The sequence below is a fragment of the Bradyrhizobium sp. 33ap4 genome, assembly GCF_032654765.1.
GTDB classification, from domain to species: Bacteria; Pseudomonadota; Alphaproteobacteria; order Rhizobiales; family Xanthobacteraceae; genus Bradyrhizobium; species Bradyrhizobium australafricanum.
Map to the genome: position 1 here is coordinate 1 of NZ_JAUMTJ010000073.1, position 41036 is coordinate 41036.

At 59.8% G+C, this 41036-nt stretch carries 43 protein-coding genes and 3 pseudogenes; 27 read left to right on the top strand and 19 right to left on the bottom strand.

Annotation, left to right across the window (positions count from 1 at the left end):
• Positions 1–561: 561 nt before the first annotated feature.
• From Q2M23_RS37420 to ligD, 4 genes are all read right to left on the bottom strand, one after another.
• The gene (locus Q2M23_RS37420; RefSeq protein WP_316398713.1) at positions 562–906 is read right to left on the bottom strand and encodes a hypothetical protein; all 345 of its coding nucleotides are present in this window, start codon (positions 904–906) and stop codon (positions 562–564) included.
• 165 nt (positions 907–1071) lie between these two features.
• On the bottom strand, positions 1072–1335 hold the full coding sequence (locus Q2M23_RS37425; RefSeq protein WP_316398714.1) for a hypothetical protein: 264 nt from the start codon (positions 1333–1335) through the stop codon (positions 1072–1074).
• Positions 1336–1370: 35 nt separating this feature from the next.
• Positions 1371–1538, bottom strand: a complete 168-nt coding sequence (locus Q2M23_RS37430) for a hypothetical protein (protein WP_316398715.1) — start codon at positions 1536–1538, stop codon at positions 1371–1373.
• A gap of 279 nt (positions 1539–1817) precedes the next feature.
• A complete protein-coding gene (gene ligD / locus Q2M23_RS37435) occupies positions 1818–2741 on the bottom strand; it encodes a non-homologous end-joining DNA ligase (protein ID WP_316398716.1) in 924 nt (307 codons plus the stop codon).
• A 125-nt stretch (positions 2742–2866) separates the two neighbouring features.
• Between ligD and Q2M23_RS37440 the strand changes: the two genes are divergently transcribed.
• Positions 2867–3088, top strand: a complete 222-nt coding sequence (locus Q2M23_RS37440; RefSeq protein WP_316398717.1) for a DUF3606 domain-containing protein — start codon at positions 2867–2869, stop codon at positions 3086–3088.
• Between the two features lie 1403 nt (positions 3089–4491).
• Here the strand turns inward: Q2M23_RS37440 and Q2M23_RS37445 are convergent.
• Positions 4492–4689, bottom strand: a complete 198-nt coding sequence (locus Q2M23_RS37445) for a hypothetical protein (protein ID WP_229184635.1) — start codon at positions 4687–4689, stop codon at positions 4492–4494.
• A 285-nt stretch (positions 4690–4974) separates the two neighbouring features.
• Between Q2M23_RS37445 and Q2M23_RS37450 the strand changes: the two genes are divergently transcribed.
• Positions 4975–5160, top strand: a complete 186-nt coding sequence (locus Q2M23_RS37450; RefSeq protein ID WP_316398749.1) for a hypothetical protein — start codon at positions 4975–4977, stop codon at positions 5158–5160.
• Between the two features lie 73 nt (positions 5161–5233).
• Here Q2M23_RS37450 and Q2M23_RS37455 read toward each other — a convergent pair.
• Positions 5234–5350 (bottom strand): annotated as a pseudogene (locus Q2M23_RS37455) (SANT/Myb-like DNA-binding domain-containing protein); the annotation flags it as partial.
• A gap of 144 nt (positions 5351–5494) precedes the next feature.
• Here Q2M23_RS37455 and Q2M23_RS37460 point away from each other — a divergent pair.
• Positions 5495–6064 carry a peptidase S14 gene (locus tag Q2M23_RS37460; RefSeq protein ID WP_316398718.1) on the top strand — a complete coding sequence of 190 codons (570 nt, stop codon included), beginning with the start codon at positions 5495–5497 and terminating at the stop codon, positions 6062–6064.
• Between the two features lie 97 nt (positions 6065–6161).
• Here the strand turns inward: Q2M23_RS37460 and Q2M23_RS37465 are convergent, their stop codons facing one another.
• From Q2M23_RS37465 to Q2M23_RS44210, 3 genes are all read right to left on the bottom strand, one after another.
• Entirely contained in the window at positions 6162–6392 is a 231-nt protein-coding gene (locus Q2M23_RS37465) for a hypothetical protein (RefSeq protein WP_316398719.1), read from the bottom strand.
• Between the two features lie 28 nt (positions 6393–6420).
• Complete coding sequence (locus tag Q2M23_RS37470) at positions 6421–7266, bottom strand: ATP-binding protein (RefSeq protein WP_316398745.1); 846 nt, start codon at positions 7264–7266, stop codon at positions 6421–6423.
• A gap of 656 nt (positions 7267–7922) precedes the next feature.
• The gene (locus tag Q2M23_RS44210; protein ID WP_410469815.1) at positions 7923–8621 is read right to left on the bottom strand and encodes an NAD(P)-dependent oxidoreductase; all 699 of its coding nucleotides are present in this window, start codon (positions 8619–8621) and stop codon (positions 7923–7925) included.
• A 52-nt stretch (positions 8622–8673) separates the two neighbouring features.
• On the opposite strand from Q2M23_RS44210, the gene Q2M23_RS37480 reads away from it, so the two are divergent.
• Entirely contained in the window at positions 8674–9021 is a 348-nt protein-coding gene (locus Q2M23_RS37480; protein ID WP_316398720.1) for a helix-turn-helix domain-containing protein, read from the top strand.
• Between the two features lie 407 nt (positions 9022–9428).
• On the opposite strand, the gene Q2M23_RS37485 is transcribed toward Q2M23_RS37480, so the two are convergent.
• Both Q2M23_RS37485 and Q2M23_RS37490 read right to left on the bottom strand, forming a co-directional pair.
• The gene (locus Q2M23_RS37485; protein WP_316398721.1) at positions 9429–11030 is read right to left on the bottom strand and encodes a DHA2 family efflux MFS transporter permease subunit; all 1602 of its coding nucleotides are present in this window, start codon (positions 11028–11030) and stop codon (positions 9429–9431) included.
• Entirely contained in the window at positions 11020–12171 is a 1152-nt protein-coding gene (locus tag Q2M23_RS37490) for an HlyD family secretion protein (protein ID WP_316398722.1), read from the bottom strand. The genes Q2M23_RS37485 and Q2M23_RS37490 overlap by 11 nt, the downstream gene beginning before the upstream one ends.
• Before the next feature lie 172 nt (positions 12172–12343).
• On the opposite strand from Q2M23_RS37490, the gene Q2M23_RS37495 reads away from it, so the two are divergent.
• The 3 genes and pseudogenes from Q2M23_RS37495 to Q2M23_RS37505 all read left to right on the top strand — a co-directional run bounded on the left by Q2M23_RS37495 (position 12344) and on the right by Q2M23_RS37505 (position 14911).
• Entirely contained in the window at positions 12344–13120 is a 777-nt protein-coding gene (locus Q2M23_RS37495) for a helix-turn-helix transcriptional regulator (protein WP_316398723.1), read from the top strand.
• A gap of 459 nt (positions 13121–13579) precedes the next feature.
• Positions 13580–14083, top strand: a complete 504-nt coding sequence (locus Q2M23_RS37500; RefSeq protein ID WP_316398724.1) for an aldehyde dehydrogenase family protein — start codon at positions 13580–13582, stop codon at positions 14081–14083.
• Positions 14065–14911: pseudogene (locus Q2M23_RS37505) on the top strand (aldehyde dehydrogenase family protein). The gene Q2M23_RS37500 and the pseudogene Q2M23_RS37505 overlap by 19 nt, the downstream one beginning before the upstream one ends.
• A 310-nt stretch (positions 14912–15221) precedes the next feature.
• Here the strand turns inward: Q2M23_RS37505 and Q2M23_RS37510 are convergent.
• A complete protein-coding gene (locus tag Q2M23_RS37510) occupies positions 15222–16790 on the bottom strand; it encodes an AMP-binding protein (RefSeq protein ID WP_316398725.1) in 1569 nt (522 codons plus the stop codon).
• 230 nt (positions 16791–17020) lie between these two features.
• Between Q2M23_RS37510 and Q2M23_RS37515 the strand changes: the two genes are divergently transcribed.
• The 8 genes from Q2M23_RS37515 to Q2M23_RS37550 all read left to right on the top strand — a co-directional run bounded on the left by Q2M23_RS37515 (position 17021) and on the right by Q2M23_RS37550 (position 24392).
• Entirely contained in the window at positions 17021–18211 is a 1191-nt protein-coding gene (locus Q2M23_RS37515; RefSeq protein ID WP_316398726.1) for an ABC transporter substrate-binding protein, read from the top strand.
• Positions 18212–18247: 36 nt separating this feature from the next.
• Complete coding sequence (locus Q2M23_RS37520; protein WP_316398727.1) at positions 18248–19039, top strand: ABC transporter ATP-binding protein; 792 nt, start codon at positions 18248–18250, stop codon at positions 19037–19039.
• Positions 19036–19755 (top strand): ABC transporter ATP-binding protein, encoded by a 720-nt coding sequence (locus tag Q2M23_RS37525; RefSeq protein ID WP_316398728.1) that lies wholly within the window; start codon positions 19036–19038, stop codon positions 19753–19755. Before Q2M23_RS37520 ends, Q2M23_RS37525 begins: the two co-directional genes overlap by 4 nt.
• Entirely contained in the window at positions 19755–20624 is an 870-nt protein-coding gene (locus Q2M23_RS37530) for a branched-chain amino acid ABC transporter permease (protein WP_316398729.1), read from the top strand. The genes Q2M23_RS37525 and Q2M23_RS37530 overlap by 1 nt, the downstream gene beginning before the upstream one ends.
• 23 nt (positions 20625–20647) lie before the next feature.
• Positions 20648–21688 carry a branched-chain amino acid ABC transporter permease gene (locus tag Q2M23_RS37535; protein ID WP_316398730.1) on the top strand — a complete coding sequence of 347 codons (1041 nt, stop codon included), beginning with the start codon at positions 20648–20650 and terminating at the stop codon, positions 21686–21688.
• Between the two features lies 1 nt (position 21689).
• Positions 21690–22526, top strand: a complete 837-nt coding sequence (locus Q2M23_RS37540) for a helix-turn-helix transcriptional regulator (RefSeq protein ID WP_316398731.1) — start codon at positions 21690–21692, stop codon at positions 22524–22526.
• Positions 22527–22647: 121 nt separating this feature from the next.
• Positions 22648–23673, top strand: a complete 1026-nt coding sequence (locus tag Q2M23_RS37545) for a glutathione S-transferase N-terminal domain-containing protein (RefSeq protein WP_316398732.1) — start codon at positions 22648–22650, stop codon at positions 23671–23673.
• Between the two features lie 17 nt (positions 23674–23690).
• Positions 23691–24392, top strand: coding sequence for a glutathione S-transferase N-terminal domain-containing protein (locus Q2M23_RS37550; RefSeq protein ID WP_410469816.1), 702 nt, complete (start codon positions 23691–23693; stop codon positions 24390–24392).
• On the opposite strand, the gene Q2M23_RS37555 is transcribed toward Q2M23_RS37550, so the two are convergent.
• Positions 24370–25506, bottom strand: a complete 1137-nt coding sequence (locus Q2M23_RS37555; protein ID WP_316398733.1) for a CaiB/BaiF CoA-transferase family protein — start codon at positions 25504–25506, stop codon at positions 24370–24372. The genes Q2M23_RS37550 and Q2M23_RS37555 overlap by 23 nt on opposite strands.
• 279 nt (positions 25507–25785) lie before the next feature.
• Here Q2M23_RS37555 and Q2M23_RS37560 point away from each other — a divergent pair, with 279 nt between their 5' ends.
• Positions 25786–27867: a PQQ-dependent dehydrogenase, methanol/ethanol family gene (locus tag Q2M23_RS37560; RefSeq protein ID WP_316398734.1), complete on the top strand. Its 2082-nt coding sequence runs from the start codon at positions 25786–25788 to the stop codon at positions 27865–27867.
• A 434-nt stretch (positions 27868–28301) separates the two neighbouring features.
• Here the strand turns inward: Q2M23_RS37560 and Q2M23_RS37565 are convergent, their stop codons facing one another.
• Together Q2M23_RS37565 and Q2M23_RS37570 are read right to left on the bottom strand one after the other, a co-directional pair.
• On the bottom strand, positions 28302–28847 hold the full coding sequence (locus tag Q2M23_RS37565; protein ID WP_316398747.1) for an MFS transporter: 546 nt from the start codon (positions 28845–28847) through the stop codon (positions 28302–28304).
• A gap of 25 nt (positions 28848–28872) precedes the next feature.
• Positions 28873–29769 carry a branched-chain amino acid ABC transporter permease gene (locus tag Q2M23_RS37570; RefSeq protein ID WP_316398735.1) on the bottom strand — a complete coding sequence of 299 codons (897 nt, stop codon included), beginning with the start codon at positions 29767–29769 and terminating at the stop codon, positions 28873–28875.
• Between Q2M23_RS37570 and Q2M23_RS37575 the strand changes: the two genes are divergently transcribed.
• The 4 genes from Q2M23_RS37575 to Q2M23_RS37590 all read left to right on the top strand — a co-directional run bounded on the left by Q2M23_RS37575 (position 29756) and on the right by Q2M23_RS37590 (position 32461).
• Positions 29756–30706, top strand: coding sequence for an Ldh family oxidoreductase (locus Q2M23_RS37575; RefSeq protein ID WP_316398736.1), 951 nt, complete (start codon positions 29756–29758; stop codon positions 30704–30706). The two genes, Q2M23_RS37570 and Q2M23_RS37575, sit on opposite strands and share 14 nt — an antisense overlap.
• Positions 30707–30764: 58 nt before the next feature.
• A complete protein-coding gene (locus tag Q2M23_RS37580) occupies positions 30765–31424 on the top strand; it encodes an MFS transporter (RefSeq protein ID WP_316398737.1) in 660 nt (219 codons plus the stop codon).
• 13 nt (positions 31425–31437) lie between these two features.
• Positions 31438–32088, top strand: a complete 651-nt coding sequence (locus Q2M23_RS37585; protein ID WP_316398738.1) for an MFS transporter — start codon at positions 31438–31440, stop codon at positions 32086–32088.
• A 193-nt stretch (positions 32089–32281) separates the two neighbouring features.
• Complete coding sequence (locus Q2M23_RS37590) at positions 32282–32461, top strand: SAF domain-containing protein (protein WP_316398748.1); 180 nt, start codon at positions 32282–32284, stop codon at positions 32459–32461.
• Here the strand turns inward: Q2M23_RS37590 and Q2M23_RS37595 are convergent.
• Positions 32419–32691 carry a histidine kinase dimerization/phosphoacceptor domain -containing protein gene (locus Q2M23_RS37595; RefSeq protein WP_316398739.1) on the bottom strand — a complete coding sequence of 91 codons (273 nt, stop codon included), beginning with the start codon at positions 32689–32691 and terminating at the stop codon, positions 32419–32421. The two genes, Q2M23_RS37590 and Q2M23_RS37595, sit on opposite strands and share 43 nt — an antisense overlap.
• Before the next feature lie 527 nt (positions 32692–33218).
• Between Q2M23_RS37595 and Q2M23_RS37600 the strand changes: the two genes are divergently transcribed.
• The 4 genes from Q2M23_RS37600 (at position 33219) to Q2M23_RS37615 (ending at position 35911) form a co-directional block, all read left to right on the top strand.
• The gene (locus Q2M23_RS37600; protein WP_316398740.1) at positions 33219–34202 is read left to right on the top strand and encodes a DUF3618 domain-containing protein; all 984 of its coding nucleotides are present in this window, start codon (positions 33219–33221) and stop codon (positions 34200–34202) included.
• A 112-nt stretch (positions 34203–34314) separates the two neighbouring features.
• On the top strand, positions 34315–34782 hold the full coding sequence (locus tag Q2M23_RS37605) for a hypothetical protein (protein ID WP_316398741.1): 468 nt from the start codon (positions 34315–34317) through the stop codon (positions 34780–34782).
• The gene (locus Q2M23_RS37610) at positions 34779–35195 is read left to right on the top strand and encodes a phage holin family protein (RefSeq protein ID WP_141340626.1); all 417 of its coding nucleotides are present in this window, start codon (positions 34779–34781) and stop codon (positions 35193–35195) included. Before Q2M23_RS37605 ends, Q2M23_RS37610 begins: the two co-directional genes overlap by 4 nt.
• Positions 35192–35911: a hypothetical protein gene (locus tag Q2M23_RS37615; RefSeq protein WP_316398742.1), complete on the top strand. Its 720-nt coding sequence runs from the start codon at positions 35192–35194 to the stop codon at positions 35909–35911. Before Q2M23_RS37610 ends, Q2M23_RS37615 begins: the two co-directional genes overlap by 4 nt.
• Positions 35912–35961: 50 nt before the next feature.
• Here Q2M23_RS37615 and Q2M23_RS37620 read toward each other — a convergent pair.
• Positions 35962–36186 (bottom strand): annotated as a pseudogene (locus Q2M23_RS37620) (DNA ligase); the annotation flags it as partial.
• Positions 36187–37865: 1679 nt separating this feature from the next.
• On the opposite strand from Q2M23_RS37620, the gene Q2M23_RS37625 reads away from it, so the two are divergent.
• Both Q2M23_RS37625 and Q2M23_RS37630 read left to right on the top strand, forming a co-directional pair.
• Positions 37866–38048, top strand: a complete 183-nt coding sequence (locus Q2M23_RS37625; protein ID WP_158074179.1) for a hypothetical protein — start codon at positions 37866–37868, stop codon at positions 38046–38048.
• A 901-nt stretch (positions 38049–38949) separates the two neighbouring features.
• Entirely contained in the window at positions 38950–39423 is a 474-nt protein-coding gene (locus Q2M23_RS37630) for a hypothetical protein (RefSeq protein ID WP_316398743.1), read from the top strand.
• 24 nt (positions 39424–39447) lie between these two features.
• Here Q2M23_RS37630 and Q2M23_RS37635 read toward each other — a convergent pair whose 3' ends face one another.
• Both Q2M23_RS37635 and Q2M23_RS37640 read right to left on the bottom strand, forming a co-directional pair.
• Entirely contained in the window at positions 39448–39630 is a 183-nt protein-coding gene (locus tag Q2M23_RS37635; protein WP_076826811.1) for a hypothetical protein, read from the bottom strand.
• A gap of 269 nt (positions 39631–39899) precedes the next feature.
• The gene (locus tag Q2M23_RS37640; protein ID WP_316398744.1) at positions 39900–40184 is read right to left on the bottom strand and encodes a hypothetical protein; all 285 of its coding nucleotides are present in this window, start codon (positions 40182–40184) and stop codon (positions 39900–39902) included.
• 273 nt (positions 40185–40457) lie between these two features.
• Between Q2M23_RS37640 and Q2M23_RS37645 the strand changes: the two genes are divergently transcribed.
• Positions 40458–40649 carry a hypothetical protein gene (locus Q2M23_RS37645; protein WP_253638711.1) on the top strand — a complete coding sequence of 64 codons (192 nt, stop codon included), beginning with the start codon at positions 40458–40460 and terminating at the stop codon, positions 40647–40649.
• Positions 40650–41036 lie beyond the last annotated feature (387 nt).

Consider the following 41036-nt stretch of genomic DNA (forward strand, 5'->3'; position numbering starts at 1 on the left):
GCCACGCTGTCCGCGATTTAGCGAAACTGCTGTCCGTCAGTTAGCGAAACCGCTGTCCCGTTTTTGCGAAATACGCATTCACAAACAAAAAGGGGCCGGCTGACCGTCCACACGATGTCTTGCTCGCTACGTCCACGCGTAATCTCAGTTTGAGCCGTTTACGCCGTTTGAGCCATTCCTAAGAGTTCCAGTAAGGTCGCGAAAGATACTCCTTGCGCGGCGACCGGGTCGGCCGCCCGCTCCAACCATCACAGCCCGGACCTGGCCACTATCTGTGATGAGAACGCCGGTTAGCGCTCCCGCCTTTCTCGAACAAGGGAGCAGCGCATACCGCAGTAAACCCTTCTCGCCCGTAGTGGAGACATGGGAATGCCCGTAATCCTGTTGTGGGGGATCCCCACCCTTATCGTTGTTGGCGGTGCTGGATACTGGTTAGTTCACATGCACTGATGCTATTCGATTAGAAGCGGCTCGTCCTGAATGGACGGGTCGCTTCGGCGCGCGAGAGCGTTGCCGCGGCTTGAGTGGCGGCAGCGGAAGTGCGTCAGCTAAGAGTTGGCTCTATGGCTTTGGGCTTGGTGAAGGTGTGGGCGAGGGTGGCTGAGGCGCCGGCGCTGGTTGATCCAGAGAGGTGATTGGCTGATCAGTGCCATTATGCGGAATGCAGGTTCCGGCATTCGCGAAGTTTCCGATGTCGTCCTGTCGAGCTCGGCGGCGGTGGCGGCTACGGCGCCCCTCGAATTCGTCGTTAGCCATTATCGAGCGTTGACTCAAGGCGCTGTAGGCGTTCGCATAAGTCTGTTGCAGCTGCTCCTCGGCGATCAAGCAATCGGAGAGCTTCTCGAACACAAGATCGGTCTGAACCGGCGCTACGCCACCAACCAATACGACTAAAATCCATTTCATGTCTTCGCGATCCCAACATTCGAGCCTGCCCCGCAAACGCTGGGAGCGAGCGCGTCGTTAAGCAATGTGGCTCCAGCGGAGGTCATGCATGCCAAAAAAAGAATGGGCACCAGATCGAAGATGAGAAAGGCCGCCAACGTGGCGGCCTTGGATAGTTAAAAGCGGCTAGTCGCAACGGCGGATCCTGCGTACTGATCCGTCGTCACGTTCGATCGTGACGGTGCGGCAACCGCGATAGCCGCGATCGTATCCGTAGGCACGATAAGCCGGCCGATCGTAGTCGCGGTAATACCCTCGCTGCGGGCCCACCGCCACTCCACCAAACGGGGTCTCAACTGCAACTTGAGCCGATGCAGGTGTGGCGGTGATTGGCGCGACTACAGCAAACCCGGCAACCGCCAACACGCCTGTCAGCAACAACGTTTTCATGGTGCTCCTCCTGGTCATTGAACCGCCGTGTAACATCACAGGTAGAGCAAAGTTCCTATGGTCCAATCAGCGGCGATAGTGGTGGTGATGTCCCCATCCATAATGATGCCCTCGGTGCCACCCGCGGTGGTGACCGTGGCCCCAGCCGTAGTGATGGCCTCGGCCGCCATGATGGCCCCAACCATGTCCGTGCCCGTGCCCATGTCCGCCCTTCACTTGAATGACGGCACTGTCGTCGCCGGTCAGCGAATTTGGTGTCGCAACGGGTAGCGCAGATGCTGACATGACCGGTGCCAGCACAAGAACGCAGGCGGAAAGTCCGCTAATCAAAATCTTCTTCGACATAGAGCTCCCTCCCTTGATTGCAGCCATCAATGATCTTCCGTTCAGTTACCACAACGATGGCTGAACTGTGCGTTCATGCGACGTTCAGTGAGAGGGGCGCGGGGAGATAAAGCGCGGCAGTTCAACTGGCGGCTCACTCATAGGTCCTCACGCACGCCACGGAAGAAGGGATGCCGCACTATCCCCTCGGCTGATTTCGCGCGGTGCTCGATCTCGGCGAGCAGCTTCGGCTCAACCCAAATTCCCTTGTGCCTGATGCGCTTGGAATAGGGTTGCTTCTTTCGGATTAGCGGCGTCAGGCGCTTCCGGAGATCCGCGGCCGAGGCTTTGTCAAAGCCGTGGTCGACCTTGCCGGCGTAGATCAGGGCGTCGCCTTCGCGCCGACCAACATAGATGCCGTCCCAATCATTGCCGTCGACAGCAAAGCCCGCGATGGTCAGTGTCTCGTGCTGAGCGCAGGTCTTCTTGACCCAGTCGCGGCTCCGGATGCCGGTCGGATAGACGCTATCCGCTATCTTCGACACCACGCCCTCATAGCCGAGCTTGCAGGCATGGGCGAACATCTCGGGGCCGTCGACTTCGAAGCTCTCACTGAACTGGATGGCGGTGCCGGCGACGAGCTTCTTCAGCACGGCCTTGCGTTCCTTCAGCGGCAGCTTCCGGAGATCGCGGCCGTTGAGATAGAGCAGATCGAAGGCTACCAGTACGATCCTGGTCGAGTGGCCGCGGAGCTCGTTCTGCAACACCGAGAAATCGGTGGTGCCATCTGCAGCCGGCACCACGATCTCGCCGTCGATGATCGCCGAGGCGGCAGAGATGTGCCAGGCGTCGTCAGCGACTTTCTTGAAGCGCTTGGTCCAGTCGTGGCCGCGGCGGGTGAAGATCTTCACCTCCTCGTTGGCGAGGTGCACTTGCACGCGGTAGCCGTCGAACTTGATCTCATGGACCCATCGGGTGCCGCGCGGCACCTTGTCGATAGGCGACGCCAGCGCGGGCGCGATGAAGCCGGGGAAGAGTGCCTTCGCTCCGATCGCCTCCGGCTTCCTCCGCTGAAACGCCACAACGCAACTCCACAAACAATGAGCTGATTCAAACGGGCATGATCGCAATCGTTCCGTCGATCGAGGTCCGCATTTGGAACTGGCGATCCTAACCTGCGTTGGCCTTCACTAACAGGGAGGCCAAGATGGCGAAGAAGCAGACGGTGCGGGGTCGCAAGCAGGATAGGGCTCGTGTCGCTGGTGGGCAGGACTACGAGGTGAGCTATGAGGCCAAGAAGACCGGGAAGTCTGCCGCCTCTGGGAAGAAGGCGGTCAAGAAGGTCGGCAATAGCCGGAATCGAGTTGAGAAGCGCCTCGGATTGGCAATGAAAAAGTCTCTAGGCGCGACGCGGTCGAGGTCACGCTAACCTGTGGGGGGACGAAGGAGCCGCCCATAGCGGGGCTCTGTTTTTGCCTCACTGGCATCAAAGCCGCTTTGTGAATCAAAGGCCCCAATTAGCGAAAGCAAATGCGTCATCGACGATGGACACCTGAAGAAATCGAGAGACTAAAAGCTATGATTGTCTCTCGGGCGAGTGCTAACCGCATAGCGGTTGCGCTGAAGCGACCGATTAACTCTGTTTTCGAGCGAGCGCGTGCCGTTGGTATGCCCCTCCCGACAAAGACCGAGGAGCGGAGACGCGTGAGGATCTCGCTCAATCAGAGCGGTCCTCGCAATCGCTAGGCGGCTCGGTTCAATAGTGAACACTTGGCCCGACGCCGGCATAGCTGGACCGACGTTGCGAACATCGATTTAGCCGGGCGGGCGCCCGCGACGGGGCAGTCTAGGGCCAATCCGTTTATCCGCGGCCGAGTGAAGCATGCCGGCGAATCTCATCGCTTCTATCCTGGCTGGTCAAGGCGGCAGAGATTATCGAGCGCGAGCGCCGCTTACTTAACCTGGATGAATGCGGCAGAACCACCCGAAGGATGGCTCGGCCTGTGGATGCGAGGCACGCCGGATCATCCGGTAGACGGAAGATTGTTGAAGAGCCTCGACCTGGCAAGCAACATTTCTCCAGTTATCGGCAACCTCATGGAAGCGCGTCCAGTTCGACTGGTCAGGCCGTCCGGCCATTGCCTAAGCTTCAGCAAGTTGCATCATTTCAAATGGTGACATGCGATCAGTCTGAGCCACCCGGGAAATTCGGGCGATTACACAGAGCAACAAGTAGTCTTGTTGCCATGCATAGGTAAATGCGGGAACCACCATCCCCCTGAGACTAAGCCCCATGTTCGAGTTCAATCACATGGATGGTGTGGAGTACGGCTTCGTCGGGCTGGCGGCTGGTTCGTCCGTCGCGCTTGTCGTCAGCGTGATCTGTCTCCTCATCTGGTGACGCTCGCCACCCCTCAGGCGTCACCCACGGCCCCAGCGATTGCCCGTCGCTGGGGCCGTTCTCGTTTCGGGAACAAGTGGCAATTTGCGGCGTTGCAACAGCGGTCGGGTTGAGGGGTGGGACGACCATCGGCCTCAGCGCTCTCCCCGGGGCGCTGGGGCCGATCTTTGAGCGGCGACTGTAGTAGCGTCGCCGGCAGATCTTTATGAGTTACATTCTCGGCTTGAAAACATCTGCAAGAGAACTGCGCCCGAACTATGAGCTGGTTGCCGAACGTGAGACGAACGGGGCGGTGCCTTGCAGGCACCCGATCTGGCCAATGAAAATAGGTCATTCCTCCCGCCACGGCCGCGACGACGAAAGCCAAAGCGGCGGCGGCGAAAATCCAAGGCATGTCCTTGCGCTCTTGGGGGGTCATCAAACAATGCCTTCTAGGGGTGTAGAAGTGAAAGCAGGCGTTGCCGGTTCTGCTCTCTGTCAAGCTGATTTTTGCGCATCACTTCGAGTTCGGCTTCAACCTTGGTGACGTTTTCATTCAGCCGCTTCGATTCGATCAGCCGCGCCTCAAGCTCAGCGAGCCGCCTTTCACCTTCGACCACGTCGAGTTCAATCTGCCTCAGCTCGTCCATGATCGCGTCTTTGTACATCCTAGTCCAGCGCACCTGTGCAGTTTACAGCCGTGTGAGCTCAACCTCTTCCCAGAGCTAGTCGTTCCTTAAAACCTTGCGCTGGAGGGTTTTGGGCGGAAGGTCATCGTGGGAATAAGCGGCAATCGGAGAGGCAGGACGAAGGGCTGCTCGGCTTACCTGCGAGGATGGCACACGGCGGCGAGGTGCGCTTGCACCTTCATCGGGCCGCCGGATGCCCCTGCTGGCCCTCAGGAACGCTCCGGAGGCTGATGAATTTTTCCGGTCATGAGTGTGGACGATTATCTGGAGAGGGCTGAACACTACCGGCGGGCCAAAGAGACCGCCGACGACACGTTCACTCGCCATTTTCTTGAGCGGATGGAGCACAGTTATCGCGTCCTGGCTGCGAGCGAAGCAGCCCTCGCGGCTTCGCATAACGTGGAAGAGAAGCTGAACGATCGGCGCGACTAGCTGAACCCTTCAGCTTATTTCCCGTTTTCCCGTTACTCGCAATCAGCTTGCGGATGATAGCCAGTCGGGCGCTGACGGCCGCCTCGGTACGACCCAGCTTCTGGGCGATCTCGCGCTGTGTCAGCCCGGTCTCCCGGATCAATTGCAATAGCTTTTGCTCTTCCTCAGCGGAGCACGATCCTGCCGGCATGGGAACTCTCCAAATAGTTCCGTGATGAAATGCCACTAGTAATTGCAGATTCCTGGAGCCGCGTCTGCCCGGTGCGCCGGCCGATCGGGAACCGGTACGGCATCTGCATGTAGTCAGAGACCAAAGCCGCAAAAGGATTGTTAGATGCAACTCGCAACGCTACCGGCCACTGCCTTCAAGTCTCCGGCCATAAGCCTCTCTGGCATTGTCGACTATAATATGTACACCGCCTTTCGAACGCAGTTCGACAACGCGGCCGACAAAGACCTTGTCGTGATCGAACTGTCGACCCTGGGAGGCGACCCCGAGGTCGCCCGAATGATGGGGGAGGACGTGCGGTTCGCGAGTGAGATGGAGCCGCAACGCCGCTTCGTATTCCTCGGTAAGGCTGTGATTTATTCGGCGGGCGTTACGTTCATGAGCTTCTTTGCGCGGCCAAACAGATACCTCGCGCGCGGCACGCGACTGATGATCCATGAACGCAAGCTTTCGAAAACCTTGGTGATCGATGGCCCTTTAACAACATGCATTGCTGTTGTCAGGGCGACGCTCAACGAAATCGAATGCTCGATCGCCATACAGAATGAGGGCTTTCAAAATCTAATCATGGGCTCGAACGTGACAATCGATGAGGTCATGCAGAAAGCGCCATCAAACTGGTATTTGGAGGCGCAGGAGGCGAAGACGCTGGGTCTGATCGAGACAGTTCTGTAACGCCCCGAAACGACGCGACAACGTGGTACCAGCGAGGCCTCGCGTAGGGGCTTCGCCCGTCCCTGCTCGGCGGGACGCTGTAATGAAATCGTGTCGCTTACCAATCGAATCGGACCGAGTACCGCTGCTTCAGCCTCAGTTCGGTGGTCTTTGCCGATATGAGGACCTGCGCCTGATCAGCGCCATCACGCATGACGGGCACCAAAGTCCAATCAGTACCGGAGGGGTTGATTTCGACGTGGCAGACATACTCTCCGCCTGGGAGACTGCGGATTTCGCGCAGTGCGATGAGTTCGAGATCTTTGGCGCATGCCATTGTCACGGGCACGGGAGTGCTCCTAGCCTCTCACCCGGAATCAACTCGGGTTGCTCCCAGCTGTTCCTTTCGATACCTGATGCAGGGATCCGCCGGCCGGATGGCGCTGCGCTCGATCCGGCAGACGATCTCGGCGGGTGGAGCATGAATGTCTCTCCTCAAAAGGCCGAACGGCGCAACTCACGGGCGGGACCAAAAGGAGCTGACGGCGACGTAGCGGCGCGCTTCTTGGTCCGAGCCACGACAGCGCCAGCCGCTGATCCAGCAGTTCCGCGGTGCCGTGCACACCATAAGCCTCCACCCGCCTGGCCGCGAGTTCGATCGCAAGAGCAACGCCATCCAGCCTGCGACACATATTTGCAACGACAGGCGCCTCGTCGTCACTGAAATGCAACTGTGCTCCGCTGGCGCGTGCACGTTCGACAAAGAGTTGGACTGCTGGAAACGTCCGGGCTACTTCCGCAGTAAGCCCCGTGCCCTCAGGAGGGTAGGCAAGGGCGTCGAGCCGATAGACATGCTCCCCGTTGGCCTGCAGCGCCTCTCTGCTTGTCGCCAGAAGATGGACTTTCGGCGCAGACGCAAAAATCGCAGATGCGAAAGTTGCAACCGATTCCACGAGGTGCTCACAGGTATCCAAGATGAGCAAGATTCGTTTATCTCGTAGAAAGGCAGCGATACTGGGCGCCGCATTTTCCGATTGCACCGACAAGCCCAGTAGGGAAGCAACGATGATATCTACCAGGCCGGAATCGCTCACCATGCTCAAATCTACGAAAACTACGGCTCCATCGAAGCTTTCCATCAACTGATGACCGACTGCGATCGCGAGCGTCGTCTTGCCGACACCGCCTGCGCCCACGATTGTGACGAAGCGCGACGTCCGTATCTACGTCGAGGTGAATGACCTTAATCTCTCAAAAATTGCGAGCGTCGGCAGTCTGTGGGTGTGGGTGTTGCGCGTCCAGGATTTGAACCTACTCGCGGACCATTTCTCGCCGGCGAGGGATTGCTTCGAACGGCGGCTTTTGACGAACTACCAAGGCACGTCTCGAGTTAGGCTGCGCTTCGATAGGAAAACAGGACTCCGAAATAGTGGGTCTCGCGATGTGCCGGAAATGGGCATTGGGCCATCCGTTGCATCATTCGAGTGCCGAATAAGCCCAATTCGTGCCAGCCGGCTTCCGTAGCGGGGCGGCGAGCGGCTACCCGAACTGAAACGAACGTGCCGCTAGTTCCTCATTGTGGCGAGGAGCGCGGGTCGCTGGGTATGAGAATCGCTGGAGGATGCTGTGACTGCAGATCGCGATCAGACGTACGAGAACGTGCTTGTCGAGGTCGCCGCAAGTGTTGCGTGGGTCACGTTGAACCGGCCCACGAAGCGAAATGCGATCAGCCCGGCGCTGTCCTCTGAAATGTTACTGCGAGACCAGAGGGCGATTAGCGAGGGATATGCGGCCAACGTGAGCCCAACCGTCCTAGACATCGCCGACCGCGAGCCGACGAGTTCACTAAGTTTGTGGTACAGAACACTGAGGCGTGGCTCTAGGTTGGCACGGCAAAAGGGGCTTGGTGAGCCCAATTTGATCCGAAAAGCTCGGCGACGATGGCTGTCGCCGCAGCGCCGTAACCGACCACCTCCCAAGGTGCTGCCGGGGCTGAGGCAAGTCGAGCCCGTCCCGTGTAATCCATCACCATGCGAGGGAGCCGAATGATGGTCCAAGCCAAATTGGAGCTGGCCAGCGCTCGCATCTGCGCTTCTCCGTCCAGGATTAGGTCTGACATTTGAGGCATAAGGGCAGCACGGCGAGCGAGGAGGTGGGGGTGCTCCACGCCAATCTCTCGGTCCTCACGTGTTGCTGAGCCAGTCGTGGCGACGAGCCTCGACAGCCGAAGTTGTGGCATGGTCAGAACTAGATTGACTGCCGCAGCCGTGCAGACGTCCGCCACTTCGGCTTCGGCACTGCCGAGGGTTGAGACGACCACGTCGGCGCCGGTCAACAGCTGGAGGAGAGACACGGGATCGTGAGCATCGCCGTGAATGAGCACCAAGCGCGAACAATTGGTGTTTACAGGACGTCGGTGGACAAGAGCTCTGATCCAGTGCCCTTCCACCAACAGGGATTGAACCACGAAACGACCGAGGCGTCCGCTTGCGCCAAGGACCGCTACCGTGACCGGGTTTCGTGGTGCTCGCGTCCTTTCGAGACGCTCCCTGGATGTGCTATGAACTTCGGGTTTCATCCGGAAAACCTGCCGAGCCGGCGCCAGTCAAGCAACGCACCACGAGGTAAGTTTGGATGCACTGAAGGACCATTGGGACGGCAATCCCGCTTCCTGTCCTCTGGGCTTGGCAATCAACACCATTGGTGGACGCTGGAAGCTGCACATCCTGCGCACGCTCGTGCTTGATGGGCCCCAGCGATACAACAGGCTGCTTGAGAGCATCGAGGGGATTAGCGCCAAGGAACTCACCCGGAATCTGCGACAACTGCAGAGCGCCGGTCTTGTCAAATCGATCACGATCGATTCAGGCAATGCCTATGCTCTGACCGCGCTCGGGCGTGAGATTGAAGCTCCTTTCCGCGCGCTCGGCATCTTCGGTGCGGCATTGGCGGACGAGCGGCGCGCAAGACGTTCATAAGTTCGTGCTTTTTGCGGGCCTCCGTGGGCCGGTCTCCTGGCGTCGAGGGGGACCTCGCTGACCATGCATTTTGGCTTGGGAACGAGCCCGATTGTATACCCCAACTACGCCCGCGCGGAGGCCGCTTACGTGGTTCAAGATCGCTTCAACGATATGCGGCAAGACGCTTGGGTTGGTGCCGAACACCGGGTTTCCCGGAATGTCGAGCCGGGACGAAGCGTCGACTTGGCGCAAGAGGATTGCTCCGGCTAGGTCGGCCTCGCCCGCCTTCACGAGGCGGACACACTTCATGACCTGGACCTGCGCCACACTTGATTTCGCCCTTCCTCAGCAGATCGATCGGCCTCCGACCACCTAAAGGGGGCGAACTCCCACTTCATTGTCCCCGGCCTGATGGCAATATCCGATTATGCTTTGCTGCTCGGTGGACCACCGCGCAGGGCGAGGGCGCCGGCGACGCAGAGGGCCATCGCGATCCCTGCCAGCAGGAAGGTATCGCTGTAGGCCAGCAGCCGCGCCTCGCGGTGGACGAGGCTATCCAACACTTGCAATGCTTGCTGGCGAAACGGTTCGGCCGACGCTGCGTGCATTGCATCGAAGCCATCGATCTGCGTCCCGCTGAACCGACGGACGAGAGCGATGATCCGCTCTCGTGTCTCCGGACTGAAAACGGTGACCGTCTCGCCCACTCGCATGGCGTGGAGTCTTTCTCGTTCGACCACGATCTGGCTGGCGATCGCAATCCCGATGGCGCCGCCGACGTTGCGGACGGTGGAAAACAACCCCGATGCAGAACCGAGCTGCGATTTTTCGATGCCGCGCACCGCCATCACCGATAGGGCGACCACGACGAGCGATTGGCCGATGCCGCGCACGATCAACGATGGGATGATCACGTTGCTCGCGGCGTTGGCGTCGAGGTGGATGTTCATGAAGCATCCAAGCGCGACGAGGGCAAAGCCGAGAATGATGACGGACCGCGCGCTAGTCCGCTTGATCAGCGGCGGAGCTGCGAACGACATCGCGAACTGGACCAGTCCATAGGGGATCATGGCCAGCCCGATCTCGCTGGCGTTGTAGCCGTGAAGCTCGGCAAAGTAGTTAGGCACCAGAAAGACGACGCCAAACACAACAGCGCCGAAGGCGAATTGCATGAGGCTGGCGAGGCCGAAATTATAGCGCCCCAGGAGGCGAAGATTAATGAAAGGATTGCTCCGCCACAATTCGATCGCGACGAATGTCAGCAGGCCGATGGCGGCAATCAGCATCATCGTGGTGATCTCGGACGATGCAAACCAATCCTTTCGCCCGCCTTCCTCGAGCACGATCTGCAGCGCGCTCAATCCGATCGCCATGGTGAGGATTCCGGCCCAATCGCCGTTGCGCAGCTTGTTGGTCTGCAACGGCTGTGGGTTGATCGACCACAGGATGGCGGCCAGCAAGGCAATCCCGGGTGGAATTTGCAGATAGAAGATCCAGCGCCAGGAATAGGCGTCCGTCAGCCAGCCGCCGATCGAGGGACCCGCCGCTTGGGCGACATTGTTGGCGACAGCGAACAACGCCATGCCGAGCGGATGTTTCGCAGGGGGCAGTTCGGTAACGATCAGTTGGAAGGAAAGCGGAATGAGAACACCGCCGAACGCTCCTTGCAGCGCACGCGCAACGATCATCGCTGCAATGTTCGGAGCGAGTGAGCAGGCGACCGAGAAGATTAGAAAGCCCACGGTTCCGATCACCAGCACCCGGCGGATGGTGAACACCGCCACCAGCCAACCGGTCAGTGGAATGACGATGATCTCGGCGACGAGATACGCGGTAGTGATCCACGACCCTTCCTCGAAACTAGCGCCGAGCGATCCTCTGATGTCCGGCAGCGATGCATTGGTAACGTGCACGTTCATGCCGGCCATGAAACAGCCGAACACGCCGCCGATGACGGCGACCCAGGCGCGCAACGAAACTTGCGCGTCGTCTGGCCCGCCGCCGGGCGCCGATGGCTTACCGGGCATGGTCGTGATGCTCCGTCCGGCGGGTGTCGATCCGGGTCACCGCCGACATACCGGGGCGCAGCCGTTGTCGATCCGGCTGGTCCGGATCGATCACAATACGGATCGGCATGCGCTGGACAATCTTGGTGAAGTTGCCGGTGGCGTTGTCTGGTGGCAGCAGCGCAAACTGGGCGCCGGAGGCCGGCGCGAAGCTGTCCACATGGCCGCGCAGTGCTTCGCTTGCGAAGGCATCAATCTCGATTTCGACCGGCTGGCCGATCGAGATGCGGTTCACCTGGGTTTCCTTGTAGTTGGCGACCACGTAGCTTGCGTGCGGCACCACGGCGAGCAGCGGCGATCCCGGTTCGACATATTGCCCGGGACGGGCAACGCGCTGCCCGACGACGCCGTCAGTCGGGGCCCGGATGGCTGTAGACGCCAAGTCGATTGTCGCCACCTCCAGCGTGGCCTCGGCCTGCTGCAGCGCTGCCCTCGCCTTGTCCAGGGAGGCAGCCTTGCCCTGACGTTGCACCGTCAGGACCGCCAGGTGCTCGCGCTGGCTGCCCAGGGCGGCCTGCGCACCCGCTTGGGTGGCGGCCGTCTTCCTTTCATCGGCTTCGGCGTTTTCCAGGCGCTGGACCGTGCTGATCTGCTGCTGTGCCAAGATCTGCTGGCGCTGCAACTCGAGAGTGGCACGCCGGGCATCGGCTTCCGCGGCCCGAAACCGTGCCTCAGCCTCGACAATGAGGCTCCCTTGTTCGGCAATCTGCGCATCGAGCGTTGCGATGGCAGCGGTCTCGACCTCGATGTCGGCACGGGCGGCCGCGACTGACGCTCGGGATTGGGTGAAGCGGGCCTGATAAGTTGCGTCGTCGATCTGCGCCAGCAGGTCGCCGCGATGAACGCCCTGATTGTCGCTGACCGCGACGTCGGCAATGTAGCCCGCAACACGCGGACTTATGACGACCACGTCGGCGCGGACATAGGCGTTGTCCGTCGTCTCGATGAAGCGGGCGGCGAGCCACCAATGGAGACCATAGCCGAGCGCAAGCACGCCGGCCGTTGCGCCCGCGATATGCGGCACGAAGCGGCGCGCGGTCCGCCCTCGCCTGCGTTCTGTCTGGGATTGGGGCTGCGCGGTATCGAATGTGGCTTCGGTCATTTGCTGGTGGCTCGAACTTGGGATGGAGGGCGAACGACAACGGCTCCGCGCCTCTCGTCGGCCTGCACCGCAAGGTGCCGGAACACTCAGAGCGCCCGCTGGCGTCGCGACGGATGCCTAGCACCCGGAACGCTTGTCTTGCGCACCCTCATTGGACAATAATCATCGCAAAATGGACATCGAGCGCACCCATGAAGCCTGCCAACTGACCCCACGCCCTGTGGCGGCGATGGCCAGCAGCCATATGGATGGCGAGTTCATTTCTCCCCATCATCACCCGCGGGCCCAGCTCGTGCATGCGATCGCCGGCGTCATGACGGTCAGATGTCCGCAAGGAAGCTGGGTCGTTCCAAGCGGCCGTGCTGTCTGGATGCCGGCCGGCATGGATCATTCCATCCGCATTTCGGGCCAGGTCGAAATGCGGACGGCGTTCGTTGCGCCTGACGCCCGTCCAGGCCTGCCGTCAACGTGTGAGGTGATCGAGGTCTCGGCGCTGCTGCTGGCGCTGCTTGTCTCGGCAACGCGCATTCCGTTCGAATACGACACGTATGGTCGCGACGGCCGGATCATGGAGCTTATCCTCGACGAGGTGCAGTCGGCACGGCGGTTGTCGATGCATGTTCCCATGCCTCAACATCCCCGCTTGGCAACGCTGTGCGAGCGTCTGATCGCCGATCCCTCGGCGCCGGCGACGCTGGAGGAATTGGCAGGCGGTCTCGCCATGAGCGGACGCACGCTCGCGCGGTTGTTTCACAGCGAGCTCGGCATGAGTTTCGGTGAATGGCGGAGGCGGATGCGGCTGCTGCTCAGCCTGCCACGCCTTGCTGCCGGCACGTCGATTCTCGAAGTCGCGCTCGAACACGGCTATCAGAGCCCGAGTGCGTTCGCAGCCATGTTCAAGAAGACATTCGGCGTCGCGCCCAGCCGGTATCTGGACGACCTCGCGTAGGAAAATGGGGACCATGCCGGCCACAGCTTTGACACCTTGGCGACATTGGCACGGCGGGCGGAATATGCTTGGTGGAACGTAGCCTGTCCATATACGCTCGGCGTTTCACTTCCACGACGAAGATCAGCTGACGCTCGTGATCCACGGCCGCTGCATCTCGGCGAGGCTGGGTTTACCAGAGACGGGAACTTATCTCTACATCACAGGCGGTGCGGAAAAGATCGGGCTAGATCTAGTCTCGGCGAGTCAAGGAGTCGAGCCCAACGCATGGTCGCCGGTTCGTTGAACAAACAAGTAAGGCCGCGGCCGGCAGAAATTAGGTTCTGTTGATCATCGCACCAGCACCTAGGCGGACATCGTGAATGTGCTAAAGCCAGCGAGTTCGGCCTTACATTCAGCCAACCTCTTTTTGGACACCGATGAGATCAAGCTTGATGGGCAATTGACAGTTCGGCGGGATTGAGCGGCGCGCCCGAAGCATTCCTCTATCGCAATCGTCGCTATCGTGTCGAAGATGCACATCAGCGGGAGGAAAAGGTGGCGCTTACCAATCTGCTCGCGACTACGCAGGCGTTTCTCGACAGACCTCATGGCCACGTCATAGGAGATCAGCGCGTCGGTTCAACCGATCGAGGACTGATAGCTGTGCGCGATCCAGCATCGGCATCGGTTGTCGCGCACGTGCCTGCAGGGGGAGCCGGCGAGATCGATTCCGCCGTTCGAGCGGCCCGGGATGCGCTGCAAGGCCCTTGGGGAAAGATGACCCCGGCTCAACGCGAGCATGCCCTACTTCGTGTTGCGTTGAAACTGGAGCAACATGCCGAGGAACTGGCTCAGCTCGAGGCAATCAACCAAGGCAAGAACATCGTCGCAGCTCGGGCGATCGATGTGGGCTTCTCGATGGACCGGCGCTGCGTTTCGCCGAGCTTCGTTTGGAGTCAGAGTTGCCTCCGGGCGTCCTGAACGTAATTACTGGAACTGGAGAGCAAGCAGGTGCGCCCCTCTCGCGTCACCCGGGCGTCGACAAGGTCACGTTCACTGGATCAACGGCTGTAGGCAAGCTGGTTGGTTCGGCGGCAATCGCGAACGTCAATCCCGTCTCTCTTGAGCTCGGCGGAAAGTCACCCTTCATGGTATTCGATGACGTTGACGTGAACCAGGTCGCAAAGTCTGCCGCAAGCGTGATATTCTTCAATGCTGGTCAGGTCTGCGCTGCGGGATCTCGGCTTACGTTCAAAAGCGTGCGTTCGATCGCGTGGTCGAGGCGGTCTGCGCACTCGGAAAGAGCATGAAAATGGGGCCCGGATTGGACCCGGACTCCGAAATTACGTCCTTGGTTTCGGCCCGACAGCTGGAGCGGGTGTCGAAATACGTCGACATCGGCGTCGAGGAGGGAGCAATCGTGGCACTCGGCCGTCCTCCCACCTCGGCGACGGTTATTTTTTCCCTCCCACTGTTCTGGTGGACGCGTCGCATCGTATGCGCGTCGTGCAGGAGGAGATCTTTGGTCCGGTCTTGGTTGCATGTCCCTTTGACAATGTTGATGATTTGGTGGAAATGGCCAATGGTACGCAATACGGCTTAGCGGCCAGTGTCTGGACACGTGACATCAGCCGCGCGATGGAAGTTTCGAGCAGAGTTAACTCGGGTCTGATGTACATTAATACTCATGGCCTGATCGACCCAAACATGTCCTACGGTGGACAAAAGTGCTCAGGTATTGGAGTCGAGATGGGAAGGGCCGGCGTCGAGGCGTATACTCGCTCCAAATCCGTCTGCATCGCTTATTGACCTTGTATCGCCGCCGCCGGTGAACCCGCGACACTTATTGCTGTCTCCTCGTTGTTCAACGAGGAGATACTAAGCGCGATGTGAAGAGGTTGAATCGTCATCGCGCTTTAGCTCCTTGAGTATGATCATTTCGGAAAACTGCTTCACACTCTTTCCGGACAGTGTTCCACGGTAACGAAGCGATCAAGCGTCAGGAATCAATGGCTGCCCATCCATCTGCAGTCGACGCGTGTCGGTATCAATATGCTGTCAAGCAGGTAGACGACACCATCCATCGCAAATCTCTCGGCTACGACATCGAGCCTCTCCACTACCCGACCTGCCGTGATTGATCGCTCCAGAATCGCGCACGGACTGCCTTTCGATCCGGTTTACCGACCGCAGTCAGTGGAATAGCATCCACGCATTCAATGGATTTCGGGGCGGCGATCGAACCTTTTCGGGCCTTGACGTATGCAACAAGCTCAGCCTCGTCGATCGCGGCGCCGTCTCGCGAGACGACCAGCGCCTTGACGGCTTCTCCCCACTTCGAGTCGGGAACTCCTACCACTGTCGCGCTTGCAACCGAGGGGTGTTCCATTAAGACGTCCTCGATCTCTCTCGGGAAGACATTGAACCCTCCCGTTATGATCATCTCCTTCTTCCGATCGACGATATAGAGAAATCCGTCGCTGTCTTGATGCGCCATGTCTCCGGTGTGCAGCCAGCCATTACGAAGGGTTTCGCCCGACTCGTCAGGACGTTTCCAATAGCCTCTCATGATTGACGGGCCACGGAAGCAGACTTCTCCCACCTGACCGCTTGGAACGGGCTGATCGTCGTTATCTAGAATCGCCACTTCGATGCCAGCAAGTGGGCGACCGCAGCAAGAGAGCCGGACCAGGTCTGATCGCGTGTGCTCGGACCGGCGGAGTATGGAAGCACAATTCGGAGCTTCCGACTGGGAGTAGATCTGCATGAACTTTGGACCAAATACAGTAATCGCCTCTTGCAATCGCTTGGGCGATATTGGCGAGCCGCCATAGATGATGACTTGAAGTGATGACAGGTCGAACGAGCGCTTGGCGGCCTCATCGAGCAGGACATAGATCATGGTTGGAACGAGGAATGTGGCGGTGATCTTCTCCGCTTTGACGGCCTGGGCAAATCGCTCTGCCTTGAAGCCATCCTGCAGAACGACGGTGCCGCCTCTGAGAAGGACCGGAATCAGCATGCAGCCGGTCGCGTGCGTGATGGGTGTGCTGCAGAGGAAACGAATCTCCTCCGGCCACTCCCACTCGCTGAGCGTGAGAAGCACGTTCATGACCATCGCCGAGCTGGAAAGCGCGACGCCTTTGGGGCGTCCGGTCGTGCCACCGGTGTAAAGCAGTGCGACGATGTCGGTTGGTTTGGACAAGGTCGACAGCGGACGAGGTTCGAACGAGCTGGCAAGCGCAAAGAGATCTTCGCCTAGTTCGCATTTCAGGTGCGAGAACAAGGTCATTTCGGGAGCCGCCTGTTCAAGCATTGTCTTGACGTGCTGAAGGAAATGAGCCGAATCGAAAATGAGAGCGGCGCTCTCTGAATCCGCCAGAATATGCGCGTGATCTTCGCGCGAGCCGAGGGGATGAAGCGGCGTATAGCGCAGGCCCATCGCGAAAGCCGCGAGCTGGACGCTCGCCGCGGCTATGGAGTTGCGCGACAACTGCGCGATCCCGTCTCCCGCGTGCAGCCCTCTCTGCTCGAAGGCCTGCATAAGCTGGCTGATCTGGCTCGCGAGCTCTCGGTAGGACAGTCGTTGGTCGTCCTGCACAAGCGCGATCCTGTCCGGATATCTGGATAGCGCCTTGATCAGGGTGCTGGCGTAGGTGGTGGATGTGTGCAGTTGATCTTCTACCATTGGTTTCCCCAGGATTTGCCGATCGGACCCTACTTGGGGATCCGGGGCCAATCTCCCGCGTGCCAGACAGATAATGCGTGCGACGGGACACGGATCGAATGCCGCTATTTGGCTGGGACGGCGTATGCGTTGTCGCGCAGCCGTTAGCCGCCTCTTGCGGCTGCTCATAAGCTCAAGAACGACGACCGTGTGCGGCCAACGACAGCACGGCGCAAATCAAGGGAACGCCAATGTGTGCAAGCAAGGTCGCCGGTCTTCTCTTCTGGGCCGTTGCTCTGCTTTTTATCGCAACGCAACAATCACGGGCCGGGAGTGCTGATCCGATCCTGATTGGCCAGACGATGCCTTATAGCGGCCCTGCATCGTCATACGGTACGATCGGTCGCGTGGAGGCCGCTTACTTCGACATGATCAATGCCGAAGGAGGCGTCAATGGTCGCAAGGTCAAGCTGCTGTCGCTTGACGACGGCTATAGTCCGCCGAAGGCATTTGAGCTGACACGCAAATTGGTCGAGCAGGACAAGGTTCTGCTGATCTTTGGAACGTTCGGTACGCCGACCAACGCGGTCATCAAGAAATATCTCAATTCAAAGCACGTTCCTCATCTCTTCGCGACCGGAGGGGCGGTGCAGTGGAATGATCCCCAGCACTTCCCGTGGACGTTCGGCTGGCAGCCCAACTACAAGACCGAGATGGCGATCTATGCGGCGTATCTGCTCAAGCAGAAGCCTCAAGCCAGGATCGGCATCCTGTACCAAAACGACGACGTCGGACGCGACAATCTGCAAGGTCTCAAGGATGCCTTGGGTGAACGCGCTGTCGATCTGATCTTGAAGGAAGTCAGCTACGAATCGACGGATTCGTCGGTCGAGTCCCAGGTGATCAGCATCAAGGAAGCGGGAGCCGATGTGTTTTTCAACGCGGCCGCGGGCAAGTTCGCCGCGCAGGCCATTCGTAAGGCCGCCGACCTGAATTGGACGCCGTTGCAGTTCCTGAACAATTATTCCAGCTCGGTCGCGACCGTCCTCAAGCCCGCTGGCCTGGCGCAATCCAAGGGCATCATATCTTCCCAATTCCAGAAAGATCCGACCGACCCGCGTTGGAAGGACGACGCTGGATACAGGGATTGGGTGGGCTTCATGGACCGGTACTACCCGGCCGGTGATAAGCGCGACATCTTCAATGTCTACGGGTATCTCTCGGCCATGACCCTGGTGGAGGTTCTGAAGCGATGCGGCGATGACCTGTCGCGCGAGAACATTCGCAGACAAGCCGAAAGCCTCCGGGAAGTCGCTCTGCCGCTCCTTCTGCAAGGAATTTCGCTCAATACCAGCAGCGCGCAGCATGTTCCGATTCATCAGCTGAACATGATGCGGTTCAGCGGTGAGACCTGGGAATTGTTTGGAGAGACGCTGGAATAGGCGCGTTCCGGATCACGCAAGAAGTGGGTGGTGGGCATGTCGTTAGAAACGTCAGAGCGTGAGAGCCTGCTCAGTATCTCCGATCTGTCGCTGCGCTTCGGAGGCATCCTCGCACTGGACGGGGTTTCGTTTGACGTTGACCAGGGGCAGATCTGCGGAGTGATCGGTCCGAACGGCGCCGGCAAGAGCTCACTGTTTAATTGTATCTGTCGACTTTATGAGCCTGAGCGGGGACGCATCGTCTTCGATAAGGCTTGCCTGCTGACATCGCCAGCCCATGAAATAGCTTCGCTCGGTATCGGACGGACTTTTCAGCATGTCGCCTCCTTTAAGACAATGTCGGTCGCGCAGAACATCATGGTCGGCGCATATCATCGTTCGCTTGCCGGGTTTCTCGGCAGTGCCCTTGGCCTGGCGCGTGTCGCGCGAGACGAAGCACGCATGCATCGGATGGCGAGCGAGCTCGCGGCTTTTGTCGGACTGGAAAACATGGTGGAGAGCAATGTCGCGCATCTCCCCTTCGCGTATCAGAAGCGTGTGGAATTTGCTCGCGCGCTCGCTTCCAAGCCGAAATTGCTGCTGCTGGACGAGCCGGCAGCAGGGCTTAACCACGAAGAGCTCGAATCCCTGGCTTCCCTGATTCTGAAAGCTCGCGATCTGCTTGGCCTTACGGTGTTGCTGGTTGAGCATCATATGGGGTTGGTCATGGGGCTCTCGGACAAGATCGTGGTGCTGAACTTCGGTCGGAAGATCGCCGAAGGATCTCCGGGCGAAGTCAAGAACAACGCGGAGGTCCTCAGAGCCTATCTGGGTGGAAGAAAGCGATGACCGCACCGATCTTGAACGTGTCGGGACTTCAGGTCTTCTATGGAGACGTTGCCGTGGTGCGTGGTGTCGATTTCCACGTTCCACAGGGAGGCGTTACGGTCTTGCTTGGTGCGAACGGAGCCGGGAAGACCACCGTGCTGCGAGCGATCAGCGGTCTGGCCCGCCGCTATGGTGCGATCTACTTCGACGGCCGCGCCATCGAGCACGCCTTGCCACATTCGATCGCGCGCCTCGGCATCGCACACGTACCGGACGATCGCGGCACTTTCCTCGAGCTCGACGTGGATGAGAATCTCCGCCTTGGAGCCATTGCCCGGCGAGACACTGCCGAGGTACAAGCCGATTTCGATTTCGCATTTGAGCTGTTTCCGCGGTTGCGCGAGCGACGCTCACAGCAGGCGGGCACCCTGTCGGGCGGCGAGCAGCAGATGCTGGCGATCGCGCGGGCTCTGATGCTGAGGCCGCGGCTTCTTCTGCTCGACGAACCCTCGTTTGGCCTCGCTCCCATGATCGTGGAGGAGATCTACGAGATTCTGCAGAGGATACGCGTTCTACGCGAGATCGGCATCCTGCTGGTAGAGCAGAACGCCGAGGTGGCGCTCGATATCGCCGAGCACGTCTTCTTGCTGGAAACGGGCCGCGTCGTGCTGGCTGGACCACCGCACCTGATGCGCGATGATCCTCGCGTGCAGGAAGCCTACCTCGGGTGCAAATGATGGACGGGTTTATGCATCAGGTTTTGGCGGGCCTGGCGTCTGGGGGGACCTACGCGTTGTTGGGGTTGGCCGCGGTGATGATCTACCAGTCCACCCATCATCTCAATTTCGCGCAGGGCGAGATGGCTATGTTCTCTACCTACTTGGCGTGGACTGCGTTGCAGGCTGGTTTTTCGTATCCGGCATCGTTCGCCATCAGCGTCATCGTGTCGTTCTGCGGAGGCGTCGCGATAGAGCGATTCATAATTCGGCGCGTCCACGGGCGCCCGCAATTGACAGTCGTAATGCTGTTCGTGGCCCTGCTGTTCATTTTCAATAGCCTCGCCGCGCTCCTGTTTGGCTATACGCCGAAGACCTTTCCAACGCCCTTTGCCCAGATCCCCGCGATCGGCAGTTACCTTTCGCCGCACCAGCTCGGCTCGACCCTGGTCACGCTGCTGCTGATGGCCGCGCTCTACTGGTTCTTTGCCTTCACCAAACTGGGGCTCGCCATACGTGCGTCTGCCTTCAATCCAAAGTCGGCCCATCTAGTCGGGATCTCGGTTGGATCAATGTCCGCTCTCGGTTGGGGCATTGCGGCGGTCCTTGGCGCGGTCTCGGGAATGATGGTGGCACCCGCGGTGTATCTGGATCCAAATATGATGGGCGGCGTCTTGATCTATGGATTTGCGGCGGCGTTGCTGGGAGGCTTGGACAGCCCATGGGGTGCGGTCCTGGGCGGCTTCCTGGTCGGGGCGATCGAGAACGTGGTTGGCACATATCTGATCGGCACCGAACTCAAGCTGTCCGTCGCGCTCGCGCTGATCGTTGTTGTCTTGATCTTTCGGCCGCAGGGACTCTTTGGCCGAAAAATCGTCTCAAGAGTCTGAGGGCTGCTGCGGTGATGCCATTCATGCGAAAACGCTTTCCCGTCTATGGCGCCGCCGCATTGCTTCTGGCTGCTCTCGTAGCCCTCGCATTCGTTCTTGAGGACTTCCAGCTCTTCCAACTCACGATGGTGATGGCGTACGCCGTAGCCTTGCTGGGCTTGAATATGCTCGTGGGGTACGCGGGACAAATCTCGCTGGGGCACGGTGCCTTCTTCGCGCTCGGAGGGTATGCAGCCGCGATCTTCATGAATTACGTCGGGCTTCCCTATTGGGCCGCAGTTCCGCTTGCCGGTCTTTTCGGGTTCATTTTCGGGTTCATTTTCGGGATCCCGACGCTCAGGCTTCAAGGCCACTATCTTGCGCTTGCAACATTCTCATTGGCAGTGGCAACGCCACAGATCCTCAAATGGAAAAGGATCGAGGACTGGACGGGTGGGGTGCAAGGCGTCCTGCTCAACAAGCCTGAGCCGCCTGCCGCATTGGCCGCGACGCCCGACCAATGGCTCTATCTCCTTGCGCTCGGCGTCGCTGCCGTGCTGTTCACGTGCGCCTATCGCTTGCTACGCGGCCAGGTGGGGCGTTCGATCGTTGCTGTTCGGGATCATCCGATTGCCGCGGCTGCCGTCGGCATCGACGCCGCGCGTGTCAAGTGCCTGGTGTTTGCTGTCAGCGCGCTCTACACCTGCGTGGGCGGTGCAGTTGCGGCGGTTGCCGTGCAATTCGTGTCCCCGGACACCTACAATTTCTTCCTTTCGATCTCGCTTCTCGTCGGCGTCGTAGTTGGCGGTATTGAGACGATTTCGGGAGCGGTCGCGGGAGCAATATTCATCCAATTTATGCCGACGCTCGTTGGAGAGTACTCCAAGGCGGCTCCTTGGGCGATCTATGGCCTGATTCTGATGGCGGTTGTCTTCGTCGCGCCCGGCGGTGTCGCGCGCGTTCTTCGCCGTCGTGCCGGAGGCGCGTCAGGTCGAGGGCGGCGAGCCCGCCCCGAGGAGGATACCTCCCTTCAAGGAGATGGCTCCATTCAATCCAAGTCTATGCAACGCGTCCCAAATTCGTGATATGCTGACTCAACTGAGCGAGGAAACCAAAGGCATCAATGACCGGTCTTACATGGACAGGCTGCTAATATCTGCCTCAGAGATCGCAGCAATCGAGGCCGGGTTGGCGCCCGGGCCTATTGTCGGGGTGGCGCGCGATGTGCCCGCCGGGACGACGATCGAGGCCCACTCGCACGGCTGGGGGCAGCTGATGTTCTCTAGTTCGGGTGTGATGCTAGTCGAAAGTCGTGGCCTGTCCTGGGTTGTCTGGCCAGAGCGAGGGGTGTGGGTTCCGGAAGGCGTCGAGCATACGTTTCATCCGATCACCGGTATTTCCTTGCGTAATCTTCTGGTCCAGCAGCAGATGGAAGTACAATTGCCGCAGAGTTGCTGCTTCGTAAAGATCACCCCATTGCTGCGGGAATTGGTCCTTCGGGTGACCGAGCAGGGCCGTCCTTTCAGAAACAGTTCGCATAAGGACCGGCTGATGCAGCTTGCCGTCGACGAAATGGAGATCTGTCCGGCCGCGCCACTCCAGTTACGCATGCCGAAGGATACTCGCTTGCTGCGCATCTGCCAGATCCTAAGGTTCAATCCATCCGATATGAGAACTCTCGACGATTGGGCCGAGGTCGCCGGAGCGAGTGCGCGCACATTAAGCCGCCTTTTCATCAAGGAGACCGGGCTCTCATTTGCTCATTGGCGTCGCCAGGCGCGGCTGATATCGGCCATGGTATTGCTGGGCGAAGGCAAATCGGTCACGACCGCAGCGCTCGATGTCGGCTATGAGAGCACGAGCGCTTTTATCGAAATGTTCAAGCGACGGGTAGGCCAAACGCCGGGCCAATACGTTAGCTGACCCTGCCTGAATAGAGAACGTCGCCGTCCGGTACGACGTATCGATTGGCGACGGTGCAGGAGAACCTGGATTCCCTTCGCTGTAACGTGGGCTATCTCACTAGCTAACGTTGCGGGGAAATATGGAAAATCGGTATCAGCTGTACGGCGTTCTGGGGTCACCCTACGCGGCCAAACTTCGCGCCCTGTTGCGTTATCGACAGATCCCGTTCGATTGGGTGCCGGCCGGCTTTGATTGGGCTCCGAGCTACTATCGCGTACGGCCCGAGCTGTCCGGGATCGAGCCCAGGATAATCCCGACGCTGCGATTTCCGGACGGATCGTTTCATGTCGATTCCACCGTTATCGCCTACGAGCTCGAACAATTGCACTCAAAGCGTTCGATTATTCCGGGGGATGCCGGCCTCGCCTTTCTGTCTGATCTCATTGACGATATGGGCGATGAGTGGGTCCTGAAGATTGCGTTTCACTACCGCTGGGGAAACGAAGAAGATCGAAATTATACGAATCGGCTGATTCTTGGCGAGCTTCTTGGCGGTGGTGTACCGCAGAAGACGATTGTCGCGGCCGCAAATGAATTTCGCGATCGCCAGATGTCCCGGATGCCCCTGGTCGGATGCACGCCGCTGAACGCTCCGTTGATTCAGAAGACCTACGATATCATCTTGGACGCAATCGCGAGCCTGCGCGAGCGGTCGGCCTTCCTGTTCGGCTCGCGGCCTTCGCTGGGCGATTTTGGCCTCTTTGGAGCCATGTTCACATGCCGCAACGACCCGACACCGGGTGGCATCATGCGTCGAAGTTCACCGGGGACGCTCGACTGGCTTTATGCCCTCGATGAGGGATCCGGAATCGAAGGGGACTGGGTCGATCCAGCCGCCATCGACGAAGGGGTGAAGCAACTGCTGCGCCTGGCAGGCGACGTATACTTGCCGTTCCTTCAAGCCAACGAAACGGCCGTCGAGTACCAGGCGAGCGTCGTCGAAATGGAGGCGCTTGGATTTCCGTTCCGGCAAGCGCCGTTCAAATACCAGGCGAAATGCTTCCGGGTCCTCCGAGACAAATTCAGGAAACTCGAAGGCGCTGCGCGCGCGCGGACCGTTAGTATTCTCGAAGAGACCGGATGTCTGAAGGCGTTTGTCGGATGAGCGATTCGGAACAGATGGTGCAGCCGGCGCTCGATCTCTATTATTGGCCGACGCCCAATGGTTGGAAGATCACGATTCTCCTGGAGGAACTGGGGCAGCCCTACAATTTGATCCCCGTCGATATTCGCAAAGGTGCTCAATTCGACCCCGAGTTCCTTGGCATCAGCCCGAACAACAAGATCCCGGCACTTGTCGACCGCATGCCGGGCGCGGGATCTGCGCCCGTGGGGATCTTCGAGTCCGCGGCGATCATGATGTATCTCGCCGACAAGTATCGCATGCTTTGGCCAGAGAATATGGCTGCGCGCTATGAAGTTGCGCAATGGCTTGCTTGGCAAATCTCCGCCCTAGGTCCGACTGCGGGACAAGTCCATCACTTTCGCGAATATGCTGTCGAGAAGAACATGTACGCGATCAAGCGTTTCACAGACGAAATCAATCGCCTCTATGGCGTGCTCGACAAACAACTTGCAAACCGCGAATACATCGCTGGCTCCTACTCGATAGCGGATATCGCGTGTTGGGTTTGGGTCCGATTGTGGCGGCATCATGGGCAGAACATCCAAGAATTTCCGCATCTGCATCGATGGTTGGACGCCTTGGCAACACGCCCTGCCGTCAACAAGGGATTTCGGATCGGAAACGAACTCAGAGGTGGGAAGTCATCCATGACTGAGGAGTCCCGGAAGCACCTTCTCAATCAACGCGCGAGGTCATAGGTGTCGACGCGGCACACATGAGAGCCAGGTCGTCTTCGTTGATATTCCATTCCCTTAGAGCATCACCGAACGCTCGGCCTTCTCTTGGAGGTTGCGCCGGTGTCCCGCTGAAGCGGGGCGCCGGCGACCCCTGAGCATGACGGCCCGCCGAAGTGAAGACATGGCGAGCTCTGAGATGTGGATGATTTAGAGCTTCGTCGAGCGTAAGAACGGGTGTTGCGCAGGCCTCCACGCCGTCAAAGGCTGTCGTCCATTCATCGCGTGTTCGACCTTTGAACTTGGTTTCCAACTCCGTCCTGAGCATATGCCAGTGCTCCAATGCATGTTGGTGAGGGAGCCAAGCAGCATCTAGCTCGAGGACCTTCAGCAGGTTTGCGAAGAACTGCGGTTCCAGGCAGCCGACTGCGAAGTATTTGCAATCCTTTGTTTCGTAGACGTCGTACCAAGGCGCTTTGCCTGACAGGACAGCTTCAGATGTGGCATGCGCCGGTCCGCCGGCCCGGGCGCTGAACAGGCTTGCCATGAGCAAGGCCAAACCATCGACCATAGCCGCCTCGACAATCTGTCCACTGCCGGATGTGCGCGCGTGATGAAGCGCCGCGAGAAGCCCCACCGTCAAGAGCATTCCCCCGGCCGCAAAGTCACCGAGCATGTTGAGCGGGGTACTCGGCGGATAGCCGGCACGGCGGATGGAATCCAGTGCGCCGGAGAGTGCAAGGAAGTTGATGTCGTGGCCTGGCATCCGGGCCAGGGCGCCATCTTGCCCCCAGCCATTAACCCGGCCGTATACCAATCGTGGGTTGGCCGCGCGCGCTGCATCAGGTCCGAGTCCGAGCCGCTCCATCGCGCCGGGGCGGAATCCTTCGATCAGCATATCTGCACGTTGAATCAGCCGGTTCACGCATGACAGACCCTGCGACGTTTTCAAATCCACTGCGATTGCAGATCGGTTGCGCCGAAGGACGTCGTAATGCGGAGCCACAAGCGGCGTAACGGACAAGGGCCGATCGATCGTAATGATGCTGGCGCCCATGTCGGCGAGCATCATCGCACAGAACGGAGCCGGACCCGCCGCTGCGAATTCAATGATCCTAACGCCAACGAGTGGACCCATGCCCTGTCGAGCTCCCTGCCATGGTTGCTTCCAAGCTTACTCGGGCTGGCAGGTTCGAGCTCCGTTGAACTGGCCAATGGATAGCTTTGGCCGGTCAGTTCAAATCCTCTCACTATGCGGTAGTTCTGAATTGGCCATCCAGCGCTATCGATTGTCTCGCACGATAAAGCGATCACACTTGAAAATCGGCAATTCTCTTCTTTCGGTATGCATGACCTCACTATCAAGAAGAGCCGTAAGCGGACCGACGGTCATTGACGGCAAGCAAGGGGCGGAATCATGTTGAAGCTGGACCATCGAGTTCTGATTGCTTTGATCGCGGCATCGGCCGTCGTCTCGTTTTGTCCCGCATCTGCGGGGCCCGCATTCGCACCGGTTACCCGAGCAGAATTGGAGCATCCGGCAGGCTCGGGAACGGAATGGCCGTCGTCCGGCCGTGACTATCACGGCAGCTATTTTAGTCCGCTGTCCCAAATCAACCCGGACAATGTAAAGAATCTTGGTCTCGCCTGGCATCTGGATCTCCCGACGGATCGAGGTCTCGAAGCAACGCCGCTCGTAGCCGGTGGGGTCATGTACTTCTCCTTGCCGTGGGGCCATGTACTCGCGGTAGACGCCGCTTCGGGACAGCAACTGTGGCACTTCGATCCAGGCGAAGTGAAAAACGTATCGAAAGACATTTGTTGCGATGCAGTAAATCGAGGTGTCGCGCTATGGGGCGATAAAGTATTCGTCGGTACCATCGATGGCCGGCTCGTGGCGCTTGAGCGTCGTACCGGCGAACCCGTCTGGCAGGTGCAGACCGTGGACAGAACAAAGCCCTACACGATTACAAGTGCACCGCTGGTTGTGAAGGGCAAGGTGATTATCGGAAACAGCGGTGCTGACTTCGGTGTCAGAGGCTACATTACTGCTTACGATGCCGATACGGGAAAGCAACTGTGGCGCTTCTATACGGTACCTGGCGATCCTTCCAAGCCCTTTGAGCATGAAGAGCTCGCGATGGCCGCGAAGACCTGGAAAGGCGACGCATATTGGAAGTTCGGAGGCGGCGGCACGGTCTGGGGCAATATGGTCTATGACCCAGAACTCGACTTGCTTTATGTCGGCACGGGAAACGGATCTCCTTGGAATCGCGAGATCAGGAGTCCGGGAGGCGGAGATAATCTGTTTCTGTCGTCGATACTCGCCCTGAAGCCAGACTCTGGTCAGCTCGCTTGGTACTACCAAACGACGCCTGGAGAGAGCTGGGACTACACGTCGACGATGAACATGATCCTCACGACCGTGAAGGTCGCTGGAAGCGACCGGAAAGTGCTGATGCAGTTTCCAAAGAATGGCTTCTTCTACGTTCTCGATCGCGAGACTGGGAAGCTCTTGTCGGCCGACAAGGTTGGCAAAGTTACGTGGGCTGAGAAGGTCGATTTAGCCACGGGTCGGCCCGTCGAGGCACCGGGCGTTCGCTACGAAAAAGAGCCGATCGTGATGTGGCCTGGCCCGTACGGCGCTCACAGCTGGCAGCCGATGGCCTTCAGTGAGCAATCCGGGCTCGTTTATATACCGTACCAGGAGATGGGGGGAAGGTATCGAAACGAGGGCAGTGAGTTCGTTTACCGACGGCGAAACTTCAACACAGGAAGTGCCTTCTATGAGGGGACTTCCTTCCCCAAGAGTCTCGCCACAGGGGCACTCGTTGCTTGGGATCCGGTCAAGAAAGAGACGGTCTGGCGGGTGCCGCTCGACTCCGTTTGGAACGGCGGAGTACTGGCCACAGCCGGCAATCTGGTCTTTCAAGGAAACGCTTACGGCAAGTTCGTTGCCTACGCCGCCGACACCGGCAAAAAGCTCTGGGAGTTTGACGCGCAAACCGGAGTATTGGCAAGCGCCTCAAGTTTCGTGCTCGACGGGCAACAGTACATCGCATTGCTCGCTGGTTGGGGTGGTGGCGGACCCATGGTCGGTGGAGAAGCAGATAACTTCACAGGCGTTCGTAATGTGAGCCGGCTTCTTGTGTTCAAGCTTGGTGGTAAGGATGAGTTGCCGCCACTACCCGTCCGTGCCGAGAGCCGTCGCATTCCACGCGGAACCGATGCCAGCGCCAAAGTCATATCGAAGGGGGAGAGATCCTTTGGCATCTACTGTTCGAAATGCCACGGGGTTGGCGCCGAAAGCGGCGGGCTTGTTCCGGATCTGCGCAGGTCGGATGCCATACTGAGCGAAGAAGGCTTTCGGGAGATCGTGACGGGTGCGCTCGAATCGCAGGGAATGCCCTCCTTCTCTGCTGACCTGTCCACTCGGGATATCGAAGACGTGAGAGCTTATCTTTTGGATAAGGAGAAGAGGGACTTTGGCGCACGGTAGTAGTAATGTGCTTCGGTGTGGATTGGCTCACAACCTTGACCGATGGATCTGAGGTCAATCAAGGCGTTAGGCCCATGATCGGCCCCGGACCCCACGCCGAAGCACACATTTCGTACAGGGGCTGATCGAGTCCGGCGGGCAGCGGATCTCGTCCAGGATTCGAACCTAGCCAGGGGTTCGAACAAGTGGCGCGTTCTGGCAGGCCATAGGGATGCTTCCCAGCGAGCTAGGCCGAAAGCCGACAACAAAGCGCTCCCGCGATAAGGGTTTCGCGAGGTAACGAACTTCCGCCGCTGTTCCAGGCGTTCACGCCACCATACTAAGGACAAACAGCGGTTCCTCGTTTCGGTGGTTGCGTATGATTCCCCCCTGGGCACCAAAAATACGCTTTTCCACGCTGGAGTACGATCTTGTACGATTGCGTTCGCTTGATGCTAAGCGCGAAGAGCGCTCGCGAATTTTTCTCCGTCCTCACAACCACCGACGCTTGCGATAACTGAGACGTTGACCGTTGCGAGGACGGCGATCCATGAAATGCCTGCGATCAGGCATGCCGCGAGTGCGATCTCTGTGTAACGCGCGATGCCCAGGAGGATCAGACTGAGCGCAGTGCCGGCGGTGCCGGCAGCGACGAGCCCGTCGGACCCGAAGGTCGCCTTCATCCAGGACAGCATGAACGCACCGACGACGGCGCCCACGCCTATCGCGCCGAGCAAAAAGCCGTAGAGTTCTAGACCGCCTGCGATCTGATTGCGCGCGACGAGTGGGAGCAGCGCCCAATAGGCGCTCGCGAAGAAGAAGAACGCTGCCGCCCTAACGAGTGTGGCACGGAGCCTCGGATTGAATCGCGCATGGCGGAAGCCGATCACCATGGCGCCGGCGAGACGTTCCGGTGGCAGTGCGCTTCCTTGCGAGGACGCCGGGCGCCACCAAAGCAGCTCGTGAAGGAGGCGAAAGCATCCTTCAACGCCGGTTGACACGTGCGCGATTGGCTCTCCGTCAGGGTCAAATCTGCCGACGGAAACGCGCGGCAAGACCGGCCATTCCTGTTGGTGCCATGAGCACGATGCCAATGAGGATTGCGCCAAAGATAGCGGATGGTGCAGCTTTGGAAATCTCGTCTACGACATTCGGAAGAAGGACAACGAATGCCGCGCCGAACGGAGCACCCAGGATGGACGTATTTCCGCCGACGACCGAACCGACAAGCAGGCTTATGGAAAGAGCGACGGAAAACGTGTCCGGGGAGATAAACTCGGTCGCCAAGGCGCTTAGGGACCCGGCTAGACCCGCATAGAGCGCTGCCACGGCAAAGGCCGTCGACTTCGTGATCGCCAGGTTAATGCCCATCGCCTCGGCGGCTGTCGGGTTGTCCCGGATGGCAAGCAGCGCGCGGCCAATCCGACCCGTCACGATGTTCCTGCCGGTGCCAAACATGACGGCCGCAATCGTGATGCAGAGAAGGTAAAGCCATTGATCGTCAGTCAGCTTCAGCGGGGAGGGGGCGTGAGGCTTGCTGAGGAGCAGCCCTTGGACGCCGCCGGTCCACGGCTCCAGGGCATGTGACTTGAGAAGATACGGTGCGGTTACCGCGAGGGCGAACGTCGCAAGGCCGAGGTAGATTCTCTCGAGACGCAAAGCAGGGAACCCAAACAGAAATCCCAGCGCGAAACAGCCTGCCGCCGAGACAGGTATCGCGACCCAGTAAGGGGCGGCCTCGTTGGCCAGCAAAATGCCTGTGACATAGGCGCCGGCAGCAAAGAAAGCGCCTTGGCCCAGCGAGATCTGGCCGTTGAATCCGGCAAGGATGTTGAGACCCAGGATCGCAATCGCATAGATCGCGATGCTGGACAGGACGAACAGCTGGTAGCCCGTTGCGAGAAATGGCGTGAGACAGGCCATACTGGTCGAGGGCGACGGCTTCGGGAAATCGATCCATGGGCTGGCGCTCCTGCCTCTCTATCTGCGCGAGATTAAGAGTGATGACATGTCTGTTGTGGGCGAACCCGAAATCGTCAATGGCTTCGGCGCCTGCCTGACTTGGGATGGGCACAAGCTTCCCGGGCCCTGGCTGTTGCGGCGCGCGACGCAAGAAGCAATGTCGCGGGCGGCCCGGTTCGGGATGGGGGCGATCGCCATCCAGCGCAGCCACCATACCGCCTGCCTCGCCGCCTATCTGAGGCCGGCAGTTGACGCCGGCTACATGATGCTTCTGACACTGACCGATCCCGGCCATAGCAGCGTCGCGCCGTTCGGTGGGGTAACGCCGGTTCTGACGTCGAACCCGATGGCGTTCGGCGCGCCCGCCGCCAATGGACCGGTGATGGTCAACATGTCCACCGCGCTGTTGACGAACCGCGCGATCGCCGCCTATCGGCAGCGCGGTGAGCAGCTGCCGCACCCCTTTTTGATGGATAGCCAAGGCCATCCCTCGACCGATCCCAACATCATGGCAGCTATCCCGCCGGGTACGGTTCTGCCTCTCGGTGGTCTGGAGGCCGGCCACAAGGGCTATTCCCTCGGTCTCATCGTAGAACTGTTGACGGGCTGCCTTAGCGGGCGGGGACGTGCTGACGCAACCGACGGCTGGAGTGCGGCGGTTTTCATCCTCGTCATCGACCTCGCCGCATTCGGGAGGGGCCGACGCTTTCCGGCGTCAAGTAGCGCGCTTGCCGGCATGTGCCCGCATCTCGAACGTGTCGAACTGCCAGGCGCTCACGCTCTTGCGCGGTGGGAGTGGGAGCTTCGGGACGGCGTCCGACTGTCAGCCAGCATCAGCGCTGAAATAGTGGAATGCGCGAGGCGCTTCGAGGTGCCGATGCCGGATCCGATTCCTTGAGACCGGTGCCGAGCAAGACCCGATCGATCCAGAGAAAAACATATTTGAGGAAACACCCATGACGATGTCCATCGCGGTAGACAAGGCGCCCGCCGAGCGCGCCAACATCAGACGCGCTGTGACTGCGGCGACCATCGGCACGATTATCGAGTGGTTCGACTATGCGCTTTACGGCGCCGCGTCGGGCTTGTTCATCAACAAACTGTTCTTCCCGCAGTTCTCCGCCTCGGCGGGAGTGCTGGCGGCGTTTGCGACGTTCGCCGCCGGCTTCTTCAGCCGGCCGCTCGGCGGCATCCTGATTTCGCATTTCGGCGATCGCTTCGGGCGTAAGCCCGCGCTCATCTTCACGGTCTCGCTGATGGGCCTGTCCACCGTCGCGATGGGTCTCTTGCCAACCTATGCTCAGATTGGGGTGTTAGCTCCCATCCTCTTGGTCATTTGTCGCTTGCTGCAGGGTTTCGGCGCTGGTGCGGAATATGCGGGAGCCGTGACGCTCGTCTCCGAATACGTCCCCGCTCATCGCAGGGCGTATTTCACTGCCTATCTGTCGTCGGCGACTGTCGTCGGCATCATGTTTGCGACGCTGCTCTTCCTTCTTGTTGCCTATCTGCCTGAAGAAAACCCTGTTCGGCTGGGCGTGGCGCGTGCCGTTCCTCGTCTCGGCACTCCTCATTGGCGTCGCGCTCTACATTCGCCAGAACCTCGACGAGACGCCTGAATAAGTCGAGGCGATGGAGCGTGCCGCCGCCCACCGCCGCGAAGCGCGGGTGCCAGTCGGCGAACTTATCCGCAATAGCCCGCGAGAGGTCGTGTGCGGCTTCCTTTCGATCACTGGGCACAACGCGAACGCGTACATCCTCAGCGCGTTCAGCCTGAGCTACATGACCAACACGCTGGGCATGGCCCGGACGGACGCGCTGACGGCTGTTATCATCGCGACGCTGACCGGCATCGTGCTGACGCCGCCTGTTGGTGCGCTCGCCGACCGCGTCGGCCATGCGCGAGTCTATCTCTTCGGCGGCGTTTTCACAATGTTGTACGCGTTCCCAATGTTCGCGATACTCGGCACGAAGAATGTGGTGCTGGCGACGCTGGCTCTGAGCATCGGCTTCGGCATCGGCTATAGCGGGCTTGCCAGCGCGCAGGGCGCGTTCCTCGCCAACCTGTTCCCGACCCGCTACCGTTTCTCTGGCATCGCGCTGGCGCGTGAACTGAATGCTCTCCTGATCGCCGGTCCGACACCGTTCGTGGCATCGGCGCTCGTGGCCGCCGGCAATGGCAAGCCGACGTGGGTCGTTGCCTATCTGATGGCTTGCTGCGCGATCACCGTCGTTTCGGTTATCGCCATTCGGTCGCGGTCCTACGAGCGAGGCAGCGACTGACGCGGGTGCAAGGGTCATGCAGATCCACGATCGAAAGGGAGGGTCGATTGAGGCTTGTTCCTAATGACGGGGGTGGCGCGCGAACGCCAAGCCTGAACAGAGCGACTCGCGGCTCCTGCTGCTTTCCAGCGCCGACAATGTGCTGGTCGCACGCGGCAAGGTCGCTGCAGGGGAGACCATAGTTGTCGATGGCGTGGCGGTAACGCTCGCGATCACGATCTCGCTTGGCCACAAGATCGCCCGCTGCGGCATCGGGCTAGACGAAAGGATCGTCAAATACGGTGTGCCGATCGGTTCGGCGACGGCGCACATTGCGCGCGGCGAACATGTTCACGTCCACAACGTGCGAGGATTTGCAGGCCAGCCCGCATGATAAACAACCGGCGTGTCGCGCAGGCGATCATGGATCTTCGCGACGACCTCGATCCGCGCCAGCGCGGACGTAATCGCCGCCTGCACGTCGGCATTAGGGTCCGACCGCGCCTGCAAACGGAGGATCGACATGATGGTCGCGAGGTCGTTCCTGGTCCGGTGAGCCAACTCCATCATGAGAACGTCCGCGTAGGCCTTCGCCTCCGAGTGCTTCTGGAGCGCTGCGCGCAAGGCTTCCGTTACCCCTGCAAGACATAGCCCGCTCGCCAGGAAGATGAGGAGCGGCAGGATCGCGGCGCTCGGCGGCGGAGGGATAAAATATCGCGCCGCCAGCGCCGCGCTCGCCGGTGGCCAGAAAGCCTGAACCGCGATCGAAGATGACAGAGGCCAGGAAAATGGCCGGGATGAACAGCACCAGCGGATAGGGTCTCAACTGATCGTCCAGCAGGAGCTTGGCGACAAATGCCAGCCCGACGAGCCCGAGGCTCAAAAGGTACCGCGCCCACAGGGGATATCTGGGCGTGACGGACATGAAGCGAAGCAGGAGCCGGTCCATTGAAAGCAACGAACCGGCTTGTCGGCCCGTTCCTGTCGCTTGCTTCAAGCGCTTCGGCCGGCGCGTGGACTGTTGAGCCTAGACCAAAGTCTGGACGCTGTTTGCCGCAGGGCCTGCTGAGGAACGATTCAACAAAGCTTGAGTTCGTCCCAAAAGAACCGACCAAAAAATCCAAGAGGGTAAAATCCAAGAGGGTAAAGCCATGACGCGATCAGTGGAGGAGCTGAGGCGGCAGTCCGAGCGCAGCCGTGCCGAACTCGCGGTGACGGTCGATAGGTTGAGGGAGCGGATATCGGATACCGCTGACGACCTCCGCCACAAGGTCTCGCCGCAACACATCAGATCGGAAGTCTCCGATTACATCAGCAACAAGACCCAGAGTTGGGTCGAGGCGCTGAAGCAACAAGCGATGGATAATCCGATGCAGGCGGTCGCTGCGGGGACTGCGGTCGCAATCCCGCTTCTGCGCCTGGCGCGCGGTTTTCCAGTGCCCCTTCTGATGATCGGGGCTGGCCTTGCCCTGACCTCGAAGACGGTGCGCGACCGGGCCACGGAAGCGGCTGCACCGGTGATGGAGAAGGCGGGAGAGATGCTGGATCAGGCCGCCGACCGGGCCGACGCGCTGGGCAGCGACGTGAGAAACCGGCTGACTTCGGCTCAAAACCAGGCCGGCGATATGGCTGGCGACGCGCAAGATGCCGCCGCCGCCCTGGCCGACGACCTTGGCAGGCGAGCGGCGCAGGCCGCCGGCACCGTCGGCGATACGCTCAAGAGCGGCATGGATGCCGTGAAGGACAGAGCGGGCGCGGCCAAGAACGCGGCGGCCACGGTGCCTGCGAAGGCCCGTCAGGTCATTGGCGACAATGCCGCCTTGATCGGCGGTCTTGGGATCGCGATCGGCGCCATCCTTGCCGCGGCTCTTCCCGAAACCAGCGCCGAAGCCAAGGCGGTGGGCCCGGCGAGCAACAGCGTGAAACGAGCGGCGGGCGAGGCTGCACAATCCGGTTTCGAGGCGGCCAAGGACGCGACGATGTCAGCGGCCGACGCGGCGGCGCGAAGCGTCGGCGAGGCCGATCTCGGGGGGCATGCCGGCCGGATGACGGAAAACGTGGCCGACAGGCTCAAAGAGGCTGCCGACGACGTCGTCAGGGCGGCCTTCAGTCCTTCCCCAAACCCGAACACCTGAAAGAACGATCATGAGCGATGTGGACCTGAGTAAAGAGACGAATTCCACGCAGAACCGGAATACCGACCCCTCGCAGACCCTCAAGGAGCAGATGGCCGATGCCGGCGCCGAGGTGAAGCAGCGCGCCGGCGATGCCCTCCGAGCGTCGACCGATGTCGCCAACGACAAGTTCAAGGAGGCGGCTGATGCCGCCAAAGACGTGGCTTCCGGAACGGTGGACCAGATCGAGGGCCAGGCGCGCGACAAGCAGCGGTCGGGCGCGAACTTCATGGCACGCCTTGCCGGTAACATTCGCGAAGCGGCGCGCGCCTTCGAGAGCGATGCGCCGTTCGCCGCCCGTGGCATGACTTTCGCCGCCGAATATGTCGATGACGCGGCCGATAAAATCCGTGACGGAAGCTTCCGCGACCTCGTCGACGGCGCCACCGATTTTGCGAAGCGGCAGCCGGCCGCGTTTCTGGGGATCTCGGTCCTTGCCGGTTTCGCGGCAGTCCGTTTCCTGAGGGCGTCGGGCGGGCGGTCTTCATCCTCGAAACGGCGCGAACAATCGTCATCCTCGCAGCAAAGCAACGTGTCATGAGCATCCAGAACGATATCAAAACGAGTCAGAACGATCTTCGAACCATCTCGACATTGCTCGGCGATGCGCTGTCGCAGTTCGCCAAGCTGTTCCAGAACGAGGTGGATCTCGCCAAGGCCGAATTCGGCGAAAAAGTTCAGAAGGTCGGCGGCGCGCTGGTCTTCATCGTTGGCGGCGCCGTCCTTGTGATCCCAGCCCTGGTGATGGCGCTGTTCGCCTTATCGGCGGCAATGATTGGGGCAGGGTGGTCACAGCCGCTCTCCTATTTGACGTCGGCGATCATGGCCGTGATGATCGCGGCCGTACTGTTCGCGATCGGCATCAACCGGCTAGATGCCCGCAACCTGGTGCCACGGGAGACCATTCGGCAACTCGATAAGGACAAGGACACCGTGAAGGGGATGGTGAGATGAGCAGCACGCAGGCGGGCTTTTTCGACAGTCTGGTGACCGCGGTGCGGGAAAATCCCCTCGCCGCAGCACTTATCGGAGGCGGTGCGTTCTGGCTGTTGGCTGGCGACGAGAAGCTGAAGAGCGCGGCGCGATCGGCGACCGCGGCGGCTTCGCCGATCGTCGATCTCGGCGTGCGCAATGTTCGCGCGGCCGCCTCCGAGCTCCAACGGACCGCCGCGCCACCGACCGCGCCTGAAACGGATCACGACGACGCTACGGGCTTCGGTGAAACCGTACGCGAGGCCAGTAGCGCGGCTTCAGACGCCATGTCGGGAGCGGCCGACGACATCAAGGGCCGGTTCGACGAAGGTATCGCCTATGCGCGCGAGAACCTCGGCATGCCTGGAAAAGAAGCTCTCACGAAAGCGCAATCATCGTTGGCCGACGTGCTTGACCGGCAACCGCTCGTCCTTGGCGCCGTGGGCTTGGCAATCGGTGCGGCCATCGCGGGTGCGTTCCGGACTTTCGATCTCGAGAACGAATGGGTGGGCGAGCTCAGCGACGATATCAAGGCTGATTTGAACACGCGCGCCGACGCGGTATCGCAAAGCCTACGCGAAGCCTCCGATACGTTGAAGGTCGAGCTCGGCGACGTCGGCACAGAGGCCGTCGATCGGGTGAAGCAGGCTGGCATCGATGCTGCGGATGCTGCACGGGAAAAGGTGAAGTCGCCATAAAGGAGGCGGTTCCAAGCCTCATAAGCTGCGGATTCGCCTAGGACGATGGCCTCACCGTCAATCACGAACTGCTTCTGGCGGTTCTTCAGCGCGGCCTTCACAATCCAAGGGAAGCGCTTCGTCCAGTCATGGCCGCCCTTCGTGATCAGCCGGACGCGGTCTCCGTCGCGCTCGACGCGCAGGCGGTAGCCATCGTACTTGATCTCGTGGAACCACTCCGGGCCGGCCGGAACCAACTTTCCAACGGTCGGCAGGCAGAACTCGAATTTAGGCATGACCGGCACATGGGTATGTGTTGCCGGTTTTGCGAATCCGCAGCAGAGGCCCCGATGTGGCGCTTCTCCGGGGCCTCGGGTTCTCGGCCTGGAGAGGACCGAGGAGTTACTTCAAACTCCCATCGACGACGGCGTCAAGTCTCGGGAAAAAGCGGAAATTGTCTCGCCGGGATTCACATGGTTTATTTTCGGACCGGAGCGTCGTTTGGGATGATCCGAGCAACAGGGCAGCTAATTTTCATTTCGTATTTTTTCAGCCCTAGAACGACGACCGTTGCTTCCTGGCGAGCGGCTCGGCGATCCAGCTTGGCCCCAGCATGATCCGGATGCTGGGGTCTCTTTTATGAGTAGGAACGAAGCGCAAGCATTGGCATTGGTCGCCCTGTTCAGTGCCGCACCGCTACAGGCACCCAGACGCCCAGCTACACACTGGCCCCAGCTTCACCGCTGGGCCCTTCCTTATTACGCCGTCCAGACAGGACACTTGCTGGGGCCGTTTTCTGTTAGAGGCCGCCAATTGGGGCAGCCTACACAGGCCTAATTTTCGTTTTCAGCTTACGATCGATCAGCATCTCGGCCCGGCGCTTTGCTAGTTCTGCCAATCGTGTGCGCACGGTATGGCGGGTCGTTTCTCCGCCGATCTCAATGATGATCTCGAACTGATCATCATATAGGCGTTTTACCTCGAACGTGACGCCCCTGTGGGTGAAGGTGCTTGGCATACGCAGGGGATAGCAAATCGATGTGCGGTCCTTGCACCGGGATGCTACGGGAAATTGTCCCACTGTAGGAATGGAGCCATGCAAGGCCGCTTGCGGAGGTGGCCTTAATCTCCCGCGTCGCTGGTTAGCGGACTTCCTAGGTCGAGGCCTTCATGGTCCGCTCGACCTCATCAGCTAGCTCCCGGTGGTGGGCCGCCAGCTTGGCAAACAGTTCTTTCTGTCGGATTGGTCGCCAGCTTGCTGATCAGCTCGCACTCCTCCGCTTCGACGCGCTTCTGTAAGTGCGCGCCTGCATGTCCTTCATTTTGGGCTCCCGATGCCGAGATGTTATCACGGTTCCTGCCGACAGAATCTTGGAGAAAGTGGCAATTGCATAAGGGCGTGCTAACGTTGGTTCGTCGGGTCCGCACCCGACTATCCCGCTGGCCTCAGCGCCGGCCTTAAGGCCCCCAAAGGTGCTGGGGCCTTTTCTATGGCTGCTAGGAACGAACGTAGCTGAAGCTTGTTCGTCTGTCATCCGAATGCAGCTCTCACCATCCCGCCGACCAAACCGCATTCGGACAGTGTGCGTGGAAAGCCGATGGCCCCAGCGTGCTCCCAAGCGCTGGGGCCGTCTCTTCACTTCAGGACACCCAATGCCGGCGCACTTCTCCGGGCTCCATGTTGAGCGCTAGGACGTATTCTGCGGCGAGCTGTCGCTGATGAGGCTAACAACCCATCCTTCCGGGATGATTAGGAACAGGCAAGCGCGAGGGCGGTTATCGGCAGGTCCGCATGCTTTCCCCCGAGGCATCGGACACCATGGAGCCACGAACCCCAGCGACGCGACCGCTGGGGTTTCTCTGACCCCGGTCACGCGAACAGGTCTTGCCGGCCTGCGGCGTACTCCACGTCAGCCCAATACTCAGCCGGCGTCGCCTTGTCCTGTTAGATCATAGAAGGCATCTGGATCTAGGGGTGCAGAAGAGAAAGCAGGCGCTGGCGAAGCCTCTCGCGATCAAGCTGTACTTCGCGCATTACCGCAAGCTCGGCTTCAATCTTGCTCGTGTCCTCATTCAGCCGCCTACATTCGATGAGCTGCGCTTCTTTCTCCGCCAGCCGCCTTTCTCCTTCGACTGTCGCGAATTCAATCTGCCTTAACTCGTCAATGATCGGCTCTTTGTACATCTCGTTGCGATGGCTGAACCGTGCGTCATGCTCGTTTGTCTTGCAATCTCCAAACGGCTCAACAACGCTTCAAGTTCCTAATGAGCCTAGCGATAGCGGGAACGACCGCAAGCGCTGCACCTGATGTGCGCCGAGTTTTCAGGCGAGTCCCAATCCAGGCAGATCGGCGAGCTTCAGCCGGCCGTTGTGCTGGCACCCGACGCAGAACATGAGCACTGTCTTCCGCCGTTGCGATCGACGGGGCCGGACAGTAGCGGAGATGACGAGCGGGCTTGCGGCGCCAGGGCATGCGCCAATGATCGCGAATATCTCGCGCCGAGTGAAGCCGCTAGAGTTCGCGACCGCGATGCGCAGTTATCGCTAGCGATTGGTCAAGTGGCGGCGTCCTTTTCAGTCGAGGGGCCGCCTAGCTTTTTCATGATCCATTCCATGGCTGGATTAGGATAGCGAGAGTCCGTCGAATTGACATCCATTCGAGTGGCTGGGTTGAACGTCAGTTCATAGAACGCCGTTGCCGCTATCCCTTGCTCTAGCTCTGGTGCCTGCTTCTTGAAGCCCTCGACCGATGAGGCCACGGAGAATTTGTAAGCGTAATGCTGACGCAGTCTAAACAAGCGTTCATGACGGGCGCCGGCAAAACGAACTAACCAATGCCAAGAACCCCAGCCCAAGCGCTCCGCGGGCATATCGAAAATGGTCGCGTCGGGCTAAGCGGCTGGCGGATGATCTCGAGCTTACACCCAAGCTTGAGCACTATGAGATGGCTCAAAAGTGCTATCGAGGTGCGCAGCATGGCATCGGTTTAGTGCGGGCCAGAGATCTCTCCGAACTTGCTGTAAAATCGATGGCCTCCATGGCTTTTGAGGGGGCGGCCTTGGGCGACGCCAAGGCGCAGTATCGCCTGCGCGACGAGAAGCAGATCGTCGCATGGTCCGTCGCGTTCGATCTCATATTGCTTGCTGGTAACCCGGTTGCCGCCTCAGCGTTGAATCGAGGAGGGCGATCACCGCAGGCCACTGATCCGGCTTTGGAGGCCATCGCAAAACACCAGCAGGCGGACGCGGACCACAATGCAGCCATCACGGCGACCGACGCCGAATATCGCTCTGAGGCCTATTGGCAGGCCGACGACCATCAAGGAGCATGCTGCCATGCGGAGGCCGATGCAGGTTGGGATCTGGCCTGGACAATTCCGACGACATTGGGCGGCGTTGCTGCGGTTCTCGAGTACTTGAAGCAGTACGAAGACAAGGGCGAGGAATGGCCCGACAGTGACTGCATCGGTCGGGAGGGCTGGCATTATCAGCTACGGCAGATGATGGCCGCTGCAGCCGTCAACTTAGCCTAGCGTGAAGGCGAGGCGCCCGCCGGTTCACGCCGGCGGGTTTTCCCCTGGCTCAATTTCCATCGTTTCCGGTGTTCGACGGTGGCGCGCGCTATGTTCGGCCATGGCTTTCACCGCCTCATCTTCGTCGGCGCAAAAAGCGATGCTTCGCCGATCGGCAAACACGAGCCACTGACGAAGGCCAACTTCCCTGATGACGTACTCGGTCATTTTCGAGCGTCCCGCAGCGAGTGGGCTGCATCTTATGCAAACGACGTTGCTGTTCCATTAATCAGAAGCCGGCCCAGACGGTGAGCGCGGGCGGCGGCCTGGATCTGATCAAAAAGTACGCCGCCGGGCTTGAATGCAGCATCCCGGCGGCGGTCTTCCAGCTGGCCCTGCGATCCCAGCAACACTGCGGTAGCAGGGCGGTCACACACGCGAGTGATGCAGATCAATCTGCCCGCCGGATGATCCTACCGACGGGCTTTTGCGCGAAATCACCAGCGGCGATAACCGCCGTGATAGCCGTAACCCCTATGATAACCGTAGCCCCTGTGCACGTATCCGTAGCGACGGACGCCGTAGCCACGATAGCCGTAACCGTAGCCGTACGGCCTGTAGACGGGCGCCGTGCGGACACAGCCGTTCGGGCCGCAGACTACGGCGACGTTCTCGATGTTTGAAGCGGGAGAAAGTGTCGCGAGCGGCATCGCTGACGCGCTTCCTGCCGCAGCAAGGCCGCCGAGCGCAGCAAGTCCAACAAGTGCAAATTTAAGCTTCATGGTTTCCTCTCGTGGAATCTAAGGCACCCCACACTGTAGGAAGTTGAACGTGAATGCTGGATGAGCAGGCCAGCCGTTTTTGCGTGATGAAAATGCGGCATGCTTGTGCTCTGCGCGGGGGTGTCCCCAAGCGGTCCCCTAGGAGTATCCGGAACGATGAGGGCGCCAAGGTCAGACTAGCTAAATGCGACAACGAGCAGGCCCGAGCACAACAGCACAAGGCAGGTCGCGATTAGCGCGAGGAACCCATCGGACACGAAGTCATGATTACGCATGACACACCTCCCTGTCGCGGAAGGAAGCTGGTCCGAATTTATTAAAGATTTCGGAATCGAGTTTTTGAAGGGCGGGCAACTACTGTCTTTGCTGCCCAACTTCACGAAAGCCGTGTGGATCATCGAAATAGTCCCAAGAAAAGACGCCGCCGGTCTCAAAAATACACGCCCGGCGGCGTTTCCTTCCTGAACCGGGGGCCCTGAAATCCCCAGCGCAGAGTCAACCGCAGAACCTGTGGCCTCGGTGATCGGCCGAAGGGCACTTCTTGTTACGCACTGTGATGTTGCGAGAGGAGCAGGAACAAGTGGCAATGTCGGGAATCTTACACAGGCTCCCGCGATAGGTTGCCCCCGACCGGGAGTTTAAACGGCCTTGGCGTTCCCCGCGCCAGGGCCGCTATCGTTGTTGTGCGGCATCGCCATCCTCAGGAACAAGTGGTCGGGCCAATGAGTCCCTTCATTGCTCCCGGAGACAGGTGGCGCGCTCGACCGGGAGTCTGTGTCAAACGCCATCCGGAACTGCCCCCTTTGCGTCATGAAGAACTGCCCCCACCCTCGGGTTCATGATGTTGGTTGA

Bases quoted from the DNA above. Each gene is read 5' to 3' on its own strand.
- Q2M23_RS44210 (WP_410469815.1), bottom strand. From the start codon at position 8,621: ATGAAACCCGAAGTTCATAGCACATCCAGGGAGCGTCTCGAAAGGACG.
- Q2M23_RS37560 (WP_316398734.1), top strand. From the start codon at position 25,786: ATGTTGAAGCTGGACCATCGAGTTCTGATTGCTTTGATCGCGGCATCG.
- Q2M23_RS37525 (WP_316398728.1), top strand. From the start codon at position 19,036: ATGACCGCACCGATCTTGAACGTGTCGGGACTTCAGGTCTTCTATGGA.
- Q2M23_RS37515 (WP_316398726.1), top strand. From the start codon at position 17,021: ATGTGTGCAAGCAAGGTCGCCGGTCTTCTCTTCTGGGCCGTTGCTCTG.
- Q2M23_RS37580 (WP_316398737.1), top strand. From the start codon at position 30,765: ATGACGATGTCCATCGCGGTAGACAAGGCGCCCGCCGAGCGCGCCAAC.
- Q2M23_RS37615 (WP_316398742.1), top strand. From the start codon at position 35,192: ATGAGCAGCACGCAGGCGGGCTTTTTCGACAGTCTGGTGACCGCGGTG.
- Q2M23_RS37440 (WP_316398717.1), top strand. From the start codon at position 2,867: ATGGCGAAGAAGCAGACGGTGCGGGGTCGCAAGCAGGATAGGGCTCGT.
- Q2M23_RS37540 (WP_316398731.1), top strand. From the start codon at position 21,690: ATGCTGACTCAACTGAGCGAGGAAACCAAAGGCATCAATGACCGGTCT.
- Q2M23_RS37490 (WP_316398722.1), bottom strand. From the start codon at position 12,171: ATGACCGAAGCCACATTCGATACCGCGCAGCCCCAATCCCAGACAGAA.
- Q2M23_RS37585 (WP_316398738.1), top strand. From the start codon at position 31,438: ATGGAGCGTGCCGCCGCCCACCGCCGCGAAGCGCGGGTGCCAGTCGGC.
- Q2M23_RS37430 (WP_316398715.1), bottom strand. From the start codon at position 1,538: ATGGGCACGGGCACGGACATGGTTGGGGCCATCATGGCGGCCGAGGCC.
- Q2M23_RS37570 (WP_316398735.1), bottom strand. From the start codon at position 29,769: ATGGCCTGTCTCACGCCATTTCTCGCAACGGGCTACCAGCTGTTCGTC.
- Q2M23_RS37445 (WP_229184635.1), bottom strand. From the start codon at position 4,689: ATGGACGAGCTGAGGCAGATTGAACTCGACGTGGTCGAAGGTGAAAGG.
- Q2M23_RS37545 (WP_316398732.1), top strand. From the start codon at position 22,648: ATGGAAAATCGGTATCAGCTGTACGGCGTTCTGGGGTCACCCTACGCG.
- Q2M23_RS37510 (WP_316398725.1), bottom strand. From the start codon at position 16,790: ATGGTAGAAGATCAACTGCACACATCCACCACCTACGCCAGCACCCTG.
- Q2M23_RS37610 (WP_141340626.1), top strand. From the start codon at position 34,779: ATGAGCATCCAGAACGATATCAAAACGAGTCAGAACGATCTTCGAACC.
- Q2M23_RS37495 (WP_316398723.1), top strand. From the start codon at position 12,344: ATGGACATCGAGCGCACCCATGAAGCCTGCCAACTGACCCCACGCCCT.
- Q2M23_RS37485 (WP_316398721.1), bottom strand. From the start codon at position 11,030: ATGCCCGGTAAGCCATCGGCGCCCGGCGGCGGGCCAGACGACGCGCAA.
- Q2M23_RS37520 (WP_316398727.1), top strand. From the start codon at position 18,248: ATGTCGTTAGAAACGTCAGAGCGTGAGAGCCTGCTCAGTATCTCCGAT.
- Q2M23_RS37640 (WP_316398744.1), bottom strand. From the start codon at position 40,184: ATGAAGCTTAAATTTGCACTTGTTGGACTTGCTGCGCTCGGCGGCCTT.
- Q2M23_RS37645 (WP_253638711.1), top strand. From the start codon at position 40,458: ATGACACACCTCCCTGTCGCGGAAGGAAGCTGGTCCGAATTTATTAAA.
- Q2M23_RS37635 (WP_076826811.1), bottom strand. From the start codon at position 39,630: ATGACCGAGTACGTCATCAGGGAAGTTGGCCTTCGTCAGTGGCTCGTG.
- Q2M23_RS37600 (WP_316398740.1), top strand. From the start codon at position 33,219: ATGACGCGATCAGTGGAGGAGCTGAGGCGGCAGTCCGAGCGCAGCCGT.
- Q2M23_RS37450 (WP_316398749.1), top strand. From the start codon at position 4,975: ATGAGTGTGGACGATTATCTGGAGAGGGCTGAACACTACCGGCGGGCC.
- Q2M23_RS37460 (WP_316398718.1), top strand. From the start codon at position 5,495: ATGCAACTCGCAACGCTACCGGCCACTGCCTTCAAGTCTCCGGCCATA.
- Q2M23_RS37420 (WP_316398713.1), bottom strand. From the start codon at position 906: ATGAAATGGATTTTAGTCGTATTGGTTGGTGGCGTAGCGCCGGTTCAG.
- Q2M23_RS37530 (WP_316398729.1), top strand. From the start codon at position 19,755: ATGGACGGGTTTATGCATCAGGTTTTGGCGGGCCTGGCGTCTGGGGGG.
- Q2M23_RS37535 (WP_316398730.1), top strand. From the start codon at position 20,648: ATGCGAAAACGCTTTCCCGTCTATGGCGCCGCCGCATTGCTTCTGGCT.
- Q2M23_RS37425 (WP_316398714.1), bottom strand. From the start codon at position 1,335: ATGAAAACGTTGTTGCTGACAGGCGTGTTGGCGGTTGCCGGGTTTGCT.
- Q2M23_RS37555 (WP_316398733.1), bottom strand. From the start codon at position 25,506: ATGGGTCCACTCGTTGGCGTTAGGATCATTGAATTCGCAGCGGCGGGT.